Origin of the sequence: Pseudarthrobacter oxydans, from assembly GCF_013314975.1 — a bacterium.
Taxonomy (GTDB): domain Bacteria; phylum Actinomycetota; class Actinomycetes; order Actinomycetales; family Micrococcaceae; genus Arthrobacter; species Arthrobacter oxydans.
On sequence record NZ_JABTYH010000027.1, the window covers coordinates 1 to 56,619 of the forward strand.

At 67.3% G+C, this 56,619-nt stretch carries 53 protein-coding genes (1 of these 53 only partly in view); 20 read left to right on the plus strand and 33 right to left on the minus strand.

The genetic code is table 11. The features are described from left to right. From HTS88_RS16025 to HTS88_RS16035, 3 genes are all read left to right on the plus strand, one after another. Positions 1-1,245: MFS transporter (locus tag HTS88_RS16025; RefSeq protein ID WP_246256373.1), on the plus strand; the 1,245-nt coding region annotated here is incomplete at its 5' end. 5 nt (positions 1,246-1,250) lie between these two features. Next, a complete protein-coding gene (locus tag HTS88_RS16030) occupies positions 1,251-1,931 on the plus strand; it encodes a FadR/GntR family transcriptional regulator (RefSeq protein ID WP_174180086.1) in 681 nt (226 codons plus the stop codon). A 117-nt stretch (positions 1,932-2,048) separates the two neighbouring features. Further along, on the plus strand, positions 2,049-3,281 hold the full coding sequence (locus HTS88_RS16035) for an AI-2E family transporter (RefSeq protein ID WP_174180087.1): 1,233 nt from the start codon (positions 2,049-2,051) through the stop codon (positions 3,279-3,281). Between the two features lie 98 nt (positions 3,282-3,379). On the opposite strand, the gene HTS88_RS16040 is transcribed toward HTS88_RS16035, so the two are convergent. Further along, positions 3,380-3,916 carry a hypothetical protein gene (locus tag HTS88_RS16040; protein ID WP_174180089.1) on the minus strand — a complete coding sequence of 179 codons (537 nt, stop codon included), beginning with the start codon at positions 3,914-3,916 and terminating at the stop codon, positions 3,380-3,382. A 154-nt stretch (positions 3,917-4,070) separates the two neighbouring features. Between HTS88_RS16040 and HTS88_RS16045 the strand changes: the two genes are divergently transcribed. Genes HTS88_RS16045 through HTS88_RS22215 form a run of 3 tightly spaced genes read left to right on the plus strand, consistent with a single transcriptional unit; the run spans position 4,071 to position 6,482 of the window. Further along, positions 4,071-4,361, plus strand: a complete 291-nt coding sequence (locus HTS88_RS16045; protein WP_174180091.1) for a hypothetical protein — start codon at positions 4,071-4,073, stop codon at positions 4,359-4,361. A gap of 3 nt (positions 4,362-4,364) precedes the next feature. Next, positions 4,365-5,192: a DUF1206 domain-containing protein gene (locus HTS88_RS16050; protein WP_174180093.1), complete on the plus strand. Its 828-nt coding sequence runs from the start codon at positions 4,365-4,367 to the stop codon at positions 5,190-5,192. Positions 5,193-5,222: 30 nt separating this feature from the next. Then, positions 5,223-6,482, plus strand: coding sequence for an SRPBCC family protein (locus tag HTS88_RS22215; RefSeq protein ID WP_246256375.1), 1,260 nt, complete (start codon positions 5,223-5,225; stop codon positions 6,480-6,482). A 131-nt stretch (positions 6,483-6,613) separates the two neighbouring features. Here the strand turns inward: HTS88_RS22215 and HTS88_RS16060 are convergent, their stop codons facing one another. The 13 genes from HTS88_RS16060 to HTS88_RS16120 all read right to left on the minus strand — a co-directional run bounded on the left by HTS88_RS16060 (position 6,614) and on the right by HTS88_RS16120 (position 21,460). Then, positions 6,614-8,080 carry an FAD-dependent oxidoreductase gene (locus HTS88_RS16060; protein WP_174180095.1) on the minus strand — a complete coding sequence of 489 codons (1,467 nt, stop codon included), beginning with the start codon at positions 8,078-8,080 and terminating at the stop codon, positions 6,614-6,616. Between the two features lie 99 nt (positions 8,081-8,179). Next, positions 8,180-9,451, minus strand: coding sequence for a uroporphyrinogen-III C-methyltransferase (gene cobA, locus HTS88_RS16065; protein ID WP_174180097.1), 1,272 nt, complete (start codon positions 9,449-9,451; stop codon positions 8,180-8,182). 181 nt (positions 9,452-9,632) lie between these two features. Continuing rightward, positions 9,633-10,082, minus strand: coding sequence for an SRPBCC family protein (locus HTS88_RS16070; protein WP_174180099.1), 450 nt, complete (start codon positions 10,080-10,082; stop codon positions 9,633-9,635). Between the two features lie 101 nt (positions 10,083-10,183). Then, entirely contained in the window at positions 10,184-11,131 is a 948-nt protein-coding gene (locus tag HTS88_RS16075; RefSeq protein ID WP_174180101.1) for an ABC transporter permease, read from the minus strand. Beyond that, a complete protein-coding gene (locus HTS88_RS16080) occupies positions 11,121-11,846 on the minus strand; it encodes an ABC transporter ATP-binding protein (protein WP_104184437.1) in 726 nt (241 codons plus the stop codon). The genes HTS88_RS16075 and HTS88_RS16080 overlap by 11 nt, the downstream gene beginning before the upstream one ends. A 28-nt stretch (positions 11,847-11,874) precedes the next feature. After that, a complete protein-coding gene (locus HTS88_RS16085) occupies positions 11,875-13,029 on the minus strand; it encodes an ABC transporter substrate-binding protein (RefSeq protein WP_174180195.1) in 1,155 nt (384 codons plus the stop codon). A 146-nt stretch (positions 13,030-13,175) separates the two neighbouring features. After that, complete coding sequence (locus HTS88_RS16090; protein WP_174180103.1) at positions 13,176-14,342, minus strand: RtcB family protein; 1,167 nt, start codon at positions 14,340-14,342, stop codon at positions 13,176-13,178. 217 nt (positions 14,343-14,559) lie between these two features. Continuing rightward, positions 14,560-15,339 carry a hypothetical protein gene (locus tag HTS88_RS16095; RefSeq protein WP_174180105.1) on the minus strand — a complete coding sequence of 260 codons (780 nt, stop codon included), beginning with the start codon at positions 15,337-15,339 and terminating at the stop codon, positions 14,560-14,562. 229 nt (positions 15,340-15,568) lie between these two features. Next, positions 15,569-16,990 carry a sulfate adenylyltransferase subunit 1 gene (locus tag HTS88_RS16100; RefSeq protein WP_174180108.1) on the minus strand — a complete coding sequence of 474 codons (1,422 nt, stop codon included), beginning with the start codon at positions 16,988-16,990 and terminating at the stop codon, positions 15,569-15,571. Further along, positions 16,990-17,937 (minus strand): sulfate adenylyltransferase subunit CysD, encoded by a 948-nt coding sequence (gene cysD, locus HTS88_RS16105; protein WP_174180110.1) that lies wholly within the window; start codon positions 17,935-17,937, stop codon positions 16,990-16,992. The genes HTS88_RS16100 and cysD overlap by 1 nt, the downstream gene beginning before the upstream one ends. Next, positions 17,934-18,653, minus strand: coding sequence for a phosphoadenylyl-sulfate reductase (locus tag HTS88_RS16110; RefSeq protein WP_174180197.1), 720 nt, complete (start codon positions 18,651-18,653; stop codon positions 17,934-17,936). The genes cysD and HTS88_RS16110 overlap by 4 nt, the downstream gene beginning before the upstream one ends. Positions 18,654-18,778: 125 nt before the next feature. Further along, positions 18,779-20,524 (minus strand): nitrite/sulfite reductase, encoded by a 1,746-nt coding sequence (locus HTS88_RS16115; protein ID WP_217432661.1) that lies wholly within the window; start codon positions 20,522-20,524, stop codon positions 18,779-18,781. Between the two features lie 54 nt (positions 20,525-20,578). Continuing rightward, positions 20,579-21,460 carry a sirohydrochlorin chelatase gene (locus HTS88_RS16120; RefSeq protein ID WP_174180112.1) on the minus strand — a complete coding sequence of 294 codons (882 nt, stop codon included), beginning with the start codon at positions 21,458-21,460 and terminating at the stop codon, positions 20,579-20,581. A gap of 61 nt (positions 21,461-21,521) precedes the next feature. On the opposite strand from HTS88_RS16120, the gene HTS88_RS16125 reads away from it, so the two are divergent. Continuing rightward, positions 21,522-22,178: a trimeric intracellular cation channel family protein gene (locus tag HTS88_RS16125; protein ID WP_174180114.1), complete on the plus strand. Its 657-nt coding sequence runs from the start codon at positions 21,522-21,524 to the stop codon at positions 22,176-22,178. 63 nt (positions 22,179-22,241) lie between these two features. Continuing rightward, a complete protein-coding gene (locus HTS88_RS16130; RefSeq protein ID WP_174180116.1) occupies positions 22,242-22,667 on the plus strand; it encodes a hypothetical protein in 426 nt (141 codons plus the stop codon). Positions 22,668-22,807: 140 nt separating this feature from the next. Here HTS88_RS16130 and HTS88_RS16135 read toward each other — a convergent pair whose 3' ends face one another. The 5 genes from HTS88_RS16135 to HTS88_RS16155 all read right to left on the minus strand — a co-directional run bounded on the left by HTS88_RS16135 (position 22,808) and on the right by HTS88_RS16155 (position 28,088). Continuing rightward, positions 22,808-23,629: an endonuclease domain-containing protein gene (locus HTS88_RS16135; RefSeq protein WP_174180118.1), complete on the minus strand. Its 822-nt coding sequence runs from the start codon at positions 23,627-23,629 to the stop codon at positions 22,808-22,810. A 417-nt stretch (positions 23,630-24,046) separates the two neighbouring features. Further along, entirely contained in the window at positions 24,047-25,147 is a 1,101-nt protein-coding gene (locus HTS88_RS16140) for a polyprenyl synthetase family protein (protein ID WP_174180120.1), read from the minus strand. Continuing rightward, positions 25,144-26,475, minus strand: coding sequence for a geranylgeranyl reductase family protein (locus HTS88_RS16145; RefSeq protein ID WP_174180122.1), 1,332 nt, complete (start codon positions 26,473-26,475; stop codon positions 25,144-25,146). The genes HTS88_RS16140 and HTS88_RS16145 overlap by 4 nt, the downstream gene beginning before the upstream one ends. 3 nt (positions 26,476-26,478) lie before the next feature. After that, positions 26,479-27,255, minus strand: coding sequence for a demethylmenaquinone methyltransferase (locus tag HTS88_RS16150; protein ID WP_343044998.1), 777 nt, complete (start codon positions 27,253-27,255; stop codon positions 26,479-26,481). A 20-nt stretch (positions 27,256-27,275) separates the two neighbouring features. After that, the gene (locus HTS88_RS16155) at positions 27,276-28,088 is read right to left on the minus strand and encodes an alpha/beta fold hydrolase (RefSeq protein WP_174180126.1); all 813 of its coding nucleotides are present in this window, start codon (positions 28,086-28,088) and stop codon (positions 27,276-27,278) included. Between the two features lie 87 nt (positions 28,089-28,175). On the opposite strand from HTS88_RS16155, the gene HTS88_RS16160 reads away from it, so the two are divergent. The 6 genes from HTS88_RS16160 to HTS88_RS16185 all read left to right on the plus strand — a co-directional run bounded on the left by HTS88_RS16160 (position 28,176) and on the right by HTS88_RS16185 (position 34,609). Next, positions 28,176-29,579, plus strand: coding sequence for an isochorismate synthase (locus tag HTS88_RS16160; protein ID WP_174180128.1), 1,404 nt, complete (start codon positions 28,176-28,178; stop codon positions 29,577-29,579). Positions 29,580-29,745: 166 nt separating this feature from the next. Beyond that, positions 29,746-30,546 (plus strand): ABC transporter substrate-binding protein, encoded by an 801-nt coding sequence (locus HTS88_RS16165; protein WP_174180129.1) that lies wholly within the window; start codon positions 29,746-29,748, stop codon positions 30,544-30,546. 148 nt (positions 30,547-30,694) lie between these two features. Continuing rightward, positions 30,695-31,486 carry an amino acid ABC transporter permease gene (locus tag HTS88_RS16170; RefSeq protein ID WP_104184452.1) on the plus strand — a complete coding sequence of 264 codons (792 nt, stop codon included), beginning with the start codon at positions 30,695-30,697 and terminating at the stop codon, positions 31,484-31,486. Positions 31,487-31,498: 12 nt separating this feature from the next. After that, entirely contained in the window at positions 31,499-32,299 is an 801-nt protein-coding gene (locus HTS88_RS16175; protein WP_174180131.1) for an amino acid ABC transporter ATP-binding protein, read from the plus strand. 250 nt (positions 32,300-32,549) lie between these two features. Beyond that, positions 32,550-33,764 (plus strand): aminotransferase class I/II-fold pyridoxal phosphate-dependent enzyme, encoded by a 1,215-nt coding sequence (locus HTS88_RS16180; protein ID WP_174180134.1) that lies wholly within the window; start codon positions 32,550-32,552, stop codon positions 33,762-33,764. After that, entirely contained in the window at positions 33,761-34,609 is an 849-nt protein-coding gene (locus tag HTS88_RS16185; protein WP_174180136.1) for a VOC family protein, read from the plus strand. The genes HTS88_RS16180 and HTS88_RS16185 overlap by 4 nt, the downstream gene beginning before the upstream one ends. 19 nt (positions 34,610-34,628) lie before the next feature. Here the strand turns inward: HTS88_RS16185 and menD are convergent, their stop codons facing one another. The 3 genes from menD to HTS88_RS16200 form a co-directional block, all read right to left on the minus strand. Next, complete coding sequence (gene menD / locus HTS88_RS16190; RefSeq protein ID WP_425515563.1) at positions 34,629-36,443, minus strand: 2-succinyl-5-enolpyruvyl-6-hydroxy-3-cyclohexene-1-carboxylic-acid synthase; 1,815 nt, start codon at positions 36,441-36,443, stop codon at positions 34,629-34,631. 204 nt (positions 36,444-36,647) lie between these two features. Then, a complete protein-coding gene (locus HTS88_RS16195) occupies positions 36,648-38,717 on the minus strand; it encodes a PhoX family protein (RefSeq protein WP_174180140.1) in 2,070 nt (689 codons plus the stop codon). A 220-nt stretch (positions 38,718-38,937) separates the two neighbouring features. After that, positions 38,938-39,939, minus strand: a complete 1,002-nt coding sequence (locus HTS88_RS16200) for an o-succinylbenzoate synthase (protein ID WP_174180143.1) — start codon at positions 39,937-39,939, stop codon at positions 38,938-38,940. A 183-nt stretch (positions 39,940-40,122) separates the two neighbouring features. Here HTS88_RS16200 and HTS88_RS16205 point away from each other — a divergent pair, with 183 nt between their 5' ends. After that, complete coding sequence (locus HTS88_RS16205; RefSeq protein WP_174180145.1) at positions 40,123-41,028, plus strand: phosphatase PAP2 family protein; 906 nt, start codon at positions 40,123-40,125, stop codon at positions 41,026-41,028. Between the two features lie 334 nt (positions 41,029-41,362). On the opposite strand, the gene HTS88_RS16210 is transcribed toward HTS88_RS16205, so the two are convergent. From HTS88_RS16210 to HTS88_RS16255, 10 genes are all read right to left on the minus strand, one after another. Then, positions 41,363-42,055, minus strand: coding sequence for a class I SAM-dependent methyltransferase (locus tag HTS88_RS16210; RefSeq protein ID WP_310108787.1), 693 nt, complete (start codon positions 42,053-42,055; stop codon positions 41,363-41,365). A 5-nt stretch (positions 42,056-42,060) separates the two neighbouring features. Further along, positions 42,061-42,504 carry a DUF302 domain-containing protein gene (locus HTS88_RS16215; RefSeq protein ID WP_174180148.1) on the minus strand — a complete coding sequence of 148 codons (444 nt, stop codon included), beginning with the start codon at positions 42,502-42,504 and terminating at the stop codon, positions 42,061-42,063. Positions 42,505-42,611: 107 nt separating this feature from the next. After that, the gene (locus HTS88_RS16220) at positions 42,612-42,974 is read right to left on the minus strand and encodes a hypothetical protein (protein ID WP_246256379.1); all 363 of its coding nucleotides are present in this window, start codon (positions 42,972-42,974) and stop codon (positions 42,612-42,614) included. A gap of 122 nt (positions 42,975-43,096) precedes the next feature. Further along, a complete protein-coding gene (locus tag HTS88_RS16225) occupies positions 43,097-43,741 on the minus strand; it encodes a signal peptidase I (protein WP_310108778.1) in 645 nt (214 codons plus the stop codon). After that, positions 43,731-44,339 (minus strand): hypothetical protein, encoded by a 609-nt coding sequence (locus HTS88_RS16230; protein WP_174180152.1) that lies wholly within the window; start codon positions 44,337-44,339, stop codon positions 43,731-43,733. Before HTS88_RS16230 ends, HTS88_RS16225 begins: the two co-directional genes overlap by 11 nt. A gap of 59 nt (positions 44,340-44,398) precedes the next feature. Next, positions 44,399-44,956 carry an alternate-type signal peptide domain-containing protein gene (locus HTS88_RS16235; protein ID WP_174180154.1) on the minus strand — a complete coding sequence of 186 codons (558 nt, stop codon included), beginning with the start codon at positions 44,954-44,956 and terminating at the stop codon, positions 44,399-44,401. Positions 44,957-45,105: 149 nt separating this feature from the next. Beyond that, positions 45,106-46,113, minus strand: coding sequence for an LssY C-terminal domain-containing protein (locus HTS88_RS16240; protein ID WP_174180156.1), 1,008 nt, complete (start codon positions 46,111-46,113; stop codon positions 45,106-45,108). Next, positions 46,110-46,814: an esterase/lipase family protein gene (locus HTS88_RS16245; RefSeq protein ID WP_174180158.1), complete on the minus strand. Its 705-nt coding sequence runs from the start codon at positions 46,812-46,814 to the stop codon at positions 46,110-46,112. The genes HTS88_RS16240 and HTS88_RS16245 overlap by 4 nt, the downstream gene beginning before the upstream one ends. Before the next feature lie 15 nt (positions 46,815-46,829). After that, entirely contained in the window at positions 46,830-48,047 is a 1,218-nt protein-coding gene (locus HTS88_RS16250; RefSeq protein WP_174180160.1) for an MFS transporter, read from the minus strand. Positions 48,048-48,201: 154 nt separating this feature from the next. Next, positions 48,202-48,636: a hypothetical protein gene (locus HTS88_RS16255; RefSeq protein ID WP_174180162.1), complete on the minus strand. Its 435-nt coding sequence runs from the start codon at positions 48,634-48,636 to the stop codon at positions 48,202-48,204. A 196-nt stretch (positions 48,637-48,832) separates the two neighbouring features. Here HTS88_RS16255 and HTS88_RS16260 point away from each other — a divergent pair, with 196 nt between their 5' ends. Continuing rightward, entirely contained in the window at positions 48,833-49,177 is a 345-nt protein-coding gene (locus HTS88_RS16260) for a hypothetical protein (protein WP_174180164.1), read from the plus strand. Here HTS88_RS16260 and HTS88_RS16265 read toward each other — a convergent pair. Then, on the minus strand, positions 49,099-51,078 hold the full coding sequence (locus HTS88_RS16265; RefSeq protein WP_174180166.1) for a hypothetical protein: 1,980 nt from the start codon (positions 51,076-51,078) through the stop codon (positions 49,099-49,101). The two genes, HTS88_RS16260 and HTS88_RS16265, sit on opposite strands and share 79 nt — an antisense overlap. A 124-nt stretch (positions 51,079-51,202) precedes the next feature. Here HTS88_RS16265 and HTS88_RS16270 point away from each other — a divergent pair, with 124 nt between their 5' ends. The 4 genes from HTS88_RS16270 to HTS88_RS16285 all read left to right on the plus strand — a co-directional run. Continuing rightward, positions 51,203-53,761, plus strand: a complete 2,559-nt coding sequence (locus HTS88_RS16270; protein ID WP_174180168.1) for a DUF4118 domain-containing protein — start codon at positions 51,203-51,205, stop codon at positions 53,759-53,761. Beyond that, a complete protein-coding gene (locus tag HTS88_RS16275; RefSeq protein WP_174180169.1) occupies positions 53,746-54,417 on the plus strand; it encodes a response regulator in 672 nt (223 codons plus the stop codon). Before HTS88_RS16270 ends, HTS88_RS16275 begins: the two co-directional genes overlap by 16 nt. A 152-nt stretch (positions 54,418-54,569) precedes the next feature. Beyond that, entirely contained in the window at positions 54,570-56,552 is a 1,983-nt protein-coding gene (locus HTS88_RS16280; protein ID WP_174180171.1) for an APC family permease, read from the plus strand. Further along, positions 56,549-56,619 carry the 5' portion of a TrkH family potassium uptake protein gene (locus tag HTS88_RS16285; RefSeq protein WP_343044997.1) on the plus strand. It continues 1,393 nt past the right edge of the window, so only the first 71 of its 1,464 coding nucleotides appear in the window; the start codon lies at positions 56,549-56,551; its stop codon lies beyond the right edge, outside the window. The genes HTS88_RS16280 and HTS88_RS16285 overlap by 4 nt, the downstream gene beginning before the upstream one ends.

A 56,619-nucleotide genomic window follows, 5' to 3' on the forward strand; every position in this document is an offset into this window, starting at 1 on the left:
GATCACCCTTCGGCGCCGACATCGGGAAGGGCAGCGGCCCCAGCAACCGCGACGGGCCAGGCCAAGCCCCGGTCCGCCGTCGTGTTCGGTGTCATAGCCCTGGTGCTCATCGGACTGAACCTGCGGGCGGGCATCACCGGCGCGTCGGCACTGCTGCACGACCTTCAGTTGGTGCTGGGCTACGGCGCGCTGGTGGCGGCCATCATCCCGTCCATTCCCACGCTGTGCTTCGCGCTGGCAGGGGCGGGCACGTCCTGGCTGACGGGCCGGCTGGGCGTGGAGAAGGCGATCCTTGTGGCCCTGTCCATGCTGGCGGGCGGACTCCTCCTGCGCGGCATCCCCGCCACCGGCATGCTGGTGGCCGGAAGTGTCCTGGGCATGTCCGGCCTGGCGGTGTGCAACGTGGCCATGCCCTCCTTCATCCGCGAACACTTTGCCCACCGGACGTCCCTGATGACCGCCGTCTACACGGTGACCATGACCACGGGGGCCACCGTCACCGCCGTCGCGGTGGTGCCGCTGGCGCAGGCACTCGGCTCGCCTTCGGCCGCCGTCGGCGCCATTGGCATCACTGCCGTGGCGGCATTCCTGGGCTTCCTTCCCGTGGCGCTGCATGCGCACCGGCACAGTCCCCGGGCGGCCGGAGGGCGGATCTCCCCCTGGCCGCTGCTGCGGACCCGCAAGGGGCTGCTCCTCACCGCGATCTTCACGCTCCAGGCCCTGCTCGCCTACGCCCTGCTGAGCTGGTTCCCGTACATGCTGACCACCATGGGCCTGAGCGCCGCGGACAGCGGACTGATGTTCGGGCTGATGCAGCTTGTCTCCGTCCCGGCCGGCATGGTGCTGATCGCCATCGGTTCCCGTCCGCGGATGCTGCGGCCGGCGTTCTACCTGGTTAGCGTCACCATGGTTGCCGGGCTGGTATCGCTGCTGGTCCTGCCGGTGGGGCTGGCCGCCGTGCCTGCCGCCCTGCTCGGGTTTGGCCTGGGGATCTTCCCGCTGGTGATGGTGATGATCAGCCGCAGCGGGGCGAGCACCGCCGAAACCACGGCGCTGTCAACGCTGGCGCAGTCCACGGGCTATCTGGTGGCCACCCTGGGGCCATTCGGCATGGGGCTGTTGCACAGTGCCACCGGCGGGTGGACCCTTCCCCTCCTGCTCCTCCTTGCCCTGGCGCTGGCCCAGATCGTGGTGGCGCACCTGATCACGGGCAAGGCCATGACCAACGCCGTGGGAAGGAAGTAGCAGCCATGGCACTGAGTCCTTCCGCCCGCCCGCCGCTGGCCGACGAGGTCACTGCCAAACTGCGCGCCATGGTGCAGTCCGGCGAATGGCCCCTCCACCAGCGCATCCCGTCCGAACCGGAGCTGATGGCCGGCCTGGGGGTCTCGCGCGGCACCCTCCGCGAGGGCATCAAGGCCCTTGCCCACAGCGGCATGCTGGAGGTGCGGCGCGGCGACGGCACCTATGTCCGCGCCACCAGCGAACTGTCCGGCGCCGCCCGGCGCATGTACCAGGACCACACCGAGCAGCACATCCTGGAAGTCCGGCTGGGCCTGGACACCCAGGCTGCCCGCCTGGCGGCCCGCCATGCCACGGCCGACGACGTCACGGCCCTGCGTGCCCTGCTCACCGCCCGGGACCAGGCCTGGACACGGGGAGACTATGAGGCGTGGGCGCGGGCGGACTGGGGCTTCCACGAACGGGTGGCACAAGCCTCCGGGAATCCCCTGCTGCACGAGCTGTACCTCAGTTTCGGCAGCGCCTTCCACCAGGACCTCCTCAAGCAGCAGCGCCGGCCCGGCTTCGACGGCCGCCCGCACGAAGGCCACGACCTGCTGGTGGTGGCCATCGAAGCGCGGGACGAGGACGCCGCCGTCGCCACCGTTGACCGGAACCTGAACTCCTGCGCGGAGTGGCTGGCAGGATAGTGCGGCCGTGGGGTTTCTTCACCGCTTAATCGGTCAGTATGCTTACTATCTGAGGAAGGTAGTCCTGTCCGCCTCCCACCACGGCGGGGCAGGCACCGCTGACGACGAGGAGTTTCCATGGCGCGATCATCACGCCTGACCGGCCACGAGCTGGGCAAAGAGCCTGCGCAGCCGGCAGGGACGGCTTCAACCGGGACGGACTTGCCAGCGGCGCCGCACGCGCAGCGGCGGGCCGCCAGGGTTCCCCGGGACATCAAGTCCCCCTCCCAGCTGTGGGGTGACGGCCTGGGCCGCGTGGGCATCCGGTCCGCCCAGATACTGCTGATCCTCACCGTGGCGGTGGTGTCCGTCTATGCGCTGATGCAGATCAAGCTCCTGGTGATCCCCATCCTGATAGCGCTGATCCTGGCCGCCGCGATCGGCCCGTTCGTGAACATGCTCCGGCGCCGGGGAATGCGCGGCGGACTGGCCACGGGCATCGCGTTCATTGGGCTGCTGCTGCTCCTTGGCGGTGTTGGCACAGTGATCTATTTCTCAGTCCGCAGCCAATGGGGTGAACTGGCCCAGCAGGCCTCCTCAGGTCTGGACGAGCTGGAGCAGTTCCTGCTGACCGGCCCGGTTCCCATCGATCAGGAGCAGCTCAACCAGGCCCGGCAGGGAATCATCGACTTTGCCACCAGCAGCCAGGTGCGTTCCGGCGCCATCACCGGGCTCTCGATGGTCACCGAGTTCATTGCCGGCGCCAGCCTCATGGTCATCATCCTGTTCTTCTTCCTCAAGGACGGGGCCAAGATCTGGAACTTCTTCCTCCGCCCCTTCAGCGGTGCCCGGGAGGCGAAGCTGCGCCGGGTGGGCAGCCGGACCCTTGAGGTTCTCGGCGGCTACGTCCGCGGCACCGCCATCGTGGCCCTGGTGGACACCGTGGCCATTGGCGCGGCACTGCTGATCATGCAGGTGCCGCTGGCCTTCCCGCTGGCCATCATCGTTTTCCTCGGCGCCTTCATTCCGCTGGTGGGTGCAACGGTGGCCGGAATCCTCGCCGCGCTCGTGGCCCTGGTGGCGAACGGGCCGGTGGTTGCCCTGATCGTGGTGGCCGTGGTGATTGCGGTCAACCAGCTGGAGGGCGACCTCCTGCAGCCGGTGGTCATGGGCAAGTCGCTGCAGCTCCACGCACTGGTGATCCTGATGGCCCTGACGGCCGGCACCATCCTGGCGGGCATCGTCGGCGCGGTCCTGTCCGTCCCGCTGGCGGCCGTCGCCTGGGCCATCATCCAGGTCTGGACGGCTGAAGACCCACACCTGGAGGACATGAACCCGGACCTCCCGCCGGCCGGCACCAACCCGATCTAACCCCTTGGACAAAAACAGGACACGACGACGGTCGGGCACCTGGGTGCCGGACCGTCGTCGTGCGTTTACTGCCTGAGCTGCGGGACAGCCCCGCCTCGCTAGGAGCGGAGGCCCGCGAACACGTTCTTGGGCCGCTGCATCTCGCCGTGCTTGGCGCCAAGGACGATCACGGCGCCAGCGAAGGCCGGGATGGCCCACTGCAGCATCTTCAGCTGCTGCTGGGCGGCCTTCAGCTCGTCGGAGGCGTCCGGACGGGGCTCAGTGGCACCCTCGGCGCCTTCACCGGCCAGCTTCTCCACCTTCTTGCCCAGGAGGCCGGAGTACAGGGTCACCGCCGCGCCCACCACGGTGACCGCGGTCTTGATGACCGTGTCCCTGGCGACGCCTTCCTGCTTGGCAATGCGCCCCTTGTTCTCCCAGGCAATGGCGAGGTCCGCCACCAGGTGGGAGGCGAATGCCGCCGTCTGGAACGGCGCCCACTTCATCCAGCCGGCGCTGGAGAGCCGCGTCCGCTCGGACGGGTCCTTGGCCTCCGCTGCCGCACCGTTCAAGCCGATGGCGCCCATGAGGGAACCGCCGAACCACGCTGCTGCCGTGAGGTCGTGGACTGAACGGGCAATAAGATTTCCTGCCATGGTGTGCATTTCCTGTCGTTGAGCTGGTTAAGATGCCGCGCCTGCGGACTTCACGTGCCGTGTCCCATCAAGGTCATGGTCCGCCCATGGTAAGCACACTTACTAATGTTACGAAAGCCCGTCTTCTCCGGGCGGAACGCGTAATATCGTGGCCATGGGAAACACAGGGACGCTGTTCGGCTGGGCATTTGGTGATCCGGCGCGGGAACAAGAGGACGCATACGTAGGAAACCTGCAGGACGAGGCCCTGGCCAATGCCCGGGAGACCGCAAAGGCCAAAGGGGTTTCCGTCGTGGCCGACTCCCAGGTGTTTACGGTCCTCAGTGCCGACGACTCCCTCGTGGAGCTGGACAACGCCCCGGGCAAGCTTGTGGTCCGCTGCACCGTGCACGTGGAGGGGCCGGGTGCTGAGAAGCTGCGTGCCGAAGGGCCGATGAACGGCTGACGCATGTCGGACGGGGATTCCACCATCAGCCAGGCCGCCGACGCCGTCGAGCAGGCCTCCAACCACCCCGCCCTGGACGTCCTGGCCCGGGCCGGCTTCGCCGTCATGGCCCTGCTGCACGTGATTATCGGCGCCATCGCCATCGCCGTGGCGTTTGGACAGCCCGGGGAAGCGGAACCTACGGGCGCCATCGAGCAGCTGGCCGCGAACCCGTGGGGCCCGGCCGTCATGTGGTCCTGCGTGCTGGCATGCTTCGGCCTGGGGTTGTGGCAGGCGAGCGAGGCAACGCTGCGGGCACGCCCCCTGCCGCGGAAGGAGCGGCTCTCCAAGCTGGTCTCCTCGGGCTTCCTGGCCATCGCGTACACCAGCGTGGGGCTCAGCTTCGCGGGCTTCGCCGTGGGGATGGGCGGGGACTCCAGCGAAAGCACCCGTGATTTCAGCGCCACGTTGATGGCGACGCCGGTGGGGCTCTGGACACTCGTGGCCTTGGGCCTGACGATCATCGGCATCGGGATCTACTTCGTGGTCAAGGGGGTCCGGCGCGGATTCAAGGAAGAGCTCTTCCACTTTGACGGCACACGGCGCGGCAGGCTGATCGACTCGCTGGGCGTTGCCGGCCATATAGCCAAAGGGATAGCGCTGTTCCTCACCGGGCTGCTCTTCGTGATCGCCGCCGCCAAGCACAACGCCCAGGAGTCCACCGGGCTGGACGGCAGCCTCAAGGCTTTGCGGGACCACCCGTTCGGCCCGACCCTGCTGGTGGCCATCGGCGCCGGATTCATCGCCTACGGAATCTTCGCCCTGGTCCGGTCCCGGTTCGGCCGAATGTAGTTCCGGCCTGTTTCAGGGTACGAAGGAACCATGACGCACTCCGCAGCGAAAGACCAGACCCCCGGCGGCCACGGTGCCGGAGCGGGAGATGCAACCCCTGCCGTCACGGAGGCGGCCGGCCGCGCCTTCGCCGGCATGTTCCGGGTGCTAAAGCTGGCCCGGCCGGACCGGCCCATCCACCCGGAGGGCATCGGGCTGGCAGGACACCTGGCCAGGACCGGCAGCACCGGGGCAACGAGCGGGCTGGAGTGGCTCGATACGCCCGGCGTCGACTCCGTCAGGGCCCGGTTCTCCCGATCCCTGGGGCTGCCGCAGCAGCTTCCGGACATCCTGGGCCTGGCCCTCCGCGTCACGCCATCCCCGGGCGGCATCACGGACGTACTCTTCGCCACCACGGGCTGGCGGCTTCCCGGCAGGTTCCTGCTCCAGCCGAAACTGGACGTTGCCGGCGCCACGTTCACAACACTCATGCCGTACCGGGGCAGCAAAGGGCCGGTGCTGCTGGGGCTCCGGACCAGCGGGCTCCCTGACGGGCCGCTGGCATCCGGGGAATGGGTGCTGCACCTCTATTGGGCCAAACCCACGGGGCCGTGGCGCGAATGCGGTGAACTCCGCCTGAGGGCAGAACCGGAACCGGCGGATACTCCCCTGCGCTTCAATCCCCTCGAGAACCAGCCGCCGGGAGCCCAGACCTACGCCTGGACCCGCCGCCTGAGGGAACACTCCTACCGGGCGGCGCAGCGGCCGGCACCTCCCGCCGTCGCACCTTCCGCACTGGCATCATCCGCACCCGCAGGCCATACGCCGGGCGGGACAAGCACACTATCCGCCGCCACAGAAAGGAACACCATGTCCACCGTGTCCCAGCTGTTCAACTCCCCCGCCGCCGATGTGTGGAGGGTCATCGCCGCTGGCTGGCTCTACTCCGGCTGGGTGGTGGGCACCTCCCGGATCCGTGCCGTGGACGACCGGTGGCCGGAAGCAGGCGCACGCCTCCACCATTCCGTGGGCGGCTGGCCGCTGGTGATCGACGACAGCTCCCAGGTGACCGCCGTCGAGCCGGGCCGCCGGCTGGAGGTGGTCGCCCGGGGCTGGCCCATGGGCGAAGCGAAGGTCGTCATCACGCTGGAGGACCGTGGCGGGCAATGCCAGGTCACCATATCGGAGGACGCCGTCCGCGGTCCGGGAAAGCTGATGCCCAAGTTCCTGCGCGACCCCCTGATCGCTGTCCGGAACCGGGAAACCCTACGGCGGCTGGAGCTGATGGCAGCAGGCGGGGCCGGGAAATAGCCGGGCAGGGTTAAAGCACTCCCCGGCGTTAAAGCACCCAGCTTTAAAGCACCCAGCTTTAAAGCACCCGGGGCCCTGCGTGCCGGTCCATCAAAGGACCGGCACGCAGGGCCCCGGGGTGGTGAAACTGCCTAGACCTGCGCGGCCACGCCGTCGCGGGAGATGTTCACCATGTCCTCGCGCGGCACCACCTTGATGCGCTCACGCTTGACCTCAACACCGTGCGAGCCGCCGGCCTCGGTGGCGGCTGCGCCGAGGGCCAGTTCGTGCGCGTCCAGCGCCAGCCAGCCTTCCCAGCTGGTGAACTGCACGCCGCGGGCGTCGAGGAGTTCAACCACGGCATCGGCTTCGGGAACAGCGGCAACGGGCAGGTTTTCGCGGTCCTCCAGCAGGTAGGTGACCGTCTCGAGGGCGTCGCCCTTGGTGTGGCCGATCAGGCCCACGGGGCCGCGCTTGATCCAGCCGGTGGCGTAGATGCCCGGCACGTGGGTGCCGGCAGCGTCCAGGACGCGGCCGCCGTCGTTCGGGATGACTCCCTTGGTGTGGTCGAACTCGATCTCCGGCAGGGCGGAACCGAAGTAGCCAATGGCGCGGTAGACGGCCTGGACCGGGTAGTCCACGAACTCGCCGGTGCCGCGGGCGTTGCCCGTGCCGTCCAGCTCGGTGCGCTCAAACCGCATGCCGGCCACCTTGCCCGGGGTCTCGGCGTCGTCGTAGATCTCCACCGGGCTGTGCAGGAAGTGCAGGTGCAGGCGGCGGGAAGCCTTCAGCTCGGAGACGTCCTCGGGCTGCTCGGCGATCCAGTTGGTGAGCGTGCCCACCATGGTCTTGGTCTGGTTGTTGCTCTGGATCTGCCGGTCCGATTCCTCGTCGAACTCGAAGTCCTCCGGGTACAGGATGATGTCCACGTCCTTGGAGTGGGACAGCTCGCGCAGCTCCAGCGGGGTGAACTTCACCTGGGCAGGGCCGCGGCGGCCGAACACATGCACGTCCGTGACCGGGGAAGCCTTCAGGCCGGCGTAGACGTTGTCCGGGATTTCGGAGACCAGCAGGTCGTCGGCGTGCTTGGAGAGGACGCGGGCCACGTCCAGGGCCACGTTGCCGTTGCCGATTACGGCGATTTCCTTGGCGTCCAGCGGCCATTCGCGCGGCACGTCCGGGTGGCCGTCGTACCAGGAGACGAAGTCTGCGCCGCCGAAGGAGCCTTCCAGCTCGATGCCGGGAATGTTCAGGTCCGCGTCCTTGATGGCGCCGGTGGCGAAGATGACGGCGTCGTAGTGGGTGCGGAGGTCCTCGATCGTGAGGTCGGTGCCGTAGTCCACGTTGCCGAAGAACCGGATGTCGCCGCGGTCCAGGACCTTGTGCAGGGCGTTGACGATGCCCTTGATGCGGGGGTGGTCCGGGGCCACGCCGTAGCGGATCAGGCCATAGGGTGCCGGGTAGCGGTCAAAGAGGTCGATGCTCACGGTCAGCTCGCCGCTCTTGACGGCTTCGCTCTTGGTGAGGATGTCGGCGGCGTAGACGCCTGCCGGGCCGGAGCCCACGACGGCGACGCGCAGCGGACGATCGGCAGAACCTACGGTGGTGCTTGATGACACGGCTGTGTTCCTTTTTGTTCGGTCCGGCCCAACTAAGTAGCAGTTGATGTCGTTTTGAGGGCTCATAACGACATCTGCTGCTACCTAGTTGGGTGGTGGCTAGGTGGTGAGGACTCGGGGCTTGCTGGTGCGGGGCTTGTTCGGGGTGGTGGTGCTGTAGTCAGCGGTTTTGAAGTGCGACGGCGCGAAGGGGCTCACGCGCACAACGTCACCGATGACAATGACTGCGGGATTTGCGACGCCGGCGGCTTCCGCCTGGTCCGCAATGGAACCAAGAGTGCCAATGGTCACGCGCTGGTCCGGCAAATAGCCGTTTTCCACGATACCAACTGGCGTCCCCGCTGGCAGGCCGGCTTTGCCCAGGGCGGACGCGGATTCGCGCAGCTGGCCCACGCCCATCAGCAGGACGATGGTGTGGTCGGCCCGGGCGGGAACCTCGGAGAGCTCCTCGTGTCCGGTCACCACGCTGAAGCCCTTGGCGAGGCCCCGGTGCGTGACAGGGATTCCGGCGGCCGCCGGGACGGAGATTGCGGATGTGACACCGGAGACCACTTCGACCTCGACGCCGTGCTGCCGGCAGTATTCGGCCTCTTCGCCGCCGCGGCCCAGGACATAGGGATCCCCGCCCTTCAGCCGGACCACGCGGTGGCCTTTGAGGGCCTCCTCGACCAGGATCCGGTTGATCCCGGCCTGCGGCACGGGGTGGTGGCCGGGGGTCTTGCCCACCTCGATGATGCGGACGTCGGGTGCCAGTTCGTTGAGGAGTTCGCGGGGGCCCAGGCGGTCTGCCACCACAACGTCGGCCTGGCCCAGGAGGCGTCGGCCGCGGACGGTGATCAGCCCGGTGTCGCCGGGTCCGCCGCCCACCAGCGCCACGGAACCGCGGTGGGCCCGGCGGCGGCGCAGCGGAAGGTCGCCCGTTTCGAGTGCGGTGGCAACGGCGTCGCGGACGGCCATGGCGCGGCGCGGGTCTCCCCCGGCGTTCACGGCGATCTTGACGTCGTCCACTTCGGCAACAGCCGGGGTCCAGGCTGCGGAGGCTTCGTGGTCGGAGGCGTTGACGCACCAGACGCGCTGCGCCTCGGCGTCGGCCGATACCTTTGCGTCCACGGCGGAATCGCCGGTAGCCGTCTGGACGAACCACACGCCGTCGACGTCGGAGGAAAGGTAGGTGCGCGGCTCCCAGGTGAGGAGGCCGGCGTCGGCCAGTTCCTGGAGCACTGCGGAGGCAACAGGAGCCACGACGGTGACCCGTGCACCGGCGTCGAGCAGCCCCTTGGCGCGGCGGGCTGCAACAGGGCCGCCGCCCACCACCAGCACGGGGCGGCCAAGGAGGCGCAGCGCCGTGGGGTAGATATCCTGAATTGCCATGAATCAACGGTAGGGCGGCCTCACATGTGCCAACAACGGCGCAGCAACACCAGTTCACGTAAGGTAACGCTGCGTCACAAAGGCCTGGGACCGCCGTCGCCCGCGGTCCTGGGGCACACAGGCGGGTGTCAGGGCCGTATGCACCGTGTTCCCCGGCGAGCCCGCGCCGATGTGCCCCGGTTCAGCTGCCGATGCCGGCCAGGAACCGCCCGCGGTCCCGGATGAGCCGCTGCAGGTAGGGCCGCAGGACGAGCTTCCCGGCTGCGCGGCCCAGGAGCCCGAACGGCGCCGCGAACTCCACCCGGTCCGTCATGATGCAGCCGCCGGGCGTGGCCTCGAATTCGTGGACGTGGCGGAAGGACCTGAAGGGGCCGCGGACCTGCTCGTCCGTGAAGCTGTGGGGGAAGTCCACCTGCGTGACGCGGCTGGTCATGGTGAGTGGAATTCCGAAGTGCCGCGCCCGCCAGGTGACTTCCTGCCCTTCGCCGATCAGCCCTGATGTCACCCCGGCCACCGCCCGCTCCCCCGAGCCCTTCTGGGACTCCACGTGGACGTCGATGCTCCGGGCCAGGTCGAACAGCCGCTCCGGTGGAAGGGAGCTCTCGGTGCGGCACACAAAACTGGCGGTCATGGGGCCAGTCTGCCACCTTGCTGATGTGGGTCGGCGGACACGGCGAAGCCCGACGGCGGGAGGCGGCGTCGGGCTTTGCGGGGTGCGGAAGGTGGGGGTGCTTAGCGGGTGCTGCCGGCCAGGAGCCCGCGGCTGCGGAGGAGTCGCTTTTCGATGGGCCCGAAGACCAGCAGTTCGATCAGGATGCCGACGGCGAGGATCAGCAGGATCGCCGACATCACCACGGTCATGTCGGACAGGATCCGGCCCTGGTCCAACAGGGAGCCCAGGCCGAAGCCGATGGTGCCGCCCACGGCGATGATTTCCGCGGCCATGAGGGACCGCCAGGAGAAGGCCCAGCCCTGCTTCAGGCCGCCCAGGTAGCCGGGCAGTGCGGCGGGGAGGATGATCTGCAGCGCCATCTCCAGCCGGGACGCGCCCAGGACGGTGCCCACGCGCCGGTACTGCGGCGGGATCTGGTCCACGCCGGAGATCAGGCCGTTGATGATGGACGGGATGGCGCCCATGAACACCACGAAATACACGGTGGCGTCGGTGAGGCCGAACCAGATGATGGCCGCCGGGACCCAGGCAACGGAGGGCAGGACCTGGAGGCCGGAAATCAGCGGCCCGAACGCGCGGCGCAGCGGTGCGACCTGTGCCAGCAGGAGGCCAACCGGGGTTGCAATGGCCACCGAAATGACAAAGCCCACCAGCCCGCGCTGCAGTGACGTCCACACGGCTTCCTGGAGCTTGCCTTCGTTCCAGAGGACGCCCACCTGCGCTGCGACATCCAGCGGGCCGGGCACCAGGTCGCGCCGTTTCAGGCCGAGCGAGACGTAGAACTGCCATGCCAGCATCAGCACCACCAGGGCGGCGATGGGCAGCAGGATGCGGCTCCAGTCGATGCGGTTCTTGCGGGCGGCGTCTGACTGCAGGGAGTCCAGCCCGGACTCGAGTTCCCGCAGGTCCTCGTTGCCGGTGGAGGTGCGGGTGAGTGCGGCGTGGATGTGCCGGGGTTCGGCGGGGTCGGCGGAAGCTTCAGCCAGGGGCGTTGGGTTACTTGGCATGGCGGCGGATCTCCTCCCGGAGCCGGGCGGTGATGACCCCGGTCAGCTGGCCGGCGAGCCCGGCGTCGGTGCGGTGTTCCTCGGTGACGGCCCATTCCTGGACCACGCGGCCGGGGCGGGAGGACAGCAGCAGCACTCGCTGGCCGAGCCGGACGGCTTCGCGGACGTTGTGGGTCACAAAGACGATGGTGCGGCCGGTTTCCTTCCAGATCCGCTCCAGCTCATCGTGCAGCAGGTCGCGGGTGATGGCGTCGAGGGCGGCGAAAGGCTCGTCCATGAGCAGCAGCTGCCGGTCCTGCGCAAGCGACCTCGCCAGGGACACGCGCTGCCGCATGCCGCCGGAGAGCTCGTGCGGGCGCTTGTCCCCCGCCGCACCCAGGTGCACCAGCTCCAGCAGCTCCTGGGCCTTGGCCTTACGGTCTGCCTTGCCAACGCCGCGGAGTTTCAAGGCCAGTTCGATGTTCTCCCGGGCGGTGAGCCAGGGGAAGAGCGCGGCGTCCTGGAACATAAAGGCGGCACCGTCGCTGGGTACCTCCAGGGCGCCCGACGACGGCGGCTCCAGTCCCGCGATGATGTTCAGCAGGGTGGATTTGCCGCAGCCGGAGGCACCGAGGAGGGCAACGAACTCGCCCTTCCCGATGGTGGCGTTGACGTCGTCCAGTACCGGGGCGCCGTCGCCGAAGCGCTTGCCCAGGTGTTCCAGTACGACTGGCATGGTGCCGTCCTTAAGTTGGTGGGTTGGATCAGTCCTGGCCGAGGCCGGCTGCTGAAATCTTGCTGCTGGTGCCTGCGCCGGCAAGGTCTGCGCCGGCGGCAACCTCGTTGAGCGGCCGGAGGTCGAAGAGGCCGGTGATGTCGGCCTGCTTGGTGGTGCCGGCCTCGACGCCGTCCTCCAGCAGCCGCGGGTAGCTTCCGGCCAGCGGGTCCAGGGTGAAGGTGATGTTGGCCAGGGACCGGGCCAGGACGTTGTCGGCCAGGGCTGCCCCGGCCGATTCCTGCAGTGCCGAGTTGATGACGCCTGCCTTTTCCGCGGCGGGAGCCTCGTTCAGCCAGGCCACTGACTCCGCGTGGCCGGCCAGGAGGGCCTTGACGGTGTCCGGGTGGTCGGCGGCGAACTTCTGGTTCACGATCAGGACGGTGGTGGGGAACTCGCCGGGCTTGCCGGTACCGGTCCCGTCCCAGAGGTCCTTTTCGTCCACCAGCACCTTCGCTCCGGCCTGGAGCACCAGCCGCGAGGCCCATGGCTCAGGCAGCCAGGCGCCGTCGAGCTTTCCGTCCTGGAACAGCTTGAGCGTCTGCGCGTTCTCCGTGGGGTTGATGGCCACGTCGCCGCTGCCGTCAACGTTGGTCTGGTATCCCTCGGAGGCAAGCCAGGAGCGGAGGGCCACATCCTGGGTGCCGCCGAGCTGCGGGGAGGCGAGGGTCCTGCCCTTGAGGTCCGCGGCGGAGTTGATCTCCGGTTTGACCACCAGCTGCGCACCGCCCGCGGCGGCGCCGGCGATGATGCGCACGGACTGGCCCTGGCTCTTGACGAACGAGTTGATGGCCGGGTTGGGGCCGATGTAGGCGGCGTCGATGGCACCGGCGTTCAGGGCCTCGATGGCCGCGGGCCCGGCGTTGAACGTCTCGGTGCTGAGCGCGGTGCTGCCCAGGGCTTCGGCCAGGAAGCCCTGCTTGATGCCCACCAGTGCCGGGGCGTGGGTGACGTTGCCGAAGTATCCCAGTTTGAGCTCGGCGGCGGGCGTGGGTTCAGCGGCCTGCGCCTCCGTGTTGCGCGAGACGGTGGAGGCCACCACGGCGCCGACGGCGATCAGCAGGACCAGCCCGATGGCCAGGGCAGCCTCGATGGCACGCTTGCGCTTGGGTACTGCGCTTTCGCCTGCCACGATGCGGGTCATCCCGGGCTTGGAACTAGTCATTGTTTCACCATAGGGAGTGCCCCAAACCCGTTCAATGACGCGGAAACGGGGGGTCACGCAGGTTCATCTAGCGTCATATTCGGACGCCATTCGCCGGGCTCGCCTGAACGGTGCCCGTGCCCGGCTCAGTTTCCCTTGACGTTGACCAGCTGCCGCAGCTTGTGCCGGACGGTGACCAGGTCCGCCGCGTCCTGCATCACGACGTCGATGGGTTTGTAGGCTGCGGGGATCTCGTCGATGAACGCCTCCGAGGCCCTGAACTCGATCCCCCGCATGGCCTTTTTCAGTTCGTCGAGGGAGAAGGTTTTCCGGGCGGCGTTGCGGGAGTACTCCCGGCCTGCCCCGTGCGGCGAGGAGTTCAGCGCTGCCGCGTTGCCGAGTCCTTCCACTACGTACGACGACGTCCCCATGGACCCCGGAATAAGTCCGGGATCGCCGTGGGCGGCTTTGATGGCGCCCTTGCGGGACACCCAGACGGACTTGCCGCAGTGGACCTCCTGGCGGGTGAAGTTGTGGTGGCAGTTGACCCGCTCGAGTTCCTGCACAGGCCCGCCCGCCCAGCGGCCGAACTGGGCGCTGACGCGGTCCATCATCTCTTCGCGGTTCAGGAGGGCGAAGTGCTGGGCCCAGTGCAGCTCTGCCATGTACCGGTCGAACTGCGGCGTGCCCTCCTCAAGGTAGGCGAGGTCCGGGTCCGGCAGGTGGATCTGCTTCTTCGCCACCACGTGCCGGGCGACGCCGATGTGATGCTGGGCGATCTTGTTGCCGACGCCCCGGGAACCGGAATGCAGGAACAGCCACACGGCGTCGGCCTCGTCCGCGCAGACTTCAATGAAGTGGTTGCCGGATCCGAGCGAGCCCAGCTGGAGGTCCCACTTCTCCACGTACTGTGCCGGGTTGAAGCCGGCTCTCGCGGCCAGCTGCTTCAGCTCGGCAATCCGCGGCTCCGCCGTGGCCTGCACCGTCCGGTTGTTGTGGCCGGCGGACAGCGGGATGGCACGCTCGATGTCCTCGCGCAGCCGCTTCCGGTCCTTGGGCAGGTCCTCCAGCGAGTACTGGGTCCGGACGGCGATCATGCCGCAGCCGATATCCACCCCCACCGCCGCTGGCATGATGGCGTTCAGGGTGGGGATCACCGAGCCCACGGTGGCACCCTTTCCCAGGTGTGCATCGGGCATCAGGGCCAGGTGCGGATAGATGAACGGCAGCTGCGAGGTCTTCACGGCCTGCTCACGCGTCTTGTCATCCAGGATCGAGGCCCAGTTCAGCAGCTTGCTGTTGATGGCTTCCATGCGGGGCCTCCCATGGGACGGCTGGAGACTAACGTGGTTCCCCCGCATGGTACGCCAACATCCAGAGGTCGCAGGGCCTGACCACCGGATTGCTGGGCACGGGGTCCAAGGGTTCTCGAAGCTGGCCGGGCTGTTCATGGCACCGATGATCCGCCGGGAAACCGCAAGGACCTGCTGAAACTCAAGACCATCCTGGAGCCATGAGCGGCCTTGAACCCTACGCAGCCCTGCGGTGAAGGCCCCGGGCCTGGTTCCGGCCAGGCCCTGGCTGCGGCTCACGCAGCAGTCGCAGGTTGTACCAACAGAACATCGCCAGCCCCAGGTAGAGGGACAGTTCCATCGCCTCTGCATACTCCGAGATGACGAACGTGGGCTCCGGCCAGATCAGCAGGCGGAAGAGGCGGTAGCCGGCGGCCAGCAGGAAGGCCGGCACCAGGCACAGCGGCGGGATCAGCAGGCGCCGGTTCTTCAGCTGCTCCCAGCGTTTTCCAGCGGCAGCCCAGACCAGCGGGGCACAGGCGCCGTAGAGGCTCGCGAGGAGCATGGCGGCGGGGACCAGTTCCTGCACGCCGCGGATGTTGTGCACCGTGGTCTCGCCCTGGCGGTTGACCTCGTTCAGGGATTCGGGCGTGGCCCAGCCGAAGATGCGCTGGCCCCAGGAGATCTCCTCGCCCGTCAGGAACCAGACCCCCAGCGTGACGACCGCATAGAGCGCGGCGATGCCCCAGCGTTTGGCGCGGACCAGGTACACGGTGATGAGGGGCAGGAAGATGCTTGCCGCCAGCAGGCAGGCGAACTGCAGCCATTCGATCAGCGAATCCTCGTTGACCAGCCAGAGGTAGAAGTCCTTGAACGGGAGGGCTGCCGCCGCAACCACGGCGATGATGAACGGGACCAGGATGAGCAGCCGCGCCTGGCGGGGTTCGATCCTCCAGTCCTCGGAGTCTCGCCGGAGATGCTCAGCCGCCCGGGTTTTCCACTCGTTGATGGCCGGCATTATGCCTCCTCAGGTGTTGCGTCCAGATCCAAAGGAAGCTCATGCCCCCGCTGACCATTAAGTCTTGGTGGTGCAGCGGCCCGCACGAGTAGCGAGTACTTGCATTTGAACATGGCAGCACTGAGGGCTGTTGCCGGTACTCACCGCCGGAGACAACAAAACCGCGGCCTGTTCGCGGATCCGAACCTTGAAGGCCAGGATCTGCGAACAAGCCGCGGTGTCAGGGGCATCAGATGCTGTAGCGCTCGTCCTCGTGGTCGCCCGGGTGGTCCTTGACCAGTCCGGCGGCGAGGGTGTTGCCGTCCAGCGGGTCGATCACCAGGAAGGCGCCGGTGCGGCGGTGGTGGAGGTAGTTCTCCAGCGGCAGCGGCGCGGCGAGCCGGAGCTGCGCGTGGCCGATGTCGTTGAGCTCCAGGCTGGAAGCGCCCTCAAGCTTGAACGATGCCAGGTCCAGTTTCCCGGAAACGCTGCGGACCAGCGCCTGGACGGTGCGGGTGCCATGCTTGACCAGGACCTTCTGGCCCTCACGGAGGGGCTTCGGCGACAGCCAGCACAGCGCTGCGTACAGGTCTGCGGTGGCTTCGCGGACGGTGCCGGCGGCGGCGATGGTGTCACCACGGGCGACGTCGAACTCGTCAGCCAGGCGAACAGCCACGGACTGCGGGGCGGCGGCTTCCTCCAGGGACTTTCCGGCGAAGTCGATGCCCACCACGGTGGTGGTGCGCGGGGCCTGGCCCGGCGTCAGCACGGATACCTGGTCCCCCACCTTCACGGAGCCTTCGGTGATCTGGCCGGCGTACGCGCGGTAGTCGCGGTAGGCCTCCACGTCCAGTCCGGCTGCCACGGCGTCGGGAGCCAGCGCACCCTGAGGGCGGACCACCAGCTGCACCGGAAAGCGGAAGCTCTCGAGGTGGCTTTCCAGTTCATCGGCGGCGGGCAGGGTCTCCAGGACCTCCAGCAGCGCGGGCCCGGTGTACCAGGGGGTGCGCTCCGAGCGCTCCACCACGTTGTCCCCATCAAGGGCGGACACCGGAATGACGGACAGATCGGTGATTCCGCCTGCATTCAATTCGTCACGGCCCAGACCGAGTTCGCGGCCCACCTGCTGCACGTCGGCTTCGATGTCGCGGAACACGGACTCGCTGAAGTCCACCAGGTCGATTTTGTTGACGGCCACAATCACGTGCGCCACGCGCAGCAGCTGCAGCACTGACAGGTGGCGGCGGGTCTGCTCCAGCACGCCCTTGCGGGCGTCGATGAGGACGACGACGGCATCCGCGGTGGACGCGCCGGTCACCGTGTTCTTGGTGTACTGAACGTGACCGGGGCAGTCCGCCAGGATGAAGCTGCGGCGGTCGGTGGCGAAGTAGCGGTAGGCCACATCGATGGTGATGCCCTGCTCGCGCTCGGCACGCAGGCCGTCGGTCAGCAGGGCCAGGTCGATGCCGCCCTTTTCCCCGCCGAAGCCGCGGTCCGCGGAGGTGCGGGCAACGGCGTCGAGCGTGTCAGCCAGGATGGCCTTGGAATCGTGAAGGAGGCGGCCCACCAAAGTGGACTTGCCGTCGTCGACCGATCCCGCGGTGGCAAACCGGAAGAGCGTTGTTGGCAGGGCCGTTTCCAGCCCCTGAACTGCCAGGGTGTCGGTGCTCATTAGAAATACCCGTCCTTCTTGCGGTCTTCCATGGCAGCCTCGGAGATGCGGTCATCTGCACGGGTGGCGCCACGTTCGGTCAGGGTGGAGGCAGCGACTTCAACCACAACGTCGGCCACCGTGTACGCGTCGGATTCGACAGCCCCGGTGCAGGACATGTCCCCCACGGTGCGGTAGCGGACGGTCTTGGTGATGACTTCCTCGTGCGGCAGCGGCTGGGACACTTCGCCCACAGCGCGCCACATGCCGTCGCGGGCAAAGACCTCGCGCTCGTGGGCGTAGTACAGGCCGGGCAGCTCGATGTTCTCGCGCTCGATGTAGCGCCAAATGTCCAGCTCGGTCCAGTTGCTGATGGGGAACGCACGGACGTGCTGGCCCACCGTGTGGCGGCCGTTGTACAGATTCCACAGTTCGGGGCGCTGGTTGCGCGGGTCCCACTGGCCGAACTCGTCACGGAGGCTCAGGATGCGCTCCTTGGCGCGGGCCTTGTCCTCGTCACGGCGGCCGCCGCCAAAGACGGCGTCGAACTTGTTCTGCTGGATGGCGTCCAGCAGCGGAACTGTCTGCAGCGGGTTGCGGGTGCCGTCGGCGCGCTCGGCGAGCTCGCCGCGGTCAATGAACTCCTGGACGGAGCCCACCACGAGCTTCAGGCCGAGCCGCTCCACGGTGCGGTCGCGGAAGTCGATGACCTCGGGGAAGTTGTGGCCGGTGTCCACGTGCAGCACGGGGAACGGGACCTTGCCGGGCCAGAAGGCCTTGGTGGCCAGGTGCAGCATCACCACGGAGTCCTTGCCGCCGGAGAACAGCAGGGCGGGCTTTTCGAACTCGGCAACAACCTCGCGGATGATGTGGATGGCCTCGGACTCAAGGGTGTCCAGGCTGCTCAGGCGCGTGGAAACGGCAGCGTCAGTCACCTGGGTGGTCTCCTCGGTTAGGTAAGTGCTCATACGTGTAGTCCGCATTCTGTCTTGTCGGTCCCTGCCCAGCGGCCGGCGCGGGGGTCGTCGCCCGGCGCCACCTTCCGGGTGCAGGGCTGGCAGCCAATGGAGGGGTACCCCTGGGAAAGCAGCGGGTTGACGGGCAGGAGGTTGTCGTCCGAGTACTGGACCAGCTGGTCGAACGTCCACGCAGCCACCGGGTTGACCTTGACCAGGCCGTTGGCCTCGTCCCAGGTGACCAGCGGGGTGTTGGTGCGGGTGGGGGCCTCGTCGCGGCGCACGCCGGTGAACCACAGTTCGTAGCCGGACAGGGTGCGGCGCAGCGGGGCCACCTTGCGGAGGGCGCAGCACTGGGCGGCGTCGCGGGCGAACAGGTCCTTGCCCAGGAGCCGGTCCTGCTGTTCCACGGTGTTCTCGGGGAGCACGTCCACCACGTTGACGCGGAGGTACGCGGCCACTTCGTCGCGCGTGGCGTAGGTTTCCGGGAAGTGGTAGCCGGTCTCCAGGAACAGGACGTCAACGCCGGGCATCTGGTCCGCCACCAGGGCCGGGAGGACGGCGTCGGCCATGGAGCAGGCGACGGCAACGGCGGGCAGCTCGAAGTTGCGTTCCACCCAGGCGATGACATCGCGGGCGGGCGCGTCCCACCCGAGCTCGGCGGCACCGGCTTCGGCGATGGCCTTGAGCTCGTCGTGCGAGCGGAGCTTGGGAGCGGCGGTTGCCACCGTCTCCTCAACCTGCGCGGCAGCCTCAGCCGGTGCAACCACGGGGTTTACACCAAGTGCATGCTTGGGCCCACGGCCGCCGGGGTCCCCGGCCGAGCTTGCGAGGTTGGGGTGCGGCTGGGGACTCACTGGAGTGCCTCCTCATCTGCTGCGTGGGCCCACTCGGCGAAGGTCTGGCCTTCGGCCCGCTGGGCCACGAAGGTGCGGACCACGCGCTCCACGTAATCGGGGAGGTCGTCGACGTAGACCTTGAGGCCGCGGACGGTGCGGCCCAGGCCTGCTTCCTCCCGCTCGTTCGAAGCCAGCCCGCCGCCCAGGTGGACCTGGAAACCCGGGGAGGGGTCGCCGTCGGGCGTTGGCAGCATCATGCCCTTGAGGCCGATGTCCGCGGTCTGGATGCGGGCGCAGGAGTTGGGGCAGCCGTTGATGTGCAGGGACAGCGCGTGGGGCAGCTGGCCGCTGTCGGTGAGGTCGGCCAGGCGGCGTTCCAGCTCTGCCACCGCCGTGGCGGCGGTGTACTTGGTCTCCACGATGGCCAGCTTGCAGTACTCGATGCCGGTGCAGGCGATGGTGCCGCGGCGGAACACGGACGGGCGGGCGGACAGGCCCAGCTCGTCCAGCTCCGCCACGAGGGGCTCCACCTGGTCCTTCTCGACGTCCAGGACAACGAGCTTCTGGTGCGGGGTGGTGCGCAGCCGGAAGGAGCCGCGGGCCTCGAGGGTGTCCGCAAGCTTGACCAGCGCGGCACCGGACAGGCGGCCGGCCAGCGGGGTGGCGCCGATGAAGAACTTGCCGTCCTTCTGCTCGTGCACGCCGATGTGGTCTCCCGGGGTGGTGGGCTTGGGCGCGGCGGGGCCGTCGGCCAGCTTGTAGCCGAGGTATTCGTCCTCGAGGATCTGGCGGAACTTCTCCGGACCCCAGTCGGCCATCAGGAACTTCAGGCGTGCCTTGGTGCGCATGCGCCGGTAGCCGTAGTCGCGGAAGATGCTGGTCACGCCAAGCCACACGTCGGCGGCCTGCTCCGGCGTCACGAACGCACCGAGGCGCTTGCCGAGCATCGGGTTGGTGGACAGCGCGCCGCCGGCCCAGAGGTCGTAGCCGACGCCGAGTTCGGGGTGGCGGACACCCACCAGGGCGAAGTCGTTGATCTCGTGGACCACGTCCTGGCTGGGGTGGCCGGTGATGGCGGTCTTGTACTTGCGCGGCAGGTTGGACAGCAGCGGGTTGCCGATGAACCGCTCCCCCAGCTCCTCGATGAGCGGGGTGGGGTCGATGATCTCGTCCTTGGCGATGCCGGCCACGGGCGAGCCCAGGATCACGCGGGGAACGTCGCCGCAGGCCTCGGTGGTGGACAGGCCAACACCTTCCAGGCGGGTCCAGATCTCGGGGATGTCCTCCACGCGGATCCAGTGCAGCTGGATGTTCTGGCGGTCGGTCAGGTCGGCGGAGTCGCGGGCGAAATCCACGGAGATCTGGCCGATGACGCGCAGCTGTTCGGTGGTGAGGGCGCCGCCGTCGATGCGGACGCGGAGCATGAAGTACTTGTCCTCGAGCTCGTGCGGCTCAAGCGTGGCCGTCTTGCCGCCGTCGATCCCGGGCTTGCGCTGGGTGTAGAGGCCCCACCAGCGGAACCGGCCGTGCAGGTCCTGGCCGGGGATGGCGTCGAAGCCTTCCTTGGAGTAAATGGTCTCGATACGCTCGCGCACGTTGAGGCCGTCGTCTTCCTGTTTCCAGGTTTCGTTGGCGTTCAGCGGCGTTTTGCCGTCCACTTTCCACTGCCCGTGCGGCTTCGCGGCGGGACGGGATGTGCGGGCCGGGCGCTTGGCGGCAGCGGAATCCGCCGACGCTCCGGCTAGAGCTGTATCAGTCATGCATCGACTGTAGGTCGCGCCCGAAGAGCGTCACAAAGGCCCGGAAACGCTAAGTCACCTAGGGAAATATTTCGTCACGAAACGCCGGACAGCCTTGAAGAAGCCACCCTGCTGTGCATTTGCGGCCGGTTCCGCAGGGGCCTCTTGGGGGGCCTGGGCGGGCGCGTGCGCGGCTTTTTCAAGTGGCGCGTGGGCGGCGGCTTCGCGGGCTTTTGCGACGGCGGCGTCATACCTGTCCAGCGCAATCTCGGCGAGCACCGGGGACGGCAGCAGCGGTTCGGTCACGACGTCGGCCCCGGCCTTGGCCAGCTGGTCGTGGAAGAAGCCCGGCGCCAGGAGGTAGGAGGCAATCACCACGCGTCCGCCGACGTCGACCGCCCCGGCGGACTCACCCGCCCCGGCACCGCCCTCCAGCTCCTCGCGTAGCATCGCGACGGCGTCGGGCACGGAAGGTTTGGCAGAGGCACCATAGGCGGCCACCATCCGGTTGAACCGCAGCTCCCGGAGCTGGCCCAGCAGCTCCTCGACGCTGACGGCGGCATTGGGGTTGGACGAGCCTGCCGCGGCCAGCACGATCACGTCGTTGTCCGTCACGCCGGCTTCGCGCAGCCGCTGGTCGAGCAGCGCGGCCAGGCGCGGATCAGGCCCCAGCGGCGCGGCTGCGGCACTGCCCGGCCTGCTCTTCACGGCCCGCGCGATGTCCACCTTTACGTGGTAGCCCACGCTGAGCAGCAGCGGCACCACCACGGCGGCCTCCCCCTCGGGCAGGCCCGCCACCACGTCCACCAGGTCAGGCTGCTGGACGTCCACATAGGCCTCCCGGACGTCAAGGCCGGGGCGGAGTCCGGCGATGGCGGCGCGCAGGGCGTTGACCTCCGCGGCTCCCTGTGTGTTGGACGTCCCATGGGCGCAGGCGATCATGATGGGGCTGTTCATACGGGCTAGCGTAACGTTGGAGCCGCCCTGTCCGCCCTCTTTTGAATTGCCGGGACGCTCCATGACATTCGCCTTTGACAACTCGCCGGTGTGGCTGGATCTGCTGGGCGTCTTTTTCTTCGCGGTGTCGGGGTCCCTGCTGGCGGCCCGGAAGCATATCGATATTGTCGGGTCCCTGCTGCTGGCTTCCCTGGTGGGACTCGGCGGCGGCGTGATCCGGGACATCATCCTGAACAGCGGGCCACCTGCGGCGTTCACCAATCCGGCCTACCTAGTGCCCCCGCTGGTTGCCACGGCCCTGGTGTACTTCCTATTCCCCAGCGTGCAGCGGTACACGTCGCTGCTGACCCTGTTCGACGCCGGCGGCCTTGCCCTGTTCTGCATGACCGGCACGCTCAAGGCGCTGGCCGCCGGCATGAACCCGGTGGCGTCGGTCCTGCTGGGGGTCACCACGGCGGTGGGCGGCGGGCTGCTTCGCGACATCACCGCCAACGAGGTTCCAGAACTCTTCAACCCCAAGGACATCTACGCGCTGCCGGCCTTCGTGGGGGCCGCGATGACCGCCGGGCTGTGGGTCCTGGGTGTCTTCAACGTGCTGACGGCGACGGCCATCGCAGCCGTGGTTTTCACTTTCCGCATCCTGGCATGGCGGCGCTCCTGGCAGGCGCCGCTGGCCGTTCACGGGTGGCACCGGCGGGGTAGCAATCCCGCGGCCTGACCACCCCATCGGCGGCGCTCCCGCGTCACTTTGCAGGGCCCGGGATTAGCTAGGATATGAAGCATGACTGACATGTTCCTCGAGAAATTCCGTGCGCTTGTTCCGAAGTATCTCGAAGACGAATGGCAGGCAGAGGACGGGCTGGATCCGGACGAGCTGGACAAGGCCCTGGCCGACCACCAATTCCAGATTCCCCTGGTGCTCCGCGAGTTCTACCTGGCCCTTGGCGGCTGCGAGGACCTGATGGAGGCGTACCACTACTTCTGGGATCCCGACGAGCTCGAGGTTGACGACGAAGGCTTCCTGATGTTCCTCGAGGACGAGGAAGAGGAATACACGTGGGGCTTCCGGGTGGGCGACCTCAGCGTCCCCGACCCTATTGTGTACCGGCGCAACAACGCCCGCGGGCAGTGGAAGTCCGAAGAAGGGACGTTCTCGGAGTTCGTGTTCGACATGTTCGAGTGGGCCTTCGAGGACGACGACAACTAGGGCTTTCCGCTCTTCCGTCTCAGCGTGGCGTCGAGTTCCTGCGATGCCCGCTGGGTTTCCTCACCTTTTGGGGTGTGCGACGGCGTGTCCTCCTCCGATGACGGCGTTTCCCCCGGTTCGCCAGCAAAACCTTGGGAATCTCAGCGGATAACCCGGCCCCGGAGGACCTGCCACACCTCCGCCATGATTCTTTCCGGGTGATGAACCACATCGGCGTACCCGTAACGTAGTACCGCATATCCGGTGAGGGTGCTGGCGTTGTTCCTGGCACGGTCCTTCTTCACCTGGCGGGGCTCAAGGTGGGTGGCGCCGTCGAGCTCGACGATCAGGAATCCTTCCAGCAGGAAGTCCACGATGCCGATGCCGGGGAGCTCCACCTGTGTCTCCGTGAAAATGCCCGCCGCGCGGAAAAGAATCCGGGCGACCACCTCGATGGGCGAATCTGCGGTCCCGTCAACGAGTTCCAGCACGCGCCTGGCTGCACCGTTCCGCTTACCGGGCAGCCGCCCCCGCAGGTAGCCGAGGGTGGTTAGTCCCTGCCGCGCTGCACTCTCCACCATAACGGCAGCTTCCATGGCCGGAAGGCAGCGCAGGCTGTGGATCAGCACGTCGGTGGTGCTCGCCACCGGTTTTGGTGAATCCGGAGGAACCAAGGACCCTCGGTGCACGACTGCGTCCGCCGGCCCACGGTGCCGGCACAGGAGGTGAACCCTCGACGGTTCCCTCAACAGCCAAAGACGGCGATGTACTGCGGCAGAAGCACAAGTCAGCAGGCCATTGCCCAGGACAGCCGCAGTCATGTCCGCCGGGGCCTCGGGCAGCGCCACCACCCCGTGCCGGAGCCGGCGGATGTCACCCAGCGCCACCGCATTGCGAATGCTCCGGTCTGTGAATCCAGCCTGCAGGAGCGTGGAGGTGCGCGCCACTGAGCCTGCGTACGTGAGGAATCGGGTGAGGTCCATGGAGCCAGCAGACCCAATCTTCGACGCGGAACGCAGTGCCGGGCAGCCCTATGTGGACAAAACTCCTGCTGAACTTCCCCGGCTTTCGAGCTGCCTTTCGGCGGGTCCCGGCAACTCGCCGGGTTTCCAACCAGTTCTCGGCAGAAAGGTGGGGAAACTCAGCGCCGACAAGTCCGTGACACCCCAAGTAAATTACTAGTTGCATCTTGTGACAAACCTGTCATAGACTATTCACGGATCCGCTAAACGCCTCCGGCGGGTCTGATGCGAACGGAGAGATAGCCCCGGTTCACAGCAACGTATGACTCGTATCGTTGCCGCGGACCGGGGCTGTCCCGTTTAAACAATCGTTGCTCCATTGCCGCACACGCGGCGAAGCCCGGCCCCGTCATGGAGCCGGGCCTCACAGCGGTTGAGTCAGCTGGCGCGGTCCACCACAGCCAGTGCGAAGCTGGACAGCGAATCCTTGACCACACCTTCGGGCAGCGGAGCGAGCGCCTCAATAGCCTCGTCGGCCCAGCGGCGTGCCACCACCCAGGATTCGGCCGTGACGGGATGCTCGCGCAGGCCGGCGACAGCCGCAGCCAGGGCTTCGTCCGACGACAGGTCGCCGTCAATCAGGGTCAAAAGGTCGACGGCGGACTGGTCACCATCAGCGGCCGCCTTGCGCAGCAGCAGCACGGGCAGGGTGGGAACCCCTTCACGCAGGTCCGTTCCGGGCGACTTGCCGGACTTCACCTTCACGCCGGTCACGTCAATGACGTCGTCGGCCAGCTGGAACGCGACGCCCACCTTTTCTCCGTACTCCACCAGGATGTCCTCGAAGGCCTCGTCGGCGCCGGAGAAGATGGCACCAAACTGGCCCGAAGCAGCCACCAGCGAGCCGGTCTTGTCCGCGATCACGGACAGGTAGTGCTCCACCGGATCCTCGTCGGGGCGGGGCCCCACGGTTTCGTGCAGCTGGCCGAGGCAGAGCCGCTCAAAGGTGCGGGCCTGGATGCCCAGCGCACGCCCCCCAAGCTCGGACACCAGAATTGAGGCGCGGGCGAAAATCAGGTCGCCGGTGAGGACCGCCACGGAGTTGCCCCAGACTTCGTGGGCGGTGGGTGCACCGCGGCGGAACGGGGCTGAGTCCATGACGTCATCGTGATAAAGCGTTGCGAGGTGCGTCAGTTCCACCACGACGGCGGCCTGCACCACGGCGGGCAGCGACGCGTCGCCAAGGTGTGCACAGAGCAGGGTCAGCAGCGGCCGGATGCGCTTGCCGCCGGCTTCCACCAGGTGGCGCGACGTGGCGTCAGCGAGCGGATCCGAGTTGGCGATGGCTTCGCGGAGCTTCTTCTCCACCCGGGCCAGGTTGTTGGTGATGGCCGGCCCCAGTTCGGCATCTCCGGCGATGGCCGCAAAACCCGCGGGCAGCTGCAGGCCCGTTGCGATGGCGGTGGTATTGAGGCTGGGTTCGGAGTCCGGCAGGCCGTGTCCGGCGTGCGTCCAGCTGTGGTCTGCGGGGTTGGTCACGGGTTAACCCTAACTTTTTGTTGCGGATACCGCTGATTCGAGGCCGCCAGCGTATTGGATGTGGCCGGAACCAGCGATTCCAGGACACGGATCACCCGGTCCTCAAAGCCCTTCGCGGACGGGTCCGTGAGGTTGGCCAGGAGACGGACCACGAACCGCATCAGCACCGGGATGGGCATGCCGGTGCGGAGTGCGAGCTTCATGACCGCAGGCTTCCCGATCAGCACGGCAAACGCCCGGCCAAGGGTGAAGTGGGAGCCCCACTGTTGGCGCACATAGTCCGCGTACCGCGCAAGATGCGCATCGGCGTCGTACGTTCCGCCGGCCGCCGCTGAGCGGGAGGAGGCGTCGATGATGAACTCGGCAGCGAACCGCGCGGACTCCATGGCGTAGGAGATGCCCTCGCCGTTGAACGGGGAAACCATTCCGCCGGCATCGCCCAGCAGCAGGAGGCCCGGCGAGTAGTGCGGCGTGCGGTTGAAGCCCATGGGCAGCGCCGCGCCGCGGATCTCGCCCACCTGGTTATCCGGCGTGAAGCCCCATTCGGCGGGCATGCCGGCGGTCCATTCGCGCAGGACCTGCTTGTAGTCGAGCTTGCCGAATTCCTTTGAGGAGTTCAGGATGCCCAAACCCACGTTGGAGGTGCCGTCACCCACGCCGAACACCCAGCCGTAGCCGGGGAGCAGTTTGCCGTCCCGGCCGGGGAGCTCCAGCCAGCCTTCCATCCAGTCATCGTCCGTGCGGGGCGAGGTGAAGTAGGTGCGGACGGCGACGCCAAGCGGGCGGTCGTCGCGTTTATGCATGCCGAGGGACACGGCGGTGCGCGTGGAGTTGCCGTCGGCGGCGAGGACGACGTCGGCGCTGAACTCGCGCGTCTCCCCCGTCTTGCGTCCCGACTCGTCGAGGAGCGCTGCGCGGACCCCGGTGACGCGGCCGTCGTCGTTGCGGATGGCCTCGGTGACGCTGTGCCGCTCAAGGATGGCGGCACCCGCGGATTCGGCGTGCCGGGCCAGTTCCTCGTCGAAGCCAAGCCGGGTGCGGATCAGCCCGTACTGGGGAAAGTCGGACACCTCGGGCCAGGGCAGTTCGATGGTGCGCCCGCCGGCAATCAGGCGCAGGCCCTTGTTGCGGCGCCAGCCGTCGTTCTCCGGATGCGGCAGGCCGAGCTTCTGGATCTCGCGGACTGCCCGGGGAGTGAGCCCATCGCCGCACACTTTTTCGCGCGGGAAGCTCGTTTTTTCCAGGACGGTAACGTCCAGCCCGGCCCTGGCAAGGTAGTACGCGGCGGTGGACCCGGCGGGGCCGGCGCCGACAATCAGTACTTTCACAGGTCAGCGGACGATGTTGCGGCGCAGCTTGGCCACGGGGCCCTTGTGCGCGGCGATGGCGGCAGCGGCGCTGTCCGGCGTAGATTCTTCGGCTTTGAACGCGCGGTGCACGGCCACGATTCCGCCGGTGAGGTTGCGGTAGGTGACCTTTTCCCAGCCGGATTCCTGCAGCCAGGCGGCAAGGTGGTCCTGGTCCGGCCACGCGCGGATGGACTCGGCGAGGTAGACGTAGGCGTCGGGGTTGGAGGCAACCTTGGTGGCAATGGCAGGCAGGGCCCGCATGAGGTATTCGGTGTACATGGTCCGCCAGAGCGGAACCATGGGCTGCGAGAACTCCGCAATAACCAGCCGGCCGCCGGGCTTGGTGACGCGGAGCATCTCCTGCAGTGCTTTTTTGGGCTCGTTGACGTTCCGCAGGCCGAAGGAGATGGTGGTGGCGTCGAAGGAGTTGTCGGCGAACGGCAGGTTGGTGGCATCGCCGGCAACAAAGTTGATGTCCGGGCGGCGGCGCTTGCCCACCTTGAGCATTCCGAGGGAGAAGTCGCAGGCCACCACGTCTATGCCCGCATCGGCATACGGTTCGCTGGAGGTGCCGGTGCCCGCTGCCAGGTCCAGGACACGCTGGCCCTTGCTGGCCTCCATGGCATCCACCACAACCTTGCGCCAGCGGCGCGTCTGCCACAGGGACAGGACGTCATTGACGACGTCGTATTTCGGTGCGACGTCGTCAAACATCGTGGCTACTTCGTCCGGACGCTTATCCAAGGATGCTCGGTTCACCATGTCATTGTCTCAAATGTTCAGGAGCCTCCCGACCAGCCACGGCCCGGGGCCAGGAACGCCCTGGTGTCGGCTGCCACCTGCACCGGACACTCCCACAGGATCAGGTGGCCTGTTCCGGAATACACCTTCAGGACCGAACCGGGGATGCGGCCGGCGAGGACCTCCTCATCGCGGCGGGGCAAAAACTCGTCATCCTCCCCCCACAGGATCAGGGCGGGGACGCCGATGGGTCCGGCATCAGTGGGCGGGACGGCCTGGTACAGCCCTTCGAGTGCAGTCCGCCACACGTGCGCCGGCATCCTCATGCCGTCCCGGACACGGTCCTCCACGAACCACCCGGGAACCTGCCGGTGGAAGGTGAACCACTCCAGGGATTGCCGGACCCACCCCTCATCCAGGGGATCCCGCAGCGACTCCACTTCATCCGCAAAGGCCGGCCTGCCGGCAAGGTTCAGGGGCGAGCCCACCAGCACCAGTGCGCTCACCCGTCCCGGATGGGCGACGGCGACCTGCTGCGCCACGTACCCGCCGCTCGAGGAACCCAGGATGGCCGCGGACTCCAGGCCCAGCGCGTCGAGGATCGCCTCGACGTCCCTGGCCTGATCGGTGAGTGAATAGCCGCCGCGGGGTTTGTCGGCTTCGCCGTGCCCCCGCAGGTCGGGCGCAAGGATCTGCAAGCCCTCAAGCAGGGGTATCAGGCGGTCAAAGCTGCGCCGCGATTCCCCCCAGGCGTGCAGCAGCAGCAACGGCTGCGCGGACGGATCACCCTGTACCAGGCACGGGACCGCAATGCCGGTGCTGAGGCTGAGCCGGCGGACCTCTGAGTCCATACGCTGAGGCTACGCCGGACCTGCCGGCGGCGGTACCTCCAGGGTGCTCCCGGGCCAGTGCACGCGCGGGAGTAGTGTTGTCTCATCATGACGAGCACGTTCCGCACCCTCACAGTCCCCCTGGATGGAAAAGATTTCCCCGGGGGGCTTCCTGCGTTTTTGGTCCGGGACGATGTCCTCTGCTGGACCCGGAGGGAAGCCGGGCTGGCCGGCTTCGGCGAGATTGCACGCTTCACGGCCACCGGCCCCGAGCGGTTCCTGGAGGCAGACATCTGGTGGCGGCACCTTGTCCTTGAGGCGGACGTTGCCGATTCCGTCGAGCTCCCCGGGACGGGACCCGTGGCCTTCGGCTCCTTCGCCTTTTCCAAGACTTCCGCCCACGAGTCCCGGCTGATCGTGCCGGAGATCGCCGTGGGCGTGCGGGACGGGCAGGTCTGGCTGACCCAGCTGACGTTCGACGACGGCCCCCTCACCGGGGACACCGCCCGCGCCGCGCTGGACCGCTGGCTGAGGAGCACTGCGGCTCCTGCGGCAATCCCGCCAGGAAGCACGACGGCGGCACCGGACCCTGCCGGGGACGGCACCCTGGGCGCCGTGGCCACGAATGGGGGCGGCGCCGTCGTACGCCCCCTCCCCCTCGCCGCCGGGGCAACCCTGCATACCGGCTCGCTGAGCGAGGAAGCCTGGATGGCGGCCGTGGAAGCGGGCGTCGCCGAGATCCGGACCGGCGCGCTGGAGAAACTGGTGCTGGCACGGGATGTAGTGGCGACCATTCCATCCGGCGTACATGCCGCAGACGTACTGCGCGAGCTCGCCGCGCGCTACCGGGAGTGCTGGACGTACGGGGTGGACGGGCTGGTGGGGGCCACGCCGGAGATGCTGATCCAGGTGGAAGGACGCACCGCCCAGGCGCGCGTGCTGGCCGGAACGCTGGACCGCCGGGACGCCCACGGCGAGGACGGCCTCCCGATGGACTACGCCACCCGGGTGCTGGCCGGCTCGGAAAAGCAGCGGCACGAGCACGAGATCGCCATCCAGTCCCTGACCACGCAGCTGGCGCCGTTCTCGGAGGCGATGAATGCGCACGACGAGCCGTTCATCCTGGAACTCCCGAACGTGTGGCACCTGGCTTCGGACGTCAAGGCGGAGCTGGCCGAAATCGAGGGCCACGTGCCCACCTGCCTGGCGCTCATCAACGCCCTGCACCCCACGGCCGCCGTCTGCGGAACCCCCACCCAGGTAGCAGGGGCCCTGATCCGGAAGCTGGAACACCTGGACCGGGGGCCGTATGCAGGCCCCGTCGGCTGGCTGGACGCAGCGGGCAACGGCGAGTGGGGCATCGCATTGCGGGGAGCGGTCATCGAATCCCCGGACACCGTCCGGCTGTATGCAGGCTGCGGAATAGTCGACGGCTCCCAGCCCGAGGCCGAGCTCGCGGAAACCTGGGCCAAGTTCCGCCCGATGCTGGAGTCCCTGGGCATCAGCAGCTAGGCAGTCCGGGATAGGAGACATGTTGTGCCCGTGCGGGCTTGCTTTCCCCTGTGATTTAGTTATCCAATAGTGAAACTTAGTTTCCTGTGATGCACATCTCATAATCGGCGCTACACTATGAACCGATTTAGTACCGCATACTCCCCGCAACAAAAGGTAAGAAAACATGCAGCTCAAGTCCCTGGCCACGGCCAAAATGACCGCCAAGGCAGCAGCAGTCTTCGCCGTCGGCGCCCTCACCCTCACGGCGTGCGGCGGCAGTTCCACTCCGGCAGCCTCCGAAGGCGGCATCCAGCTCATCAACGCCGGCAAGCTCACAGTCTGCTCGGACATCCCCTACGAGCCGTTCGAGTTCGAGAAGGACGGCGAGACGGTCGGCTTCGACGTTGACATCGCCAAGGAGCTCGCCAAGGACTTCGGCGCAGAACTGAGCATCGTTGACAGCTCCTTCGAAGCGATCGAGACCGGCACTGCCCTGACCCAGTGCGACCTGGGCATCTCCTCGATCTCCATCACGGACACCCGCAAGTCCGTCATGGACTTCTCCGCCCCGTACCTCGACGACGACCTGGCCCTGGTGGCCAGCGAGGACTCCGGCATCACCGGCCTGGAGGACGCCAAGGGCAAGAAGGTCGGCGTGCAGCAGGCCACCACCGGCGCCGACTACGCCCAGGAGCAGGGCATCGACGCGCAGCAGTTCGAGGACACCGGCCTCCTGGTGCAGGCTCTTGAAGCCGGCACCATCGACGCCGCCCTGGGCAACCAGTCCGTCCTCGGCTACGCCATCAAGGACCAGCCCAAGTTCAAGAGTGTTGAGGACTTCGCAACCGGCGAGCAGCTGGGCATCTCCATCAAGAAGGGCAACACCGCAATGCTGGAGAAGGTCAACGGCACGCTTGAGCGCCTGACCGGGGACGGCTCCCTGGAGAAGTTCAAGACCACCTGGTTCGGCGAGACCGCCAAGTAGCCAGCAACCGCCAAGTAGTCGCCGTGCAGGCTTGGGGCCCCCGCCCCGGCCAAGCCACGGCCCTAAGAACTACGCAGCCGGGGCCCCGGACGAGCTGTACCGCAGTCCGTCCGGGGCCTCTGCCACGCACAACGAATGTGAGCAACCCATGGCAATGACCGCACGTCAGCGAGCCAGAGTAAGCCTGTATGTCCAGGCAGGAATCTTTGTGGTGGCCATCGCCGCCCTGATCCTGGCCACCGACTGGGAGACCATCGGCAACAGCGTCTTCAACTTCGGCAAGATCGGGCCCATGTTCCCGGGCATCTTCGTCACCGGCCTGACGAACACCCTGATCTACACGTTCCTCGGCTTCATCGTCGGCCTCTCCGGCGGCCTGCTGCTGGCCCTGATGAAGCTCTCCAGCTTCCCCCTGTACCGCTGGATCGCCTCCGGGTACATCGAATTCTTCCGCGGCATCCCGGCGCTGCTGGTGTTCATCGCCTTCGGCTACGGCGTGCCCCTGGCCTTCGGCGTTTCCTGGAACATCACCGTGATCGTCATGGTTTCCCTGGGCATGGTGGCCTCGGCCTACATCGCCGAAACCCTCCGCGCAGGCCTGCAGGCCGTGCCCAAGGGCCAGCTGGAAGCCGCCCGCTCGCTGGGCATGCCCCAGTGGCGGGCCATGATCACCATCGTCATCCCCCAGGCCTTCAAGATCGTCCTGCCGCCCCTGACCAACGAGGTCATCCTGCTCACCAAGGACTCCTCGCTGATCTACGTCCTGGGCCTCACCGCCTCGCAGTACGAGCTCACCAAGTTCGGCCGCGACGGCATCTCCAGCCTGGGTGCGGGCCTCACGCCCCTTCTGGTGGCCGGCGCCTTCTACCTGGTGATCACCATCCCGCTGAGCTTCCTGGCCCGGAAGTTCGAAAGCCGCACCGCGCGGAACAATCGATAGGCAGGGAAGACCATGAACGACGTCGTAAATTCCTCCGGCAGCACCAGCACCATCCACGCCGCCGGCGTGGCCATCAAGGACCTGCGCAAGTCCTACGGTTCCAACGAGGTCCTCAAGGGCATCAGCCTGGACGTGGCGCCCGGCGAGGTGGTGTGCCTGATCGGACCGTCCGGCTCCGGCAAGTCCACCCTGCTGCGATGCGTCAACCTGCTGGAGCAGCCCAACGAGGGCAGCATCCATGTGGGCGGCTTCGAGGCCACGGACCCCGATGTGGACATCGACAAGATGCGCCGCAAGGTGGGCATGGTGTTCCAGCAGTTCAACCTGTTCCCGCACCTGGACGCCAAGCGGAACTGCTCCATCGCCCAGACCAAGGTCCTCAAGCGTTCGCAGTCCGAGGCGGACAAGGTGTCCATGCACAACCTGGAACGTGTGGGCCTCGGACATCTCGCGGACCGGTTCCCGGACCAGCTCTCCGGCGGCCAGCAGCAGCGCGTGGCCATCGCCCGCGCGCTCAGCATGGACCCGGAGCTGATGCTCTTCGACGAGCCCACCTCCGCGCTTGACCCCGAGACCGTGGGAGATGTCCTCTCCGTCATGCGGAACCTCGCCAAGGAGGGCATGACCATGCTGGTGGTCACCCACGAGATGGGCTTCGCCCGCGAAGTGGCGGACCGTGTGGTGTTCATGGACGGCGGCGTTGTGGTTGAGGAAGGCGCGGCCGAGCAGGTCATCTCCTCCCCCACGCAGGCCCGCACCAAAGAGTTCCTGCGCCGCGTCCTGGATCCGACGCACATCGACATCGAGGAGTAGGGCCTCTTCGCCTTCACTACGCACAGTCCCCGGCGCTACGGATTCTCCGCCGCGCCGGGGATTTTGTGCGTCACGGGGCAATCTGCGCCTCGCTTTTGAAGGAGGCGTACGACGGCGGCAGGCGCCTCCTGTGCAAGCATTTACTTCCGCGGTGGCTGGGCACACAATAGGTCCCATTACAGCCCTGGCTCAGCAGCGCGCTGCCCGTCCGGCCGCCGTCCCGCGCGGTGGCGCATCCAGGAGCGCAGAGATGAATTTCCAGGCCCCACCACCGCAGGCGGCAGTATCCGAACGCGCCGCGCGGCTGGCATCAGTACCCTCGTTCCAGCGGGTTGACTCCTTCATCCGGCGGTACCTTAACGGGGGACAGGACCAGCGCACCGTCTGCGACTTCACGTTCGGCAACCCCCACCAGATGCCGCCGGACCGCTACGTCACCACTTTGCGGGATGCCCTGGTTCCCCGTGATGACCAGTGGTTTGCCTACAAAACCAACGTCGGGACGGCGCAGGAAGCGGCCGCGCAATCCCTTGAACGGCTGCTGGATGTGCCCTTCAGGACCGAGGACATCTTCCTTACCACCGGTGGGTTCGCCGCGATCGCGCTGGCGCTCAAGACCGTGGCGGACCCCGGCGACGAGGTAATCTACAGCCTGCCGCCGTGGTTCCTGTACGAGCCGCTGATCCTCGAAGCCGGCCTGGTACCGGTGAAGGTACAGGTCCACACAGCCACGTTCGATCTGGACCTCGCCGCAATCGACGCCGCCATCACGGAGCGGACGCGGGTTGTGATCGTCAATTCTCCCAATAACCCCACCGGACGGATCTATCCCCCGGAGCTGCTGATCCGGCTCGCCGGCCTGCTGGAAACTGCGTCTGGAAGGATTGGACGGCGCATCTACCTCATCTCGGACGAGGCCTACAACCGCATTGTGTTCGACGGCGCGCGGTTCCACAGCCCGGCGGAGTACTACCCGTACACGCTGCTGGCGTACTCCTATGGCAAGACCCACCTTTCCCCCGGCCAGCGGGTGGGGTATCTGGCACTGCCGCCGTCCATGCCGCGCCGGGAGGAGATGGCGCCGGCCATCAGCGGCCTGCAGGTGGCGATGGGCTGGGTCTACCCCAATGCCCTGCTGCAGCACGCGTTACCCGAGCTGGAGAAGTTCTCCATCGACGTCGGCCAGCTGGAGCGGCGCAGGGACCGCCTGGTGGACGCGCTCGGCAGCATGGGCTACCGCATGGTGCCGCCTGAGGGCACGTTCTACCTGTTCGTCAGTACCCCCGGCCCGGACGATGACGCCTTTACCGAGTCCCTCGCCCGCCGCGGCGTCTTCGTTTTCCCGGGCACGCTGTTCGAGACGCCCGGGTTCTTCCGGATTTCCCTCACAGCCAACGAGGACATGATCGAGCGGAGCCTGCCCACTTTCGAAGCAGCGATCAAGGAAAGCAGGAAAGGAACATGAACGGACGGACGTATCCTCCGGGGGTGCCGTGCTGGATCGACACAACCCAGCCTGACATCGACGCGGCAGCAAACTTCTATGCCGGACTCTTTGGCTGGACGTTCAGGGACGCAGCCCCGGGCGGCGGCGCGGACCGCTACCTGGTGGCCCAGCTGGACGGCGCGGACGTGGCAGGGATCGCCGGCGGCCGCGAAGATACAACGGCCTGGAGCACCTACATTGCCGTCGAGGACGCGGACGCCGCGGTGGACCGGCTGGTCGCTGCCGGTGCCGTGCTGAGGGCACCTGCAACGGATGCGGGAGAGGACGGCCGCAGCGCGGCCCTGGCTGATCCGGAGGGCGTGGAATTCCGCCTCTGGCAGCCGAAGCGGCAGGGCGGGGCACAGTCCGTCAACCAGCCCGGGACCTGGAACTTCAGCGACCTCCACACACGCAACCCCGAGGACGCCGTCGGCTTCTACCAGGGCGCGTTCGGCTGGCAGGTGGACAAGGTGGGCTTCGGGGCGGACGACGCCGACTTCGGCCTGATGGCCCGCCTGCCCGGGTATGGCGACCACCTTGAAGCGACCGTCGATCCGGAGATCAGGGCACGGCAGTCCGAGTTCGCGGCTCCGCCGGGGTTCGCGGACGCCGTCGCCTGGATCGTGCCCATTGGAACCGGCCGGACGCCGCACTGGCATGTCACCTTCGCTGTCGCCGACCGGGACCGGACGGCCCTTAATGCCGAGCGTCTTGGCGGGCGGGTCCTGAGGAATGCAGACACGTGGTGGACCCGCGAGGCCCTGATCCAGGACCCGCAGGGGGCGGTCTTCACCGCCAGCCAGTTCACTCCGCCAACACGCTGACCGGCCAAGGCGCAGGGGCCTACGGCGCCAGCACTCCCCCGACGGCGGCCGCCACGGCTTCCCTGATGCGTTTATGGAGCTGCCGCAGCGAACGGCGGTCCGTGCGGACTTCAACAATGCTGCGCCCCTCGATCGGCCGCGCGAGCGCCTCGGCGAGTGCCGCCGTCGTAGTTACCGAGCAATGCCCGACGCCGTACGCTGCGGCAAGTGCCGCAATGTCCACGGAGTGCGGGGTGCCGAAAAGCCGTTCGACGGCGTCGCCGTAGGTTCCGGCCTCACGCACGGCCCCGTGTTCCAGCAGGTCGAAGATGGCCCCGCCGGCGTCGTTGAGGACGACTATCCGCAACGACGGCTGCTCCTCGCCGGAGCCGAGGAGCAGGCCGCCGACGTCGTGGAGGAAGGTGACGTCCCCCAGCAGGACTGTGGTGTCCTGCCGGCCGCCAATGGCGATGCCCGTGGCGGTGGAAATGGTGCCGTCGATCCCGGCGAGGCCGCGGTTGGCGTACACGGTGGCGGCGGGTTCCGGGGCGGGCAGGCCGGCGAGGTCCACGTCGCGAATGCCGTTGGACGAGCCCAGGAGGAGCTGCCCGCGGGCGTGCTTCCACACCAGCGAGCCCACTGCCGGACCACTCGCGGCAGCCTCTGCGGAAAGTGTTCCGTCCAGGGAATGCTGGGCAGCTGATCCCGCGAGCAGCCAGGTATCCAGCCATTCCGGTGTACCGCGGCCGGCAAAGTCGGCCAGGTCGGCGAGGCTTTCCAGCGGCAGCTCGGTGCGGCGGCCGGGCTCGTACCAGGCCACCGGCACGGGCTGGTAGAGGGCAGCCTGGACATCAGCCCTGGCCAGAAGCGCGGCGACGGGGCGGGACAGGGTGGGCCGTCCGAATAGGACCACGCGTTCAATCGGCATGCCCGAACCGGGACCAAAGTGCTCCAGCAGCAGCCGGTAGGGACCAACCGCGTTGGGACCGAAGCGGGCGTTGGAGGACGGCTCGGCCAGCAGCGGCAGGCCATGGGCCCGGGCGAACGCCTCGGCGACGGGCCCGGCGTCGTGCCCGGCGAGCACGACGGTGCGCCGCTCAGGCAGGTCGGCTGACGCCGGCGGCAGGTTCATGATGAGCGGCTCGGTGCCGATCCGGTAGCGCTGCCGTTCGGCCGCGGGCGGCAGCTCCTCCCCCTTTGACGGCACCAGCGGATCGCGGAACGCGAGGTTCAGCTGGACGGGGCCGGGCGGCAGGTCGGGGAACGCACCGGTGGCGGCGGACAAGCCTGTCTGGATGGCGCGCCGGGGGTCGGTGCCGGCGGCGATGTCGACGGCGAAGCGCACCTGCTCGCCGAAGAGGTCAGGCTGGACGGTGGTCTGGTTGGCGCCGGTTCCGCGGAGTTCGTCGGGGCGGTCGGCGGACAGCACCACCAGGGGAACCGCAGCGTGGTTGGCCTCCATCACTGCGGGCATCAGGTTCCCGACGGCGGTCCCGGACGTTGTCAGCACGGCGGCGGGCGATCCCGTGGCAAGGGCGAGCCCCAGTGCCGTGAACCCGGCCGAGCGCTCATCGATCCGGACCAGCAGGTCCACCCTGCCCTCGGCGGAAGCCTCGGCAAGGGCGTACGCCATGGGGGCCGACCGGGATCCCGGCGAGACCACCACGTGCTGCACGCCGCCGTCGACCAACACCCCAACAGCGATCCGCGCCGCCGCCAATGCACTCAGCCCACCCCCGGGGCCAGGTGTGGCACCGGAAGCGGTGCCAGAAGTGGCGTCCGGGCTCGCGCCAGGCGTGGTGTCCGGGTTGGCGCCAGGCGTGGTGTCCGGGGAAGGCTCGTTCAGCGAAGTCACCAAACCAGTCTGCCACCCCCGACGCTCTCTCACTTGATGTCGGTTTTACCGGAACGCTCTATCACCTGATGCGGGGTAAACCGGAACGCTCTATCACCTGCCGCCCAACGCCGGACGAAAAGGTGATAGAGCGTTGGCCCAAAGGCCGCAGGGAGTGAGAGAGCGTTGGCGCAAAACCTGCGTTAAGTGAGAGAGCGTCGCAGGCTAGCCGCGGAACACCTGGATCACGGACGGACGCGGTGCGCGCGCCTGGCCGGGTGCCGGCGTCGTGCCTTCCGCGACGTAGTCCGGGAAGAAGGAAACCTGCGCGTCGAAGGTGCCGTCCTCGCCCGGGTGCTGCACGGCAACAAAGACCGAACGCTCCTCGTCGTGGATGATGGGGCCGCAGGTCTCGGCGTCGCGGGGAACGGCGAGGAACTGCTCCACCTTGCCGCGTTCTGCGCCGTCCAGGGTGACCTTGAACAGCCCGTCCGCGCGGCCGATGCCGGAGGGGGCGCCGTCCGTGGAGATCCAGAGGTTGCCCACGGAGTCGAAGGCCAGGTTGTCCGGGCAGGAGATGGGCGAGACCTTGTCCACCGGGAAGCCGGAAAAGTAGGTGACGTCACCCTGGGCCGGATCGCCGCAGACCATCAACAGGTTCCAGGCGAAGGTGGTGGAGGTCTGTCCGCCGGTTTCGGTGATCTCCACGATGTGGCCGTCGCGGTTCTGGTTGCGGGGATTGACCTCGGTGGCACCCTCGTTGGACCCAACACCGCGGTTGGAGTTGTTGGTGCAGGCCACGTAGACCTTGCCGGTGTGCAGGCTGGGCTCCACGTCCTCACAGCGGTCCATCTTGGTGGGACCTACCTTGTCGGCGGCAAGGCGGGTGTAGACCAGGACCTCCTCGACGGTCATGCCCGGAACAGCGGAAGCCCCGTCCACCACCAGCGGCAGCCACTCGCCGATGCCGTCGAAGGCACCGTCGGCGGGCACGGCCCCGGTTCCGGTGATTTCCGCTGCCGGTGAGTTGCCCGTGAACCTCGCAACGTAGAGGCTGCCCGCGGACAGCAGGGTCATGTTGTGCTTGCGGTCGCCCTCGCGGTACTTGTCCTTCGAGACGAACTTGTACAGGTAGTCGAAGCGCTCGTCGTCGCCGGAGTAGGCCACCACGTGCCCGGACTCCGCGATGATCACATTGGCGCCCTCGTGCTTGAAGCGGCCCAGCATGGAGTGCTTCTTCGGCGTGGACGTGGGGTCGAACGGGTCAACTTCCACAATCCAGCCGAATCGGTTCGCCTCATTCTCGTAGCCGGGGTTGCGAGTGTCCCAGCGCGGCTCGTCCAGTTCCCACTGGCGGGCGGTGGGCTTGGACGTGATGCCGTAGCGCTTGTCGCCCGCGGAGGTGCCGTTGCCCACGAAGTAGCCCTGGAAGTTTTCCTCGCCGGACAGGATGGTGCCCCACGGGGTGGTGCCGCCGGCGCAGTTGCCCAGGGTGCCCTTGATGAACCGGCCTGCAGGGTCGTCAACAGTTTTGAGGAGCGACGAGCCGGCGGCCGGGCCGGTCAGTTCGTACACCGTGGTGTTCAGGAAGCGGCGGTTGAGCGGAGCACCCTTCACGTAGGTCCACGGCTTGTTCTTGTTCGTGCGCTCCAACTCCACCACGGACAGGCCGTGCGCGGCCGCCCCCACAGCGCGCATCTGGTCTGCGGGCATGGTGGCCGGGAACATGATGGCGTCGTTCGTGTACTCGTGGTTGGAGAACAGCACCGCGCGGCGGCCCTTGCTGCCCGGGATTTCCAGGATGTCCGTGTAGTCATTGTTGTAGCCGAACTGCTTTTCCTGCGCGGCGGCCGTCTGGTTGTGCAGGTCGAACTCGGGCGCGCCGTCGAAGATGGGGTCACCCCAGCGGATGACCGGTTGCCAGGTGAAGCCTTCCGGGACGGTCACGGCGTCCACGGCGGCATCGATCGACGGGATGGCCGTGAACTGCAGCTTGGACTTGCCGAAGCCTTCCTTCGCGGCCTTGGACAGGCCTGCGGCATGTGCGGATTCCGGGGAGGTTGCGGCGGATCCGAGGACGACGGCGAGCGCGCCGGCGGCGCCGAAGCCCAGGGCGGCGCGGCGGGACATGGTGGCGGAGGCGATGTCACGGAAGTAGCTGTTGGAGCTGGTGTTGCAGACGTCGCCGGCGCAGGCGTTGTCGCACTTCAGCGCGCAGGTGACGGCGCTGCGCTTGCCCTTGGTATGGCCGAGCATCGGCAGCAGGGTGAACTTGCGGGCAGTCGTTTCAGACATGGGGGCCTTCCAAGGAATTTCTACGAGGTCCCGCCCACCCTGTCAGCCGGTTTCTACGCGCAGTAGTATGCCGGGTGAAGTTCCGGTTAACCGCACGTGACCTGCAGAAACGTGCCAGAGGGGTTCAGGAAAGGCCGTGTCATGTGAAAGAGGGTTTCAAAAAAACCCACATTAAGTGAGAGAGGGTCTCCGGAAAGCCTGCGTCAAGTGAGAGAGGGACTCAGGCGGCCAGGAGCGCGTGGACGCGGCGCAGCCGGGCCAGCCACCAGTCCCGGCGTTCCGCGGATGCCGCATACCGCTCAAGCAGCCCGGCGTCGGCGGCCGCATCGCGGAGGCGGATGGCGCCGTCGTCGGACACCAAAGGATCCGTGGTGATGTCCGATTCAAACAGGGACACCGTCCCCAGCCCGCACGCATACGGCAATTCGGGCAGGGCGGCGGCCAGGGCAAGGCCGGCGCGGATGCCCACGGAGGTGTCCAGCGCAGAGCTGACGACGGCAGGCAGCCCGGCCCGCTCCACGATGTCCAGTGCGCGCCGCACTCCCCCGAGCGGCGCCACCTTGACCACCAGGAGGTCGGCCGCCCCGGCCCGCGCCACGCGTAAGGGGTCGGACTCCTTGCGGACGCTCTCGTCCGCAGCGATCAGCACCGGGGTGCCTGCGGCCCGAAGCTGCCGGCGGACCTCGGCCAGTCCGTCGATGGTGGGGACGGGCTGCTCGGCGTATTCAAGCCCGACGCCGGCAAGCCGGGTGAGTGCCTCGACCGCCCCGGGCACGTCCCAGCCCCCGTTGGCATCCACGCGGATGGCGGCGTCCGGCAGCGCGGCCCGCACGGCGGCAACCCGGGCGGTGTCGTCGTCGAGGGTCTGGCCGCGTTCGGCAACCTTGACCTTCACGGCGTCCACCCGGCCAAACCGCGCCAGTACCTCCGGCACCCGCGCGGCAGGCACGGCAGGAACGGTGGCGTTCACCGGGATAACGGAACGCAGCGGCGCGGGGAACCCCTCCCAGGCAGCCTCGATGGCGGCGGCAAGCCAGCGGGACGCCTCGGCGTCGCCGTACTCGGGGAACGGGCAGAACTCACCCCATCCGGCCGGGCCCCGCAGCAGCAGCGACTCGCGCTCCATGATGCCGCGGAACCTGACCCGCATGGGCAGGGACACCACGTGCGCGCCGGCCAGCAGTTCCTTGAGCGCGGGCACCTGGGGCGGGTCGGTTGGCATGGGTTCAACTGTACAAGCGTCCGTAAATGCGTGACTTTTGGAGCCGTCCCGTCCCGGGCCCGCCGTCTTCACGCGGGTTCAGTTCCGGCACCAGGGCAAGAGTTACGCATTCCCGTCGCAGGGCGCGGTGGGCGAGGTCCAACGTGCGGCGGGATCCCAGCTTTCTGTGACACCCTTTAAGCGATGACTTTTCAACGGCAGGCAACGAGCAGGACCGCAGCCCGACCCGCAACGGGGTCGGGCTTCCTGTTCGTGCTGGCCACGCTTGCCTGTGTGTCCGGGCTGGTGGCCACCTACTACTACTTCGTCCAGACCACCACCGGCCAGTTCATCGACGAGTCCGCACTCGTGGAGGCCGTGGAGCTCCATGGGCCGGCCGGCAAGGCAACCACCAAGTTCCTGGATCTCTTGCCCACCGTCTCGCTGGTGATGGCCGCCGTCGTGGTCCTGTTCGTCACCGTGATCCGCAAGCACTGGGCAGAAGCGGGGATTGCGGTGGCAGCCTGCGTCGGCGCGAACATCGCCACGCAAGTACTGAAGGATCTCCTGCCGGCCCGCCCGGACAAGGGAGTGATCACGCTGGAGCTGAACTCGCTGCCCTCCGGCCACACCACGCTGGCGGCGTCGGCGGCGGCCGCGGTGTTCCTGATGGCTTCGCCCCGCTGGCGTCCGATGGCCGGATTCGTCGGCGGCACGTTTGCCATCGCGTCCGGGGTTTCCACGCTGATCAATCAGTGGCACCGGCCGGCAGACGTGGTGGCGGCGTTCCTGCTGGTGGGCGCGTTCATGATTCCTGCCGGCTGGCTCATCATCCGCCGCGGGTCGTGGAATGCGTGGGACGGGTTTGGCGGGCACATCGGTTCGGCCCGGATCTGGCTGACGCTTCCGGTTTTCATCGGACTGGCGTCGGCCGCGGTGGCCCTGTACTCGCTGGCGCGCATTGCCCCGAGCCCCTGGCAGGAGACCAGCACCACCCACTATTTCTGGGCAGGAATCTCACTGATTGTGATCGCAGGCTACCTGGCCACGGTTGCCACGACGTCCCTGTTCGCGTACGCCGCACGACGACGTGTCCCGGCAAGGCGCTGAGTCCCTGCAGGCCAGGGAAACCTTGACCGAACCTTGACGCATTACTGGTGAGTATTTTGATGGGCCCGGTGGATAGTAGTGGCTGTCAGGAGACGGGCAGCGGCAGCGCAGGCAGCAGGCCATCCAGCCGGATTGGCCTCGCGGCCCATCACTCTCCTGGCGGCGTCTTGAAGTGGGCTCCGCCAGGTAACAACGGCCACTCGCCCGGCTCCTGGCAGCCGTGAGACGGTGAGCACGTTTGTCCCCCTGCAAGCGGACGTCGTGCTCCTCAAACATCCCGGCGCCGCCCTTCCCCCCAATGGCGGCGCCGGGATTTCCACCCTGTTTGCCGCAATCAGGCCCCGGCGGGTGGCCCGGGACTGACGGCCGTGCCCAGCACATGGGCCAGGACGGGCGACAACGGAAGGACGGCGAAATTGAAGCGCCGGCTGCCTACCGGAACAAAGCCAGCCTCCCCGATGGCCGCCACAGTGTCCCGGTTTGGATGGCATCCGCCGGCGAACCGCTGCCATGCAGGCGCCAACAGGTCCTCCACTGCCGCGAACAGCCGGTTGTCCGAGCGTACGTGCTCGTAGAAAGCAAGGATCCCCCCGGGACGCAGGACGCGCCGGATCTCGGCCAGCACGGGGGCCTGCTCGCTGACGCTGCACAGAACCAGGCTGGACACAACGGCATCCACGCTGGCGTCGGCTGCGGGAATGTGTTCGGCAGCTCCGGCACGGACCGTGACAGGCACCGGAGCGGAGGCTGCTTTGGCGGCGGCGATGCTCCTGAGGTCGTCGTCCGGCTCGATGGCCAGCACACAAGTAACGGCCGGCGGGTACAGCGCGAAGGCGGAACCGTCCCCGGCGCCGATTTCGACGACGGACCCATGCAGTCCGGCGAGCAGCTCACGGCGGTGTTCGGTAGCGCCGCGGCGGTTCATCTCCTCAACCGCCCGGGCGTAGGCCCGGGCGAAGCGCGGGTGCTGCAGTTCCGCCGGCCCATGCTCCCCCGAAGGGCCGCCAGCCTGGCCACCGCCGGTCACGCGTCTCAGCTCGCCGGGCCGGCGCTGCCCCCGGGGCTGACGCTGCCATCGAGGCGGGCGAGGGCCGCGCGGAGACGCGTGTCGGCGTCGTCCGCTACGTCCTTGACCGCCGGATTGTCGCTGAGCTGCACCATTGTCTGCGGATCGATCGCCTGGATGGTGGTTTCACTGGCGTCAGTGCTGCGGCGGACCACAACGTTGCAGGGCAGCAGGGCACCCATGTCCGGCTCGGCTGCGAGGGCACGGCTGGCCAGGTTGGGGTTGCAGGCGCCGAGGATGATGTAGTCGCCAAGGGATGCGGCCGCCTCTGGCCCCAGCTTGGCTTCAAAGGTGGCCCGGACGTTGATCTCCGAAAGAATGCCGAAACCCTGCTCGGCCAGGGCGTCCTTGGTCTGCTGCAGCGCCTCGTCCCAGGCAAGCGGAACGGTGATGGTGTGCGTGTAGCTCATGGTGCCTCCTCAGGCAGTTGCTCCTGCTGGTGGGTACGTCGCCATCGTATACCCCCGGGGGTGTTATGGCTACGGGAGTCCCAGGTCCACCGGATACTTTCCAAAAGCTACACGCAGTAGAGCTTGCCGTTGTTGGTGCCGACATCCAGCCTCAGGACGATCTCGGCTGAGGCCTCCGTGCGGTTTTGATAGGTGGCCGTTGCCCTCACCGTCAGCAGGCTCATCGTTCGGTTCTCCGCGATGATTGGTGAGCTCTCATTGAGGATGATGCTTCCTGAAGCGCCGGCTCCTGCCACCGTATAGGGCTGACCGTATGTTCCGTCCGGCCTCTTGGCGGAAAGGGTCAGGGCAAGGGGAACCTCGGGCAGGACGTAGTTAAGGGCAACCGCCTTATCCGCGTTGTCCATCCTGGCGCAGGCGAACTGCTGGAAAGCAGACCCGGGCCAGCTCGCTGCAGCGGTGACAGTCATGGTCGCCGTGGCGCTTTGGTGCCACAGCGCAGACGCTGCAGACCCGCCAAAGCCCAGCAGCACCGTGAGTAAGAAAGCTCCTACAGCGGTGGATGCGCCCGGCAGGCCTTGAAAGCGCCGCATCACCCGGACTTACTCAGGGCGGCTTGCCTCCGCGACCCGCGCACCGACTTGAAGACCAGTACGGAGCCATACCCGATAAGCCCCATGGCGGCGAGAGTGGTCCACAGTCCACGGTCGGCATTGCCAAGTGCGTTGGCAACGAACCCCACCTGGGGCACGGCGTAGAACAGCTTGCCCTTGACCTGGATTTCACGGACCGGCTCGGCATCGTTGGCGCCGTTGTTGTCGCCCCTGGTGATGAGTGTCTTCTCCCCCGCCTGGGTGGCGCCGAAGCCCACAATCCGGTGCGTTTCCACCTCCGGCTTTCCTGAGTAGAGCTGGAAGGTGATCACGTCCCCGTACTTGAGCTCCCCGAAGGGTGCCGGCTTCATCACCAGGAAGGTGCCGGGCGGAAATTTGGGTGCCATGGAATTGGTGAGCACTGTATACGTGTGGGATCCCGTCACCACCGGCACCACGATCAGGACCAATGCCGCGAACAGCGCAATGAGCATGGCAGCCATGCTGCCCATGCGTCCCACAAAGGCAAGCGTTTGGGCTCCTGCACTCCCTTTCTTCGAGGACGACGGCGATGCGGCATTGGGCGCGTCCGGAGCCGCAGCAGCGGCGTGGGCCAGCGGGCGTTCAGTCAGGTCAGCAGCCACCGGGGACCCCGCAGAGTTGGCGAACGGTGAGGGGCAGGGTGATGGCCACTGCTTGTCCTTTCACGGTGGACGGGGCTGATGGGCTGAGGGTCACCTGGAAACACAACACGGTGGAACCGGACTTGGGAACTGCTGGTGATGCGAGTCCAGGGGCGCCCAAAGGTGCGTATCCGCTGGCAGTGCTGCAGTCTGTTGCCGAGGCTGCGGCCTTCCCGCTGACGCTCAGGTACTGGGAGAGTGTCCCGCCGGACAGATTCGCCATTGCGGGCTGCCCCACCGTGGCCGCCGTGTTGAACGTTCCGCCGGCATCGGTGCTGTTAGTGACGACCACCCCGCCGTAGACGGACGTCCCGGGCAGCAGGGCCGCGGCTGGCGTCAGAGCCAGGCTGGCCGGTTTGCCGTCCGGGAGGGTCATGGTGGTGGCCTGCCCGGACGGCGTAGCCGTGAGATTAACGGTGAACGAAGCGGAAGAGACACTTCCGGGTGCCGCTACCGCGGTAGCGCTCCAGAGGGCGTAGGTGCCCTGGACTGCCAGAAGGCCCAAGATCACTGCCGCGGCGATAAGGCCCGCCGCCTGCAGTGTGCGCTTGACGCGCATGAGTCCTCCTGGTCATCTTCTGTCTCTATGGCGGATCGCGGTTCTTCCGCCGGCGCCTGCTAGGACGGGTTGGCGACGAGGCCGGCGCCTGCTACTACCTGCTGCAGCGTAAAGCCAACGTTGCCGAAGTTGTAGGTTTTGTTGACGTCAGATTGTCCCGAAGTGCTTGCGAGGAACTCGAAAGTGATCGTCGCAGTGACCTTCTGGACGTTTGCTGATTGGGTCAAGTTGTTGGCGATCGGGGTCCCACCGATCGCCAGGCTCGGACCAGAGATTGAAACGTTGGTTGAGGTAAAGCCGTTGGCCTCGCCGGTACCGAGGGCCGTGATGCTGGCCGACATCTTATCGCCGGTCAGCGTGACGTCCACGTCCTGGGTAAAGGTGAGCTTGTCACCCGGGACCACACGGTAGGCGCTAATGTCAGCGATGGTGTTGTTGGCGCGGTCCTTCCATACTCCTGCGGCAGTCTTTGCCACGTCCAAGGTCCCGGCCGTGATGGTTCCCGGGGCGGCCGAGACGGAGTCGTTCCAGGCGGCCAGTGTTCCGCCGCCGCCCAGCAGCAGTGCTGCGCCTACTGCGATGGCTGCGGTGCCTTTGATCAGGGTGCTGTTCTTCATGGTGTGTCCCCTCAGACTTTGCTTGCGTGTTTGTGGATCTGAGGATCACTCTGCAAGGCAAATCTCAGGACCTGATAAGGGATTCGATCAAGGTTCGCGCAAGAATAAAGCAGCAGGTCAGACGCCGGTAAGCGCTATCCATACGCACACTAGGACCCGACCACGCCCGGCCGTCCCGGCTCGTACAAATCGATGATGGGCAGGTGCCCGTCGGTACGGATGGCGTCGCCGCCGCCGTTGCGGTGGTGGTAGCCGCTGGAGTAGTTGAGGATGACGTGGACTGACTGCACCGCATCGGCCGCCTGCAGCGTGGCGATGATGAAGTCGCGTTCCTCGTCGGTGCGGTCGGCAATCTTGTGCGTGATCTGGAACGTGAACAAGGACAGGCCCACGCTGCGGTCGTACGTTCCGGCACCCACCCAGTCGACGGACAGGCCGCCGGGCAGCAGCCATCCGGGCGGGCATTTCCAGAACCGGACGTGGTGCCGCTTGCGCGGATTCCCGTCGATCTCGCGCTGGAATGCCAGGTCCTGCCGGTTGCCGAACACGTAGAGCGAGCTGACGGGCGCGGCCGGATAGCTGCGGCCCAGCACCGTGGAAGTGAGGGTGTGCCAGGCCGTGGCCGGGGTAATGGGGTCGGCCTCCACCCAGCCGGCGGTGCGCATGGCCCGGCGGAGCTCCTCCCTCGTCCCCACCACGGCGAGGTTCACGGGATCGCCCAGGACGCCGTCGCCCGTCCTGACCCTGCCAATAAAGTAGTCCGGGATGTAGAGGCTGCTCAGGATTTTATGGACACGCGGCAGCAGCGCATACGCCAGGATCAGCCAGACCGGCAGGAACACCCACGCCTGCTCGGGACCGCGCGAAAGCCGCGACAGCAGGAAAAAGTACACCGCCCAGCCGACGGCAACAGTCACCGCCAGGTACAGCACCCGCTGCAGCACCGCCAGGACGGTGGCCCACCTGCTTTGCCGCCGTTCCACCGCGTTGCTGGAGGGTGAGTGGTCCGGCTCCGCCGGCACGGCGCGCTCCTGGCCAGAGTGGTCGGCGCCGCTGTCGGGCCCCGGACGGGAGCCGGCGCCGCCGTCGGGCCGGCGGCCGGGCCAGCGTTCAGGGCCGGAGCCGCCCACGTCCGGGTCGCCCAGATCGGGGGTCACGGCTCGTCGGGGTTCAGCTGCTCAACGATGATCCGCGCCGTCTCAGGGTCACCCAAAATCCTGAAATGCCCGGCTGTGGGCAGCTCGATGTTGGTGGCACCGGGAAGGACGCTGCCCTCCGGAATGTGCGGATCGAACGGTCCGTAAACGGAGGTGATGCGGCTGTTGATGGCTTCCTCGCGGGCGAGCTCCAGCGTCAGGGCGTTGCGCGGCGAGAAGATCCTCAGGGTGGGCAGCAGCATGTACCTGGCATAGCGCGATCCCGAAAACGGCGTGCACACGGTGATCATCCGGTCGATCCGCTGCTCGGGGTCGAGCATCAGCATGGTGTACTTGCCGATCAGGCCGCCCTTGCTGTGCGCCACGATCGCAGCGTCCTGCAGGCCCGCTTCCTCGATGTGCTGGGCCACCATCCGCGCCGCAACGGGCACCTCGAGTTTGTTGCGCTGCAGCACCGTGACCACGTGGACGGGATGGCCGGCGTCGTGGATGCACTGGATGAGCGGCATCATGAACTGCCAGTTTTCGTAAACGCCCGGAATGATCACCACGGGCCGCCGGTGGCCCTGGTGGAAGGACCCTGGCTGGACCCGCGACAACACTCCCCGGACCTGCCATCCCGCGGCATAAAGGTAGTCCTGCAGCCACCACATGGCTTTGCGCAACGGACGTATCCGAGTGCTCACGCCCCGTTCACTCATCTGTCGAGGATATCCCTAGTAGTTGCGCCGGTGCTTCAGGCGGGGAATAACGACGGCGAACACGGCCGCCGCCGCAAAGCCCAGGATGCCCGTGGCTGAGACCCCCGCACCCAGGGTGGCAACGGCGGTCACCCCGGAGAGAAGCACGGGACCGGCGGTAGACCCGGCATCGGCCATGAACCGCCACAGCCCCAGGAACTGCCCGCGGCCGCGGTCCGGCGAAAAGTCCGCCCCGAGGGTCATCACCAGTCCGGAACTGATCCCGTTGCCAAACCCGATCAGCAGCGCGGCCAGCAGGAGCCCCACAAACGATCCCGTGAGAGGAATCAGCAGCAGCGCTGTCCCCATGATCAGCGTGGAGGGCACGGCAACAAACTGCCGGCCTTTCCGGTCCATGAGCTTGCCCGCGGGATAGAACACCAGCATGTCGATGGCCCCGGAAAGCCCGTAAATCAGGGAGGCTGACGTCGCGTCCATGCCCAGGTGGTCCGCCCACAGCGGGATGACCACCTGCCGGGACGAGCGCAGCGCGCTGAGCAGCAGGATGCCCATGCCCAGGCTGAGGAACACACCCGCGTGGGACACCGCGACGCTCCGCAGCGTGGGCTCCGGACCCTTGTGTCCGCCGTCGGGCGCTGGAGCTACGGCCAGGTCCGGAATGGTGAGTGACAGCAGCGCGGCGCCCGCCATGGCCACCACCCCCACCCAGTACGCGCCGCCGATGCCGGAAATTTGCATTACGGCCGCGCCCAGGAACGGCCCGATGAACACGCCGATCCGGTTCACCCCGCCCAGGGTGGATAGCGCCCGTGCCCGGAACTCCACGGGCACGGCCTCGGTGAGGTACTTCTGCCGGGCCAGGCCAAACACCGCCCCTGACATTCCGACGACGGCCATCGCCGCAGCGAGCAGCCACAGTCCGTCGGGCACCAGCGACGTCAGCCCGGCGGCCGCGAGCGCGAGGCCGGCTGCGACGGCGGCGCCCACGATTGACCAGCGCTCACCGAATTTGAGCGTCACCAGGGAGGCCGGCAGGTTGAAGAACCAGGAGCCCAGCCCGATCAGGGTGACGATCAGGGCGGCCACAGCCACCGAGGCTCCCAGATCCCGTGCGGTCAGGGCCACCACCGGCAGGATGGCGCCCGTACCGATTCCGTAGAGCAGCGTGGGCCCGAACGCTGCCACCGCGATGCCGCGCAGGCTGAAGGACTGGGGGTCATCGGGGGAAGTCATCAGATTTATTTTATGGCCGCTCGCGAGGCGCTGCCGCCCGGCCTGCGCACCGAATGCCGGCGTCAGTACGCAGGGACTGTCCGTGCGCACCGAACCCGGGCCTCAGCGCGCAGCGCGGTACAACCCCAAGCCGCATTTCCCCGGCGGCGGGAGACTACTGGCGGGCCCGCTCTCCGAAGCCTGCCAGCGACCTGAACAAGGCTACGATTTCCACCACCATGCCGATGATGGAGCCCACGATGCCCAGCCCCAGCAGCACGCGCACCACCACGGTCCAGCCCGGCCAGCTGTCCCCGAAGTCGAAAGGGAAGACCTCCCACAAGCGGAACGTGGCGGCGAGCCCTATTCCCAGGACCACCAGGTTTACCAGCGCCATGATGCCCCTGTTGCGGATCACCACAAAGACGAGGTTCGCCACGATGCCTGCGGTCAGTGACGCGTTGATGATGCCGAGCACGCGGTCCATATCCGGGGTCAGGAACGGCACCACCTGCCAGCCCGGCCAGATGTTGATCCCCCACATCATCGCGGCGTTAACCAGGACAGACACAACGTTGCCGCCGCGGCTGGTCACCGTCTTGTCAGCCATGCCATCTCCCGGAGCCAGATAAGGGCAAAATCATTGGACGTGCCGCCTGCCAACATCGTCCCCGCGGCAACTCCGGTCCGGAAGGGCCGAAAGGCCCGCAAATGAAGCGAATCGGGGGTCACAAACGCCCCGCGGAGGAGTAGCGTTCGCCTCATGGGGCGCTGATCCGCGCCCATACCAAAGGGGAGGTCAGTCGATGGGTGAAGTGTGGATCCGAACGCTCGGCAACGGGCTGGTCCGGGCAGACAGAGTCACCGAAATTTCATCCACCCGCGGGTCCCTCCAGGAGGACCAGGGCTATTCGCTGAAGGTCATCGTGGACGGCAAGGGCCATGTGCTTATTGACGACGACGAGCTCCAGGGCTCGCTGGCCGAGCGGCTGGAATACGCCCGGCACGTGGAGGACGCCCTGCTGCTTGCCATGGACGAGGCGAAGGACAGCAGCACCGCCGTCGTCATCTCCTACGAACCGGAGCGCGAGCGCTGGTCAGCCGCGCCGGTCACGGTGTTAGCCGGAAGGCTTTCCGAAGCAGTGGGGTGAGGATCTGGCTGTCCGCCGCGTTCGACGGCGGGCGGCAAGTTGCGTTCGACGGCGGCCGGCGCCCCGGGTGCCACTGGCTTGGGTGCCACAGGCTGCGCTTCCTGCAGGACGGTCCGTGCCGGCAGGCCGGTGATGCCGGTGCGCGTGAAGCACAACGCCCACAGCGCCACCACCAGCACAACAACCACCACCCACGGCAGATCCGGCCATGCCAGCAGGAAAGGCACGGCCACGGCCACCGCCGTCACGACCAGCAGGTACCACGCCACGTACCACCACGGGTTGGCCGGCGGGTTGCGGGTGGGGTCGCTCGATTGCGTGAAGGACGGGCGGCGCATCCGCTGGAGCCGGTCGTGCAGCACTCCCCACACCGGCCCGTTCAGGAGCGCCACCAGTAGGCCGGCAAACACTGCCGTTGCCGCAACCAGCACGCCCCAGTCCTGCAAGTGCGCCCAATGGTAGGTGGGGCCGGAGCACAGCCAGGCGGACCACCACGGGTCCGGCCCCTCCCCGGGCTGCCCGCACCGGACCAGGTTCCGCGCCCAGTCCTGCGACCCCAGCCAGGCCAGCGCAGCTGGAGCGCTTAGTCCCGAGGTGAGGACAGCAAGCAGCCGCGTCACTCCCAGGCTCTTCACCATGACGCGGTGCGGGCGGAGCCGCCGGTCGCCGTCGAGCATCCTCAAGGCCAGCCCGCCGGAATCCGGCGGCGGCGGATCCAGGATCAGCCGCGCCAGCGGGTCCAGCACCTCTACGCGGTTCTTGGAGTAGACAATGTGGTCATAAATCAGGGCGGACCTGTTGTACACCGGATGTTCCTCGGGACCGGGGCCGCCGTCGCCCTCACTGTCCCGGGCGTAGATCTTGCCGAAGACGGGACGCGGCCCGTGGGCGTGCGTGGAGATGGGCCCGGCCGGCACGAAGTCGAACTTCCCCCAGACGTTGATCCAGCGCGGCCGCTGGGGATTGGCCAGCCAGTCCGTCACCGGGTCCTCGCCCGCTCCCCCGCCCCACTGCGCATAGCCCAGCAGGTCCAGCCCGCTGCCCACGCTGACAAAGTTGGTGGCGCGGGCCTGGTTCTGGAACAGGACCTGCCCCGTGATGGCGGCACCCTGGCTGTGCGCCACGACGGTGACCTGTGTTTCCGGGCAGTGGTCCCAGCGCTGGAGCGTGTCCACCACCCGCTGCCGCATCGCTGCCGCCTGCAGGGGCTTGCGCTTCCACACCTGCGGATCGCCCAGGAAGTCGGCAAACAGGGACACAAGCTTCCCGATCCACCGGCCCGGACCCGGGATCCATGCCAGGCCGATGATCAGCAGCAGCGCCACCAGCACCGCCAGCAGGATGAAGAACCCGGCAAAGGCTGCCAGCGAGGTCAGGACGAGTTGCCGCAGCCAGGCCCCGAACCACCGGATGTTCTTTTGCCGCCCGGGATACAGGTTCCACTTGATCAGCTGGAGGGACCGCAGGTACACGCGCAGGGCGGTCCGCAGTGCCCAGGAGTACGTGGACGCGGCCGACGCCGGTTCGAAGTCCCTGCCCCAGGACGCCTCTGTCATGAGCACGGTGAGATATTCCGGAGTACCGTCCGCAGCGCTGCGGAGGACCTTGGCCAGCACTTCCGGAGGGTCACCCACCGCGTTCGCCTTGGTGATGACCAGGTGCGGGTGCGTGCTGTCGGGGACCAGGTCCAGGGAGAGGTCGTGCAGGCTCAGCATCAGTGGCTGGGCCCATTCCTGCAGGGTCCCGCCTTTGAGGGCTCGGCCCATGCCGTGGACGAACACCACCACATGGTCCGGCTGGCCCGGCGGACCCGGCCGGCCCTGCGGTCCAGCCGGTTCCGGCCGTCCAGTGGACCCGGAACCGTCAGCGCCGCCAAGGCCGCTGCTCGCGCGCTTGCCCATGGGTACATGATCCACCCGGGCTGACCGGTGGAGGAAGGGGATACTCCACCCTCGGAGCATTCATGGCCGCAGGCCGGAATCATCCTGCGGCCCTCGCGCGTCAGGCAGGAGGAACAATGGACCCATGGCACGAGGTAATCTGCGTATTCTTCTTGGGGCGGGTCCCGGGGCGGGAAAGACGTTTGCGCTGCTGGAAGAAGGCCGGAGGCTGGCCGGCGAAGGCGCAGATGTTGTTGTCGGTGCCGCTGCCCCGCGGGGCCGGACGGATAACGAAGAGCTTCTGGCAGGCCTTGAACTGTGCCCGAAACCGGAAAGCCAGGACCTGGAAGGCGGGCTGGACGTCCAGGCCCTGAAGGTCCGTGCACCGGCAATCGTCCTGGTTGACGACTACGCTGCAGCACCGGCCGGCGTGGCCCGCTGGGAGCAGGTGGACGCCCTGCTCGAGGCCGGCATGGATGTCATCTCCACGTTGGATATCAGGAACGTGGCATCGTTGTCGGACGCCGCCGCGGAGGTCACAGGCGTGCGGGAACCACACACGGTGCCGGACGCCGTGGTGCGGCGTGCCGACCAGATCGAATTGGTGGATGCTTCACCGGAGTTGCTGCGCCAGCGGCTGGCTGACGGAAAGATCTTCGGGAGTCAGGAGGAGGCCGATGCTGCCCTGGCCGGTGTTTTCCGCGTCGGCACCCTTGCGTCTTTGCGGGAGCTGGCGTTGTTGTGGCTTGCCCAGCAGGTAGACGCGGACCTGGCCGGCTACAACCAGTCGAAGAGAGCCGGCGACAGCTGGCCTGCACGGGAAAAGATCACCGTCGGGGTGGGTGGAACGGCCCTGGACCAGGAATTGGTGCGCAGGGCCGCGAAAATGCTGGCAGCGGCCGCCGGCGGGGAGCTCCATGTGGTCCACGTCCGCACCAGCAGCGACGGACACGGGACGGAGCCGGGCAAGGACCTGGAACTGGAATCGCTGCGCCGGCTCACGTCGGAGCTTGGAGGGGTTTTCCACGCCATTGGAGGAGAGGACGTGGGGTCGACGCTTTCTGCCTTCGCCAGGAGCATCAACTCCACCCAGATTGTGCTCGGAGCGCCCTTCCGCCGACGCCGGTTCAGCAGCCGCCGTGGGGTGGCAGCCGAAGTACTGCGGGACGCCGGCGCCACCGACGTGCACCTGGTGAACCGCCCGCCTGGCCTGTCCCACAGTCAACGGCGGTCGCGCCCGCGGTTGGGACGGCGGCGGGAAATCCCGGCCTTCGCCTTGGCCCTGGGGCTTCCCCCCATCCTGCAATTCATCCTCGATCTCCTCCCACACGACCAGCTCTCCACGGATATGCTGGTCCACCTCACTGGAATTGTGGGGGTGGCGCTGCTTGGGGGCCTGTGGCCCGCGGTCGCGGCGGCGGTTGTTGCGGGGCTGATCGTCAATTACTTCAGCGTCCGGCCCGTGGGGTCGTTGTCGGTCATTGATCCGGAAAATGTCCTGGCATTGCTGATATTTGTTGTCGTAGCGGTCGCTGTGTCGCTGGTGGTGGACCGGTCAGCCAAACTCAGCAAGGAAGCGCACATTGCCGGGGCGGAAGCCGCGGTGCTGGGTGACCTGAGCCGGCGTGCAGTCGCCGAAGGAAACAGCATTCCCGCATTCCTGGACCAGGTCCGGGAGCATTTCCAGGCCAAGGGGGCAGGACTGTGGGTGAGGCACCGGCCCGGACCAGGAAGGGGATCCGCATGGAAGCTCCAGGAGTTCTCCGGCGAAGTGCGGCCGGGTGACGTGTCTGCAGCGGACACGGCGGAGCAGTTGGACGGCGACAGGATGTTGACCTTGGCCGGTAAGGAACTGTCGCAGGACGAAAGGCGGCTGCTTTCCGCGTTCGGGGCGCACCTGCTGGCGTTGGTCCAGCGCGAAGAACTCTCCGCAAGCCAGCGTGAAAACCTGCGCCTGGCGGAAGGCAACACCATGCGCACATCCATCCTGCGGGCCGTGTCCCACGATCTGCGCACGCCCCTGGCCGGTATCAAGCTCGCCTCCAGCAGCCTGCGGGATAAGACCATTACCCTCGGACCGGGCGAGCAGGAGGAACTCCTCGCGACGATCGAGCATGGCGCGGACAGGCTGGACCGGCTGGTCAGCAACCTCCTGGACATGTCCAGGATCACGGCCGATTCCGTGGCACCGCTCATCCGCCCGGTCTACTGGGCAGATGTTGTAGGCGAGGCCCTGCGGGCGGTTGAATCGGAGCACCTCCGGGTGTTGTTACCGGACAACATGCCTCCCGTCGATGCCGATCCGGGAATGCTGGAGCGGGTGATCGCGAACCTTGTGGAGAACGCGCTCAAGTATGCCCCTGACTCCGACGTGGTGATCGCCGGCGCAGTAGGGGGTGCAGGCAGCGCAAGGATTGGGGATGTACCAGCCAGCGAACTCACCATTGTGGACCACGGCATCGGCATACCGGCTGATGACGTCCTGGCCATGTTCCGGCCGTTCCAGCGCGCCGATGACACCACCCCCGGAACCGGCATAGGCCTCGGTCTTGCCGTGGCGAAAGGATTCACCGAGGCAATGGGCGGGGTTCTCCTGGCCGAACCCACGCCGGGCGGAGGCCTGACCATGGTGGTCCGGCTGCCGCTGTCCACCGGCGTCGCGCCGGAGCCAGGCATGGGAGGTGCATCGTGGCGGCAGTCCTGATTGTCGATGACGAGGTCCAGATCCTGCGGGCGCTGCAGATCAATTTGAATGCCAGGGGCTATTCCACGGTCACCGCGCTCACCGGGCATGACGCACTGGCGCAGGCAGCGCAGCATCCGGTGGACATCATCATCCTGGACTTGGGGCTCCCGGACCTGGACGGCGTCGACGTCATTCGCAGGCTCAGGCGCTGGAACAGGGTTCCCATTGTGGTCCTCTCGGCACGGCACGGCTCCGATGACAAGATCGAGGCGCTGGACGCGGGCGCGGATGACTACGTGACAAAGCCGTTCGGTATGGATGAACTGCTCGCCCGCCTCCGCGCCGCCCTGCGCCGCGGAGCGCCCGGAGACCTCCCGGTGGTCAGGACCGAGGGCTTCACCGTTGACCTGCCCAATAAGCAGGTGACCCGGCGGGGAGTCGCCGTCCGGCTGACCCCCACCGAGTGGAACATTCTTGAACTGCTCGTCAGGAACAGCGGCGCCCTCGTGTCCCACGACGAGATCCTCACCCATGTGTGGGGCCCGGGCTACGCCGGCGAAACCGCATACCTGCGTGTCTACCTCGCCCAACTGCGGCGGAAGCTTGAGAACGATCCCGCCAATCCGCGACACCTGCTGACCGAAACAGGCCTGGGATACCGCTTCCGGGAGTAACGGGCCGGGCGTTAAGAAAGCATTAAGATCCCCGGAAACGCCCGCTGGACAGGGCCGGCCCGGTGCTACGCTCCGGTGGTTATCAGCACAGTGCCGCGCCTGAAAACGGGACCGGTGTGCCCCGTTTCCAGGCCGTAAAGAAAGACACGTCCTTGACGGCTTCCGCCCAGTTCTCCCTTCCCGCTACCGTTCCAAACCCTGAACGCGAGCTGGAGCCCGGCAACCTGTTCGTCCGCTGGCTCCTTGAACACCGGGTGCACCAGCCGGTCGGCCCGGAAGCCGCCGAGGCCCATGCCCCGCAGCAGAGCTGGTGGAAGGTCATGTGCCTCACCGGAGTGGACTACTTCTCAACCCTGTCCTACCTTCCGGGCATCGCGGCCCTGGCCGCCGGCGCGCTGTCCCCGCTCGCCACCCTGCTGATCGTGGCGCTGACACTGCTCGGAATGCTGCCAATGTATCGGCGCGTGGCGAAGGAAAGCCCTCACGGGCAGGGGTCCGTGGCCATGCTCGAACGGCTCCTGCCGTTCTGGCGGGGAAAGGTCTTCGTGCTGGTCCTGCTCGGCTTCGTGGCCACGTCCTGGATCATTACCATCACCCTGTCAGCGGCCGACGCCACCGTGCACCTGCTGGAGAACCCGTACCTGCCCCGTTTCCTGGAAGGCCAGGCCGTCACGATCACCGTGGTCCTGCTCCTGATCCTGGGCGGGGTGTTCCTGATGGGCTTCTCGGAAGCCGTGGCCGTGGCCATCCCGCTGGTGGCGGTCTTCCTGCTGATGAATGCGGTGATCATCGGGGCAGGGGCCGTGGAGATCTTCACTACCCCCGGTGCTTTGAGCGGCTGGACCGGCGCCCTCACGTCCTCCGGCGGAGGCCTGGGCGGGGTCATCGGCCCGGCCCTGATGGCTTTCCCGCTGCTGGTGCTGGGACTGTCGGGCTTCGAGACCGGCGTCAGCATGATGCCGCTGGTGGCCTCCAAAGGCACCACTCCGGAGGAGAAGCTCGCCGGCCGGATCAGGAACACCCGCAAGCTCCTGACCGCAGCCGCGCTGATCATGAGCGTCTACCTGATTGGCAGCAGCTTCGTCACCACGGTGCTGATCCCCGCGGACCAGTTCCAGGACGGGGGCGAAGCCAACGGCCGGGCGCTCGCGTACCTTGCCCACGAACAGCTCGGCAACGGCTTCGGCTCCGTCTATGACATCAGCAGCATCCTCATCCTCTGGTTCGCCGGCGCCTCGGCGATGGCCGGCCTGATCAACATCGTCCCGCGCTACCTTCCCTCCTACGGAATGGCCCCGGACTGGTCCCGCGCCGTGCGCCCCGTGGTACTGGTCTACACGTCCATCAGCATCCTGATCACCATCGGCTTCAATGCGGACGTCAACGCCCAGGCGGGCGCGTACGCCACCGGAATCCTGGCCATGATGGTCTCCGGAGCCATCGCCGTCACCATTTCCGCCATCCGCCGGAAGCAGCGCGCGGCATCCATCGGTTTCACTGTCCTCACGCTGGTGATGCTCTACGCCCTGGCTGCCAACGTGATAGAGAAACCGGACGGCATCACGATCTCCGCGTTCTTCATCCTCGGCATCATTGCCGTCTCCCTCGTCTCCCGCATCAGCCGCACCACGGAGCTTCGCGTGGAAAAGATCGAGTTCGACGACGGGGCGCGCCGCTTCATCAGCGACACCCTGGAATTCGACGGCCGGATCAACCTGATCGCCAACCGTCCGCAGGACCGTGATGGCGCCGAGTACAGGGACAAGGAAGCGGTGCAGCGGGAGAACAACCCCGTCCCGGGCACCGCTGACGTCATCTTCCTGGAAATCGACATCACGGACCCCTCCGAGTTCAGCGACATCCTGGAAGTCCGTGGCGTGGAAGTGGACGGCCACAGAATCCTGCGGGCCAACAGCCCGGCCGCACCCAACGCCATCGCAGCGATCCTCCTGGCCCTGCGGGACGGCACCGGCGTGCGGCCGCACGCCTACTTCGAGTGGTCTGAGGGAAATCCCCTGGCCCACCTGATGCGGTACCTCCTCCTGGGCCGCGGAGACACTGCCCCGGTGGTCCGCGAAATCATCCGCGAAAACGAACCCTGCCCGGACGCCCGCCCGGGCATCCACGTGGGATGAGCCTGCGCAGGAGCGGCCCGCCGGCGCCGGGCACCCCGAAGACTGGCCAGGACACAACGAGTGTTGC

What these genes read in the sequence shown, in the direction of transcription:
- HTS88_RS16045 (WP_174180091.1), top strand. Translation starts at nt 4,071, where the DNA reads ATGGGAAACACAGGGACGCTGTTCGGCTGGGCATTTGGTGATCCGGCG.
- HTS88_RS16130 (WP_174180116.1), top strand. Translation starts at nt 22,242, where the DNA reads ATGACTGACATGTTCCTCGAGAAATTCCGTGCGCTTGTTCCGAAGTAT.
- HTS88_RS16270 (WP_174180168.1), top strand. Translation starts at nt 51,203, where the DNA reads ATGGCACGAGGTAATCTGCGTATTCTTCTTGGGGCGGGTCCCGGGGCG.
- HTS88_RS16085 (WP_174180195.1), bottom strand. Translation starts at nt 13,029, where the DNA reads ATGACCCGCATCGTGGCAGGCGAAAGCGCAGTACCCAAGCGCAAGCGT.
- HTS88_RS16195 (WP_174180140.1), bottom strand. Translation starts at nt 38,717, where the DNA reads ATGTCTGAAACGACTGCCCGCAAGTTCACCCTGCTGCCGATGCTCGGC.
- cobA (WP_174180097.1), bottom strand. Translation starts at nt 9,451, where the DNA reads ATGGCAATTCAGGATATCTACCCCACGGCGCTGCGCCTCCTTGGCCGC.
- HTS88_RS16215 (WP_174180148.1), bottom strand. Translation starts at nt 42,504, where the DNA reads ATGAGCTACACGCACACCATCACCGTTCCGCTTGCCTGGGACGAGGCG.
- HTS88_RS22215 (WP_246256375.1), top strand. Translation starts at nt 5,223, where the DNA reads ATGACGCACTCCGCAGCGAAAGACCAGACCCCCGGCGGCCACGGTGCC.
- HTS88_RS16155 (WP_174180126.1), bottom strand. Translation starts at nt 28,088, where the DNA reads ATGGACTCAGAGGTCCGCCGGCTCAGCCTCAGCACCGGCATTGCGGTC.
- HTS88_RS16265 (WP_174180166.1), bottom strand. Translation starts at nt 51,078, where the DNA reads ATGGGCAAGCGCGCGAGCAGCGGCCTTGGCGGCGCTGACGGTTCCGGG.
- HTS88_RS16035 (WP_174180087.1), top strand. Translation starts at nt 2,049, where the DNA reads ATGGCGCGATCATCACGCCTGACCGGCCACGAGCTGGGCAAAGAGCCT.
- HTS88_RS16170 (WP_104184452.1), top strand. Translation starts at nt 30,695, where the DNA reads ATGGCAATGACCGCACGTCAGCGAGCCAGAGTAAGCCTGTATGTCCAG.
- HTS88_RS16255 (WP_174180162.1), bottom strand. Translation starts at nt 48,636, where the DNA reads ATGGCTGACAAGACGGTGACCAGCCGCGGCGGCAACGTTGTGTCTGTC.
- HTS88_RS16100 (WP_174180108.1), bottom strand. Translation starts at nt 16,990, where the DNA reads ATGAGCACCGACACCCTGGCAGTTCAGGGGCTGGAAACGGCCCTGCCA.
- HTS88_RS16230 (WP_174180152.1), bottom strand. Translation starts at nt 44,339, where the DNA reads ATGCGCGTCAAGCGCACACTGCAGGCGGCGGGCCTTATCGCCGCGGCA.
- HTS88_RS16050 (WP_174180093.1), top strand. Translation starts at nt 4,365, where the DNA reads ATGTCGGACGGGGATTCCACCATCAGCCAGGCCGCCGACGCCGTCGAG.
- HTS88_RS16180 (WP_174180134.1), top strand. Translation starts at nt 32,550, where the DNA reads ATGAATTTCCAGGCCCCACCACCGCAGGCGGCAGTATCCGAACGCGCC.
- HTS88_RS16090 (WP_174180103.1), bottom strand. Translation starts at nt 14,342, where the DNA reads ATGGAAGCCATCAACAGCAAGCTGCTGAACTGGGCCTCGATCCTGGAT.
- HTS88_RS16175 (WP_174180131.1), top strand. Translation starts at nt 31,499, where the DNA reads ATGAACGACGTCGTAAATTCCTCCGGCAGCACCAGCACCATCCACGCC.
- HTS88_RS16185 (WP_174180136.1), top strand. Translation starts at nt 33,761, where the DNA reads ATGAACGGACGGACGTATCCTCCGGGGGTGCCGTGCTGGATCGACACA.
- HTS88_RS16165 (WP_174180129.1), top strand. Translation starts at nt 29,746, where the DNA reads ATGCAGCTCAAGTCCCTGGCCACGGCCAAAATGACCGCCAAGGCAGCA.
- HTS88_RS16235 (WP_174180154.1), bottom strand. Translation starts at nt 44,956, where the DNA reads ATGAAGAACAGCACCCTGATCAAAGGCACCGCAGCCATCGCAGTAGGC.
- HTS88_RS16135 (WP_174180118.1), bottom strand. Translation starts at nt 23,629, where the DNA reads ATGGACCTCACCCGATTCCTCACGTACGCAGGCTCAGTGGCGCGCACC.
- HTS88_RS16075 (WP_174180101.1), bottom strand. Translation starts at nt 11,131, where the DNA reads ATGCCAAGTAACCCAACGCCCCTGGCTGAAGCTTCCGCCGACCCCGCC.
- HTS88_RS16080 (WP_104184437.1), bottom strand. Translation starts at nt 11,846, where the DNA reads ATGCCAGTCGTACTGGAACACCTGGGCAAGCGCTTCGGCGACGGCGCC.
- HTS88_RS16160 (WP_174180128.1), top strand. Translation starts at nt 28,176, where the DNA reads ATGACGAGCACGTTCCGCACCCTCACAGTCCCCCTGGATGGAAAAGAT.
- HTS88_RS16200 (WP_174180143.1), bottom strand. Translation starts at nt 39,939, where the DNA reads ATGCCAACCGACCCGCCCCAGGTGCCCGCGCTCAAGGAACTGCTGGCC.
- HTS88_RS16030 (WP_174180086.1), top strand. Translation starts at nt 1,251, where the DNA reads ATGGCACTGAGTCCTTCCGCCCGCCCGCCGCTGGCCGACGAGGTCACT.
- HTS88_RS16095 (WP_174180105.1), bottom strand. Translation starts at nt 15,339, where the DNA reads ATGCCGGCCATCAACGAGTGGAAAACCCGGGCGGCTGAGCATCTCCGG.
- cysD (WP_174180110.1), bottom strand. Translation starts at nt 17,937, where the DNA reads ATGAGCACTTACCTAACCGAGGAGACCACCCAGGTGACTGACGCTGCC.
- HTS88_RS16250 (WP_174180160.1), bottom strand. Translation starts at nt 48,047, where the DNA reads ATGACTTCCCCCGATGACCCCCAGTCCTTCAGCCTGCGCGGCATCGCG.
- HTS88_RS16120 (WP_174180112.1), bottom strand. Translation starts at nt 21,460, where the DNA reads ATGAACAGCCCCATCATGATCGCCTGCGCCCATGGGACGTCCAACACA.
- HTS88_RS16260 (WP_174180164.1), top strand. Translation starts at nt 48,833, where the DNA reads ATGGGTGAAGTGTGGATCCGAACGCTCGGCAACGGGCTGGTCCGGGCA.
- HTS88_RS16245 (WP_174180158.1), bottom strand. Translation starts at nt 46,814, where the DNA reads ATGAGTGAACGGGGCGTGAGCACTCGGATACGTCCGTTGCGCAAAGCC.
- HTS88_RS16040 (WP_174180089.1), bottom strand. Translation starts at nt 3,916, where the DNA reads ATGGCAGGAAATCTTATTGCCCGTTCAGTCCACGACCTCACGGCAGCA.
- HTS88_RS16125 (WP_174180114.1), top strand. Translation starts at nt 21,522, where the DNA reads ATGACATTCGCCTTTGACAACTCGCCGGTGTGGCTGGATCTGCTGGGC.
- HTS88_RS16205 (WP_174180145.1), top strand. Translation starts at nt 40,123, where the DNA reads ATGACTTTTCAACGGCAGGCAACGAGCAGGACCGCAGCCCGACCCGCA.
- HTS88_RS16070 (WP_174180099.1), bottom strand. Translation starts at nt 10,082, where the DNA reads ATGACCGCCAGTTTTGTGTGCCGCACCGAGAGCTCCCTTCCACCGGAG.
- HTS88_RS16220 (WP_246256379.1), bottom strand. Translation starts at nt 42,974, where the DNA reads ATGACTGTCACCGCTGCAGCGAGCTGGCCCGGGTCTGCTTTCCAGCAG.
- HTS88_RS16115 (WP_217432661.1), bottom strand. Translation starts at nt 20,524, where the DNA reads ATGACTGATACAGCTCTAGCCGGAGCGTCGGCGGATTCCGCTGCCGCC.